General features: G+C 41.4%; 38 protein-coding genes and 1 tRNA gene (1 of these 39 running past the window's edge). 4 read left to right on the top strand and 35 right to left on the bottom strand.

Annotated features, from left to right (window positions below; genetic code table 11):
• Positions 1-68: 68 nt before the first annotated feature.
• On the bottom strand, positions 69-266 hold the full coding sequence (locus NUV40_01960; protein MCR4342653.1) for a DUF84 family protein: 198 nt from the start codon (positions 264-266) through the stop codon (positions 69-71).
• A gap of 82 nt (positions 267-348) precedes the next feature.
• On the opposite strand from NUV40_01960, the gene NUV40_01955 reads away from it, so the two are divergent.
• Positions 349-828, top strand: coding sequence for an NUDIX hydrolase (locus NUV40_01955; GenBank protein ID MCR4342652.1), 480 nt, complete (start codon positions 349-351; stop codon positions 826-828).
• A 77-nt stretch (positions 829-905) separates the two neighbouring features.
• Here NUV40_01955 and NUV40_01950 read toward each other — a convergent pair whose 3' ends face one another.
• From NUV40_01950 to NUV40_01860, 19 genes are all read right to left on the bottom strand, one after another.
• Positions 906-1,538, bottom strand: coding sequence for a 1-acyl-sn-glycerol-3-phosphate acyltransferase (locus NUV40_01950; GenBank protein MCR4342651.1), 633 nt, complete (start codon positions 1,536-1,538; stop codon positions 906-908).
• A gap of 97 nt (positions 1,539-1,635) precedes the next feature.
• Positions 1,636-2,268 carry a glycerophosphodiester phosphodiesterase gene (locus tag NUV40_01945; GenBank protein ID MCR4342650.1) on the bottom strand — a complete coding sequence of 211 codons (633 nt, stop codon included), beginning with the start codon at positions 2,266-2,268 and terminating at the stop codon, positions 1,636-1,638.
• Between the two features lie 14 nt (positions 2,269-2,282).
• Positions 2,283-3,983 (bottom strand): alanine--tRNA ligase, encoded by a 1,701-nt coding sequence (locus NUV40_01940; protein ID MCR4342649.1) that lies wholly within the window; start codon positions 3,981-3,983, stop codon positions 2,283-2,285.
• A gap of 20 nt (positions 3,984-4,003) precedes the next feature.
• Positions 4,004-5,125 carry a tRNA 2-thiouridine(34) synthase MnmA gene (gene mnmA / locus NUV40_01935; protein ID MCR4342648.1) on the bottom strand — a complete coding sequence of 374 codons (1,122 nt, stop codon included), beginning with the start codon at positions 5,123-5,125 and terminating at the stop codon, positions 4,004-4,006.
• A 9-nt stretch (positions 5,126-5,134) separates the two neighbouring features.
• A complete protein-coding gene (locus NUV40_01930; protein MCR4342647.1) occupies positions 5,135-5,686 on the bottom strand; it encodes a 3'-5' exonuclease in 552 nt (183 codons plus the stop codon).
• A gap of 187 nt (positions 5,687-5,873) precedes the next feature.
• Entirely contained in the window at positions 5,874-6,929 is a 1,056-nt protein-coding gene (gene mltG / locus NUV40_01925) for an endolytic transglycosylase MltG (protein MCR4342646.1), read from the bottom strand.
• Entirely contained in the window at positions 6,926-8,146 is a 1,221-nt protein-coding gene (locus tag NUV40_01920) for a hypothetical protein (protein MCR4342645.1), read from the bottom strand. Before NUV40_01920 ends, mltG begins: the two co-directional genes overlap by 4 nt.
• Positions 8,147-8,171: 25 nt before the next feature.
• A complete protein-coding gene (locus tag NUV40_01915; GenBank protein ID MCR4342644.1) occupies positions 8,172-9,203 on the bottom strand; it encodes an HTH domain-containing protein in 1,032 nt (343 codons plus the stop codon).
• Between the two features lie 19 nt (positions 9,204-9,222).
• The gene (gene leuS / locus NUV40_01910; protein ID MCR4342643.1) at positions 9,223-11,631 is read right to left on the bottom strand and encodes a leucine--tRNA ligase; all 2,409 of its coding nucleotides are present in this window, start codon (positions 11,629-11,631) and stop codon (positions 9,223-9,225) included.
• Between the two features lie 8 nt (positions 11,632-11,639).
• Entirely contained in the window at positions 11,640-12,872 is a 1,233-nt protein-coding gene (locus tag NUV40_01905) for an aminopeptidase (GenBank protein MCR4342642.1), read from the bottom strand.
• Positions 12,873-12,878: 6 nt separating this feature from the next.
• The gene (locus tag NUV40_01900; protein MCR4342641.1) at positions 12,879-13,364 is read right to left on the bottom strand and encodes an iron-sulfur cluster assembly scaffold protein; all 486 of its coding nucleotides are present in this window, start codon (positions 13,362-13,364) and stop codon (positions 12,879-12,881) included.
• Positions 13,365-13,633: 269 nt separating this feature from the next.
• Complete coding sequence (locus NUV40_01895) at positions 13,634-14,824, bottom strand: cysteine desulfurase (protein ID MCR4342640.1); 1,191 nt, start codon at positions 14,822-14,824, stop codon at positions 13,634-13,636.
• A gap of 229 nt (positions 14,825-15,053) precedes the next feature.
• Positions 15,054-15,126, bottom strand: a tRNA-Thr gene (locus tag NUV40_01890).
• Positions 15,127-15,246: 120 nt separating this feature from the next.
• The gene (locus NUV40_01885) at positions 15,247-15,669 is read right to left on the bottom strand and encodes a hypothetical protein (protein MCR4342639.1); all 423 of its coding nucleotides are present in this window, start codon (positions 15,667-15,669) and stop codon (positions 15,247-15,249) included.
• Positions 15,670-15,683: 14 nt separating this feature from the next.
• The gene (locus NUV40_01880; protein ID MCR4342638.1) at positions 15,684-16,268 is read right to left on the bottom strand and encodes an elongation factor Ts; all 585 of its coding nucleotides are present in this window, start codon (positions 16,266-16,268) and stop codon (positions 15,684-15,686) included.
• Between the two features lie 40 nt (positions 16,269-16,308).
• Positions 16,309-17,169, bottom strand: coding sequence for a 30S ribosomal protein S2 (gene rpsB, locus NUV40_01875; protein MCR4342637.1), 861 nt, complete (start codon positions 17,167-17,169; stop codon positions 16,309-16,311).
• Positions 17,170-17,316: 147 nt separating this feature from the next.
• Positions 17,317-18,339, bottom strand: coding sequence for a hypothetical protein (locus tag NUV40_01870; protein ID MCR4342636.1), 1,023 nt, complete (start codon positions 18,337-18,339; stop codon positions 17,317-17,319).
• A 14-nt stretch (positions 18,340-18,353) separates the two neighbouring features.
• On the bottom strand, positions 18,354-18,656 hold the full coding sequence (locus NUV40_01865; protein MCR4342635.1) for a hypothetical protein: 303 nt from the start codon (positions 18,654-18,656) through the stop codon (positions 18,354-18,356).
• A 69-nt stretch (positions 18,657-18,725) separates the two neighbouring features.
• Positions 18,726-19,109: a hypothetical protein gene (locus NUV40_01860; protein MCR4342634.1), complete on the bottom strand. Its 384-nt coding sequence runs from the start codon at positions 19,107-19,109 to the stop codon at positions 18,726-18,728.
• Positions 19,110-19,179: 70 nt separating this feature from the next.
• Here NUV40_01860 and rpmA point away from each other — a divergent pair, with 70 nt between their 5' ends.
• On the top strand, positions 19,180-19,452 hold the full coding sequence (rpmA, locus tag NUV40_01855; protein MCR4342633.1) for a 50S ribosomal protein L27: 273 nt from the start codon (positions 19,180-19,182) through the stop codon (positions 19,450-19,452).
• A gap of 101 nt (positions 19,453-19,553) precedes the next feature.
• Here the strand turns inward: rpmA and rplI are convergent, their stop codons facing one another.
• From rplI to NUV40_01835, 4 genes are all read right to left on the bottom strand, one after another.
• Entirely contained in the window at positions 19,554-19,997 is a 444-nt protein-coding gene (gene rplI / locus NUV40_01850; GenBank protein MCR4342632.1) for a 50S ribosomal protein L9, read from the bottom strand.
• Between the two features lie 121 nt (positions 19,998-20,118).
• Positions 20,119-21,333 (bottom strand): S41 family peptidase, encoded by a 1,215-nt coding sequence (locus NUV40_01845; protein MCR4342631.1) that lies wholly within the window; start codon positions 21,331-21,333, stop codon positions 20,119-20,121.
• Positions 21,334-21,423: 90 nt separating this feature from the next.
• Positions 21,424-22,428, bottom strand: coding sequence for a hypothetical protein (locus NUV40_01840; GenBank protein MCR4342630.1), 1,005 nt, complete (start codon positions 22,426-22,428; stop codon positions 21,424-21,426).
• 18 nt (positions 22,429-22,446) lie between these two features.
• On the bottom strand, positions 22,447-22,842 hold the full coding sequence (locus NUV40_01835) for a hypothetical protein (GenBank protein ID MCR4342629.1): 396 nt from the start codon (positions 22,840-22,842) through the stop codon (positions 22,447-22,449).
• Positions 22,843-23,044: 202 nt separating this feature from the next.
• Here NUV40_01835 and rpmE point away from each other — a divergent pair, with 202 nt between their 5' ends.
• A complete protein-coding gene (gene rpmE / locus NUV40_01830) occupies positions 23,045-23,323 on the top strand; it encodes a 50S ribosomal protein L31 (GenBank protein MCR4342628.1) in 279 nt (92 codons plus the stop codon).
• Between the two features lie 63 nt (positions 23,324-23,386).
• The gene (locus NUV40_01825; protein ID MCR4342627.1) at positions 23,387-24,349 is read left to right on the top strand and encodes a PCRF domain-containing protein; all 963 of its coding nucleotides are present in this window, start codon (positions 23,387-23,389) and stop codon (positions 24,347-24,349) included.
• An 11-nt stretch (positions 24,350-24,360) separates the two neighbouring features.
• On the opposite strand, the gene NUV40_01820 is transcribed toward NUV40_01825, so the two are convergent.
• The 11 genes from NUV40_01820 to NUV40_01770 form a co-directional block, all read right to left on the bottom strand.
• The gene (locus tag NUV40_01820) at positions 24,361-25,698 is read right to left on the bottom strand and encodes a lytic murein transglycosylase (protein ID MCR4342626.1); all 1,338 of its coding nucleotides are present in this window, start codon (positions 25,696-25,698) and stop codon (positions 24,361-24,363) included.
• Positions 25,699-25,728: 30 nt separating this feature from the next.
• Positions 25,729-26,376, bottom strand: a complete 648-nt coding sequence (locus tag NUV40_01815) for a 50S ribosomal protein L25 (GenBank protein MCR4342625.1) — start codon at positions 26,374-26,376, stop codon at positions 25,729-25,731.
• 184 nt (positions 26,377-26,560) lie between these two features.
• Positions 26,561-33,559: a chitobiase/beta-hexosaminidase C-terminal domain-containing protein gene (locus tag NUV40_01810; protein MCR4342624.1), complete on the bottom strand. Its 6,999-nt coding sequence runs from the start codon at positions 33,557-33,559 to the stop codon at positions 26,561-26,563.
• A gap of 158 nt (positions 33,560-33,717) precedes the next feature.
• Positions 33,718-34,314, bottom strand: a complete 597-nt coding sequence (locus tag NUV40_01805) for a prepilin-type N-terminal cleavage/methylation domain-containing protein (protein ID MCR4342623.1) — start codon at positions 34,312-34,314, stop codon at positions 33,718-33,720.
• A gap of 29 nt (positions 34,315-34,343) precedes the next feature.
• A complete protein-coding gene (locus NUV40_01800) occupies positions 34,344-35,312 on the bottom strand; it encodes a D-glycerate dehydrogenase (GenBank protein MCR4342622.1) in 969 nt (322 codons plus the stop codon).
• 118 nt (positions 35,313-35,430) lie between these two features.
• A complete protein-coding gene (locus tag NUV40_01795) occupies positions 35,431-36,294 on the bottom strand; it encodes a class II fructose-bisphosphate aldolase family protein (protein MCR4342621.1) in 864 nt (287 codons plus the stop codon).
• Between the two features lie 215 nt (positions 36,295-36,509).
• Positions 36,510-37,493, bottom strand: a complete 984-nt coding sequence (locus tag NUV40_01790) for a carbohydrate kinase family protein (protein MCR4342620.1) — start codon at positions 37,491-37,493, stop codon at positions 36,510-36,512.
• A 13-nt stretch (positions 37,494-37,506) separates the two neighbouring features.
• A complete protein-coding gene (locus NUV40_01785; protein ID MCR4342619.1) occupies positions 37,507-38,505 on the bottom strand; it encodes a transketolase family protein in 999 nt (332 codons plus the stop codon).
• Positions 38,506-38,517: 12 nt separating this feature from the next.
• Complete coding sequence (locus NUV40_01780; protein MCR4342618.1) at positions 38,518-39,387, bottom strand: transketolase; 870 nt, start codon at positions 39,385-39,387, stop codon at positions 38,518-38,520.
• Positions 39,388-39,401: 14 nt separating this feature from the next.
• Positions 39,402-40,070, bottom strand: a complete 669-nt coding sequence (locus NUV40_01775; protein MCR4342617.1) for a hypothetical protein — start codon at positions 40,068-40,070, stop codon at positions 39,402-39,404.
• A protein-coding gene (locus NUV40_01770; GenBank protein MCR4342616.1) for a hypothetical protein crosses the window boundary here: on the bottom strand, positions 40,064-40,718 show its 3' portion. It continues 602 nt past the right edge of the window; the window shows 655 of its 1,257 coding nt (coding positions 603-1,257); the start codon falls outside the window, past its right edge; its stop codon occupies positions 40,064-40,066. The genes NUV40_01775 and NUV40_01770 overlap by 7 nt, the downstream gene beginning before the upstream one ends.

The raw sequence follows: 40,718 nt of genomic DNA, 5'->3' as shown, positions 1-40,718 counted from the left end.
TCGCGCGATTAATTACATGGTAAACATAGTTGCCAATATCAACTCTTTCTATTCGTGGCATATATAAATTATATCATAAATAGTGGCTGACCCCATTTCATTTCCCATTTCCCCCCAAATGTCTCTTTATTATAGGGTGTTTCAGGAACTCCGGAAGCCGCGTTGTGGGCTACAATCTTCACTTCCTCATTATTGAAAATTTGCTTAAAAATTTTCTCGGCGACATCAATTTTTCTTTTGCTTCTTGATCCTAAAACAATTTTCATAATATCTTTTGATAAAGTTACTGCCTATGGTCAAAACTTAACGGGTTTATAGACCTTATTATCTATGATATCATGATCCTGTATGGACACAAAATTAAAAATTGGAGTTATTATAAAAGATGAAAGTGGGCAAAAAATTCTTCTTATAAAAGAGAAATTAGCAAAGAAGGATCGCCCCCTCTGGAATATAATAAAAGGGACATACGGGGACAATGGAGACGAGTCTGTTTTTGAAGCGGCTACAAGAGAGTGTTTAGAAGAAACCTCCACAAACGTTGAACTAATAAAGACATTGGGATGTTATGTGTCTAAAAATGGAGAAAAAACAAGAATTCAATTTAATTTTCTGGCTAAAATCATAAGCGGAGAACCAAAATTACCAGAACACGAAGACCAAGCCACGAGAGATGAGTCCATATCAGACATAAAATGGTTTAACAAAGACGAGATTTCAAAAATGAATCCTGATGAATTTGTTTCAAATAGAGCATATGAATTAATAATGAGCTACTTAGAGGGAAACGAATTCCCTATTGAAGCATATAAACAAGTAGAGATGTAATAACAATAACACTTCTCTCCCCTATTCTTTCAACGGCTAATCCGTCCGCCAGCTGGCGGACGGATTAGCCGTTGAAATTATTTCAGGAGTTCCCCAATCCTCCCCGTCACCACTTGAGCGGCGCGCTTCATATCTTCGTAGGAATCTATCTTCGGTTCGTGAGGGTTGTTTGGCACCACTTCGGGTAAAAAGAACGGAGCGCCGAATGTAACTTTCACTTTATTAAAACCATTATACTTTACAGCCACCGGCAAAATCGGCGCCTTAGACTTGAAGGCGAGCACCGCCACTCCCCTCTTCGCCTCTTTTAAAACATCACTTCTATTCATACTCCCTTCGGGGAAATAGCCTACCGATACCCCTCCCTTTAAAATCTTAATAGGCAAATCCAAAGACTTATCTATCCCTTGCTTGTAGTAGGTAGGAAAGCCCCCCATAAGCCGTATGTATTGAGCCAAAATGGGAATCTTCAAAAATCCGTCTGCCGTCATGAATCGTATTGGGTAGATCTTATTAGTGAGCGGAAAAGCCAGCCCTATGACAAAAGGGTCTATCCTTCTCTTGTGATTTGAGGCGACAATATATGGACCCTTAATCTCTGCCAAATCAAGCCCGCTCCTGTTCTCGACAGTAAGGTCAAAGAGTACCTTTTCAACAATAAAAAAGATGACCCAAAAGACTTTCTGAGATAGCGCATAGATTGTTGCCATATATTTTGCAATACATTGATAATAACACAAAAAGAGAGAAAGAAAAGAGTGGATACTCACCCTTTTCTCTCTCGCAAAAGTTTCTCCCCCTTTATTATCACAACGGATTGTCTGCTGTTAAAGCGTATAATCCTTCTTCTCTTGAAATCCATTCTTTCTCTTTCTCTGACCGGACAACACCGATTATAAAATTCTTATTAGGATATTTTCTAAAGACGGAGGAAAGCGAGAAAAATCGCCAATACAATCTAAAGGCAACTTTAGATAAAAACGACGTATACCCCATCATTACAAAATCCGGATCAAATCTTAAAATATCTTTCCTTATATTCCACGGGTAAGAGATCACGCCAAGCTTAAACCCTCTCCTGTCGGCAAAAGGAAATTTACTGGCAACTTTCCAGAATCCAAAGAGGACGGTCTTCTCTTTCAGACCATAAGACTCCACTAGTTTTAATATTTCATCAAAGAGCCTATCACTATATTCTTTCAGCTCTATAAAAATATGTAAATTTTTGTCTTCCAAATACACTAAAGCCTCTTTTAGAGTTAGAGTTAGGTCGTCAGCTGTGAAATCATGAGAGACGATTACCTTATCATTGTCCGCTGACCACCTCACGTCAAATTCCACGCCGTGCATATTGCTCGCAACAGCTTTCTTGAAAGCACTAATAGTATTTTCATCAGGTCCTTTAGACCACCCTCGGTGAGCAATAATTTTTGTATTCATATAATTTATCTGTATTACTCAAACACCGCCTTAATGCGCCTTACTCCGGCAGAAGTCGCCTCCTCTTTCTTTATCTTGAAGTGTCCAAGCTCGCTGGTGTTGGAGACATGGGGTCCGCCGCAGATTTCTTTACTGAAGTTTCCTACCGAGTAGACTTTCACTTTCTCGCCATACTTGTCGCCGAAGATCCCTATCGCCCCCTTCTCTCTCGCATCTTCCGGAGTCATCTCTTCTACGGTCACAGGCAGCTTCTCGCTTATCTTCTGGTTTACCAAAGTCTCCACTTTCTTCAGCTCTTCCGGGGTCATTTTCTCCGCGTGAGAGAAGTCAAATCGCAAGCGCTCCGGCGTGATGTTGCTACCCTTCTGTGACACGTGCTCGCCTAAAATTTCTCTTAATGCCTTATGCAAAAGATGAGTGGCGGTATGAAGTCGTGTCTCCTCCGGACTTGTGCCGGAAAGACCGCCTTTAAACTTCTTCTCCATGCCGGCGCGAGACACTTCTTGGTGCCTCTTAAACTCTTCTTTAAAGCCCACTTCGTCAACCTTAATCCCTTTCTCTTTTGCCAGTTCCAGTGTTTCCTCAAAAGGGAAACCATAAGTGGAAAAAAGGATAAAAGCGTCATGCCCGGAAATTCCGTGCCTGGAAAATTTCTCAAACTGCTTAATCCCCTCCTTAAGCGTTTCTTCATACCTTTCTTCTTCAGCCTTAAGCTCGCTCGTAATCTCAACCTCCTTTTTTAGCAAATCCGGATAAACATCTTTATAGTCTTCAACAACAATCTTAGCCACCTTAACCATAAAAGATGATTCAATGTTTAGAATTTTTAGATGACGGACCACCCTTCTGATAAGACGCCTAAGAACATATCCTCTCTCAGAGTTTGAAGGCGCCACTCCGTCTGAAAGTATAAAGACGGAAGCTTTTATATGGTCGGCAATTATCCTGAAAACTTTCTCGTAGCCGGAATCAAAATAGCTTATACCGGAGACTTTTTCTATCTCTTTAATAATGTGTCCGAATAAGTCCGTCTCAAAAATAGTCGGCGTCTTACCAACCATCATAGAGAGGCGCTCCAACCCCATACCTGTATCAACACCTTTCTGCGACAGAGGATCAAGTTTTCCATCCTCCCGACAATAATATTCATTAAATACCAAGTTCCATACTTCAACCCCGTTTACATATATCTCGGTTGTCGGACCGCAAGGGCCTTCTTTCCCCGTCGGCCCCCAAAAGTTATCTTCCTTACCAAATCTTTTAATCTTCTCTTCGGGAACAAAATCTTTCCATATTTCATACGATTCTTTATCAAAAGGAACATTTTCATCACCGATAAACACTGTCACATAATCTATTTCCAAACCAAGCTCATTTACTATAAACTCATAAGCGTATCTTATCGCTTCTTTTTTAAAATATCCGCCAAAAGAAAAGTTGCCGAGCATCTCAAAGAAAGTAAGGTGACTTATGTCTCCGACCTCTTCAATGTCAGATGTCCTGATACACTTCTGACTTGATGCAGTATTTAAAGATTTGAAATCCTCTATAGCGCTCTTCTTGCCAAGATAATACGGCTTAAATTGCTGCATACCAGCAGTAGTAAAAAGCACCGACGGATCGCCGTCGGGCACAAGCGAAGATGAAGACACTATTTTATGCCCCTTGTCCTCAAAGAACGTAAGGAATTTCTGCCTAACTTCGTTCGGCTTCATAGACGAAATGATAACATTTTCTAAGCGATTATTCCACCGCCCAAACAGACACCTTTATCATAAATTACCAGCGACTGCCCGGGCGAAACAGCCCTCTGTGGGTTCTTAAAAACTATTGTCAACCTGCCACGTTGACATAATTTAATGCGACACTTTTGCAGGTGCTGACGATAACGAATGCGCGCGCTATACTCTCTTGAAAAATCAGGCGAGTCTGATATCCAATTTATAACTTCAATTAAAACCTCTTTTTGGAAAGATTCTTTTTCTTCTTTCTTATGAGAAACTATAAGCAGATTTTTCTTAATATCTTTAGCGACCACATAATAAGGCTTACGGTCTGTCCCATCCTCTGTTACCTCAAAGCCATGCCTTTGGCCTATTGTTAAGAAGGTGGCCCCACTATGCGCCCCGACGATATTTCCATTTTCATCAATCACTTTTCCTTTTTTCTCTTTTATATATTTTTTCAAGAAATCGCGAATACTAATCTTCCCTAAAAAGCAAAGTCCTTGGCTGTCTTTCTTCTCAGCAGTTACAAGACCGAATTTCTTAGCGAGCTTTCTCACTTCCGGCTTCTTAATGCCCCCGACAGGAAAGATTACATTTTTTAGTTCTTTCTGCGTGAGAGTCCAGAGGAAATATGTCTGATCTTTCTCTTTATCTTTGCTTACTAACAGGTTGACGGATATGCGACGTCCGTACGGACGTCGCATGTCCGTAGTTTTTTTCTCGTTCTCGCGAATCCTAGCATAATGTCCGGTCGCTACAAAATCAGCCCCCATCTTCTTCGCCTTTTTTAAAAATGCGCCGAACTTTATCATCCTGTTGCACATTACATCAGGGTTGGGTGTGCGTCCTTTCTTATACTCGGCGATCATATAATCTATCACTTCCTCCTTATACTCTTTCTCCAGATCAAAAGTGAAGAAAGGGATACCAAGCTTAGCGCATACGCGCATTGCGTCGCGCCTATCTTCTTTCCAAGTGCAAGAAAGCCAGTTTGGATACCAAGCCTTGATAAACACACCCACTACGTCAAAACCCTGCTTTACGAGTAAGGCCGCCGACACGGATGAATCCACCCCGCCAGAGAGCCCGACGAAAACTTTAGTTTTATTTTTCTCAGAAGCCTCTTTCATCTTAGATAATTACATCTCTATCAGTTTCTTATAAACTTCAAAAGTCGCTCTGATATCAGCGAGGGCTGAATGCTCCTTTTCATTTCTAACACCAAGATATTTGCAAAGTGCCCTTAGAGAAAACTTCTGGGCGTCCGGTTTATCGTAGAGTTTGGCGAAAGCAAAGGAGATGACATCAAGCTTATGATAATGCATCTTGTTCTCCACTCCCGTCTTACGAAACGCCTCATCAAGAAAGACCCAGTCAAATGATACATTCTGAGCTATAAGAGCGGCATCTACAGTCTTGTTTGCAAAGATCTCCATCGCTTCTTTCAAAGGAATTGCGTCTTTCCACTCCGCCTCGTTATATCCGTTAATCTTCAAAGCTTCAGGATCGGCCGTCTCTAAGTGCTCAGGCTTTACTTTAAGTAAAAACTCTTCCATCACCTCAATCTTCGGACCGCCAATAAGCGCCGGCGCTTGCCTTGCGATAATACAGCCAATCTCAATAATCTCATGCTCGTGAGCATCGAGTCCGGTTGTCTCAAGATCTGTAAATGCTAAATTATGATTTTTCATCCTATTTTATTATATTATACTAAATTCCCAAAATTTTTATCTGTTCTCGTCTTAAATAAATAATATTCGTTCTATTCGTGAAAAATTCTCCCTTGCTACGCGGGGAGCCCAGAATTTTTCTACTCAAGCACTCATTTATTTATAATTAATCCTCGAAAGGATAAAAATTTTGTGAATTTAACAATAATTACCTCAAATACTTCTCCTTATTCGCTTTATGCTCTTCAAAAGTCTTGGCATAATGCATATTCCCCTCTTTGTCTGAAAGATAATACCAATAATCAGAGTCTTTAGGATACACCGTTGCTAATATAGAATCAAGCCCCGGGCTTGAAATCGGACCCTTTGGCAAACCCTTATAAAGATAAGTGTTATAAGGAGAATCAATCTTCAAGTCATCTAAGGTAATCTCAAAAGTATTCTTTCCTATGATATATGGGAATACAGCGTCTACCTGAAGCGCCATTCCGGCATTAAGCCTCTTCCACAAGATACCAGATACTATTCTTCTGGTCTCCGGCAGGCGAGCCTCCTCCTCTATAAGAGAAGCCATCGTTATAACTTCATAAACGCTCAACTCTCTTCTCTCTATTTCTTCTTTTATCTCAGGAGTTATCTTTAAATTAAAGTTACGTCTCATCTCATTTACTATTTGAAAGTTTTTTATATTAGGAAGAAAAAAATAAGTATCGGGGAAAAGAAATCCCTCAAGAGAATCAAACGGTTTATCGCTTATGTTATTGTCAAAAAAAATCTGCCCTTTTGTTAATCTAAAAAAATCTTCTTTATCAAAATCGTCTATCAAATTTTGCAGTATTTTTGATATTTCATCTATAGTTGAACCCTCGGGGATAGTGACTCTCACAGGCGTTATCCTAAAATCCGCTCCGACAACGCGCCTTGCTACTGTTAAAACATTTTGCGGTTCTTTAAAAAAATAATTCCCGGACTTAACGCCTCGCTGTCCACCCAAAAAACGCACAATTATTTTAAAAACGAATTCTGACTTTATTATTTCATTCTCCTTCAACTGTATCGCCACTTCACCAAGCGAAGAGCCGTCTCTCACAACAATAATTTCATTGGGGTCAAAACCTGAAGGAGGACTAAATGCAAGAAAATATATTAGAACCGACGATAAAAATAAAAAAATACCCAAAACAATAATTATAATTTTATGATTATTACCATAAGGATTATATTCATCAGAATCCTTTAATATATTATTGAAAGTTAAACTCATATAGGCAAATTCGTAGGAGGCTCAACTTTCTTTGATTCAATCCTGCCAAAAGTAGGAGTCTCAGCAACCTTACCTGGAAAGTGGTAGACAGTCGCAAGCTCTTCTGTGTTTAAGACCATCGGTTTCCTCTGGTGCGGATAATAAAAATAAGATCTCTTAACATAAGCGTCAAACATTGTCTTTTTCATCTTTGCAAGCTTTGAACCGGTAAAATCCTGCCAAATATAATCAATACTTGTACTTCTGACAGGCTTGAAGCCGTTTAAATTAAGAGTATTATACTGCTTCACTGAACCCATAAGGCCGGCGATGTTTATGGCATTGAAAGAATCTTTCTGCGCCAAATAAACCGTCCTTATCCCTACATCAAAACCGAGTTTGGAGATGCTTCTCTCAATAGCGGCGACAACATCTCTCTCGCCAGGAGACAAAGTCATCGCCCCCCAATCCATCATCTCCCCTTCCTTCTTCTTTTTGTCTCTTTTCATCAATTTATCTATAAGCGCTTTTCCTTGATCTTTCCAATCTTCTTTCTTAAACCATGCTCCGGATTTAAGAAAACGACTCTTGGTCGCTTGAACAATAATTTGAAACCATATTTGCTCACCAGGACCCAATGCTCCCATAAATTCCAAAAAATGAGTTATAGGATCAACTTTTTGCTCTTCCTCAAGATTCTCCACCATACCGAAATCAACATAAGTCTTTATAGGATAAGCGTCTTCTTTAGTAAGAGCAAACTCCGTGCCAAAAAGCTGTAAGTCACTGCCTGGTTTTCCATAAGGAATATCTTTTGTATAGTCATCAACTTCCACCAGCTCAACTCCCGGATATTGAGCGTAAATCTGCGACTCAACAAGCCTCCTAAAGAATTTTTGAGTTTTTACAAAGAAATGAATCTCTCCCTCAAAAGAGGCTATCTCAAGAGAAAACCACGCTCTTACAAACCCTTTCCAATACTTCTTGACAAGGTCGCCGTCGCTTGTCTGATGAAACGCATGCAAAGAGACTTCCATCGCCTTTGGAGTCTTCATTATCTCTCTCGGAAGTTTTATCTCAAGAAGAACCCACTCAAGATTGGAAATATAGTGAGCTCTTATATAATAAACCCACAATTGCCAAAAAGTAAAAATTAAAGCTATCGGCAACCATACATAAATACTGCCTAAAACAAATTGGCTTATATCGAGCAAAAAATCGCGCAATAACAACTGCATTAAAATTATTATAGATTAGTTGCAATTATATGGCAATGTAGAAATCTGAGGAATTTTTTTTAAAGTATTTTTTATCTTGAAGATTTACCAAGATGGTATTTTCTTTAACATATCTCTCCTTCAATACTTTCTTTATAATATCTTCTTTCGCAAGAGACCCGTGAGTCTTTAAAATATTTTTTATAACATCTTTTACCGTACCGACTGAGTAGCCCCAATCGCTCAAACCATATAGACCGCGCCCCACAAGCACAAAACGTTCGTCCTTTATAAGTTCATTATGAGTGGTCTGCGGATGAGCAATTTTTCCAAAAGTGCCTGAAATTGATTTAGCAACCTCGGTAAAGTGCATAGGAGAGCCATGTCTTCTCAATACAAGAAAGGCCAAGTCCCTGACTCCGCGAGGACGGATATTGCAAGAATTGACAACGCCCCATTCTCCTAAATCATTTTTGCCAATCAATTTAGAAAGCTTAATCCATGAATAAAGTGTTTCTGTCGGAATATCTTCAAAATCAAATCTGCTAATATGCTTATTAAGCCTCTCTATCATCTCATTCTCAGAAATAATATCATCTGCTTTTATTTCCTGATGAAGCGCTTTTAATGCTTCATGTATTTTATTAGTATCATCAATATTGACAGTCCACCTATGATGAAAGTCATCGTCTTCCTTGAACTTTGTAAAATTTGGAGAAACGACAAGTAAGAAATGGAGATGATTTCTAGATATATCATCTTTTGCAAGTGAGTTTAAAAATTCTTCTTCATGCACGACTTTGCCTCTTCTCTCTATTTCTTTTGATATATTTGCAAACACAGACTCATTTTCTGCAAAAGCATTGCTCTTCCTTATTGAATTCAAAGAAAAATTCTCAATCTGGCGGACTCTTTCACGAGTAATGCCGTATTGCTGTCCTATCGCTTCAAGTGTCTTCCTGTTATCATCCTGTAAGCCAAGTCCGTATCTTTGCTCTATAATATCACGAGACCTGTCTTTCAAGACAGAAAGCATCTTCTTTGTTATCTGCTTCGGTTTGAATTGGAGTATTTGCATTTTATATTTTTACAAAAATTTATATAACTATATTTATAAGTTTGTCCGGAACCCATATGATCCTTTTGACTGAATTGCCTTTAATATAATTAGTAACATTTTCTCGCTTTAATGTCAAATCTTTAACATCCTCTTCACTAAGGCCAAGAGGCGCTTCAAACTGATCGCGCACCTTCCCGTTTATCTGAACTACTAACATAAAGCTTTTTTCTTTTATCTTAGCTTTGCTGTATTTAGGCCATTTTTCAATATGAATTGATTTTTTATGCCCAAGCTCATGCCATATCTCTTCTGTAACATGCGGAGCAAAAGGCGAAAGAAGCTTCAAAAACTCCATGTATTGAACTCTTGGAACCGCACCTGCCTTCTCAGTTTCATTTATAAATATCATCATTGTGCTGATTGCCGTATTGAAACGAAAATTCTCTATATCTTCAGTTACCTTCTTTATCGTCTTATGGAGCAAGCTCTCCAGTTCTTTATTTTTTGCTTTTAGGTCAATGTCTTCCTTCAATTTCCAAACCCTCTCAAGGAAACGACGTGACCCCATCATACCGCCCGTACTCCAAGAGATAGCCTGTTCAAATGGCCCCATAAACATCTCGTAAACTCTCAAAGTATCTGCACCGAGGTCAGAAGCCACTTCATCTGGATTCACCACATTACCCCATCTCTTACTCATCTTTCTGCCGTCTTCACCCATAACAAGCCCCTGATTAGCCAACCGATAAAATGGCTCCTTTGTAGAAACAAACCTCATGTCAAACAAAAATTTATGCCAAAAGCGAACATAGATTAAGTGGCGAGTCGCATGCTCGGTGCCGCCCACATACATATCAACCCCATTTTTTCCCATCCAATATTTTTCTTTCTTTGCGTCAACAAATCTTTTCTTATTTTTAGGGTCAATATACCGCAAGTAATACCAAGAAGAACCCGCCCACTGAGGCATAGTATTAGTCTCTCTCTTTCCTTTTCCGCCACACTTTGGACACTCTATATTTATCCAATTTAAAATATTCGCAAGCGGTGATTCACCGGTCCCTGTCGGCTCATAACTTTTAACTTCCGGTAATTTTACAGGGAGATCACCCTCCGGCACCGGCACAACGCCGCACTTATCGCAATGAATAAGAGGAATAGGTTCACCCCAATATCTTTGGCGAGAGAAGACCCAGTCTTGCAATTTATAATTTACAGTTTTTCTTCCCGCTTTATTCTTCTTAAGCCATATGGCCATTTCTTTCCTTGCTTCGGATGAAGCAAGGCCAGTGAATTCTCCCGAGACGACGAGGGTGCCGTCTTCCACAAACGCCCCGACAGATACATCTCCCCCTTTTACAGATTCCCTTATCGACAGATCGTACTTCTTGGCAAACTGCCAGTCACGAGTATCATGAGCCGGTACTGCCATCACCGCGCCCGTACCATAATGCCCCAACACATAATCAGCGACAAAGATAGGTATCTCCTCGTTGTTAAAAGGATTTATAGCTTTCACCCCTTTGAGTTCTACACCGGACTTTTCTTTACTCTCTGCCATTCTCTCAACGTCACCTTTTCTCTTTGACTTGGCGATATAATCGTTAACCTCATCCACATTAGAGAAGAGCAGATTACCGGCGGCAAAGATGGGGTGCTCGGGCGCCACCACCAGATAAGTGCACCCAAAGATAGTGTCCACTCTCGTTGTAAAAACCTCAATTGGAAATTGGAAATTGGAAATTGGAAATTTTATAAGCGCCCCCTCTGATCTTCCTATCCAATTCTTCTGAGATTCTTTTATAGACACGGGCCAATCAAGTAATTTCAAGTCCTCAAGCAGGCGGTCAGCGTATTTAGTAATCGCAAGCACCCATTGACGCATCGGCTTTTTCTCAACATCGCTTCCACAACGCTCGCACTTTCCGTCTTCCAAGTCCTCAAGAGCAAGACCTGTCTTGCACGAAGGACACCATATGATAGGCTCATATGACTCGTAAGCCAAACCAGCCTTAAAAAGCTGAAGGAAAATCCATTGTGTCCATTTATAATATTCCGGATCAGTGGTATTTATCTCCCTAGACCAGTCATAATTAAAACCAATCCCTGATAACTGTTTCTTATAAGTAGCGACATTTCGAGCGGTTGAGATCTTCGGATTGATCTTATGCTTTATAGCGTAATTCTCCGCCGGCAAACCAAAGGCGTCCCACCCCATAGGATGAAGAACATTAAAACCACTCATCTTCTTGTATCTGGCATACACATCAGTGGTTATGTAACCTTTAATATGGCCGACATGAAGCCCCTCTCCGGAAGGGTACGGAAACATATCAAGCACATAATATTTCGGCTTTTTATAATCGTCTTTCACTTTATAGATACCTTTCTTCTCCCATTCCTTCTGCCATTTTTTCTCTATTTTTTTATGGTCGTATTTTTTCATATATTTTATCACACCTTAAACATCCCTCCTTCATAAATAATCTTCTCGCTTCCGTCTTTAAGACAGGCCGTCACCCTCTTATCCTCAGTATTGACTATGTCCCAATGAAGCGAAGAATCATTAAAGCCAAGGCTTTCCTTCAATTTTTTATTCAATTTCTTTATATTACCATTGTAAGTGTCTGCATAACTTCTGCCAAGCGCAATATGACAGTTGCCGTATTTGCCACCTGTATTTTCATCAAAAAGCGTATCCGCCATAAATCTGGAGATTGGCGAGAATCGCTTGTCAGTGAAAGACAGTTCTCCTATCCTCTTAGACCCGGCGTCCATCTTAACTTGCTTTTTTACAAAATCAGCGCCTTTCTTAGCTGACACCCCTACAACCTCTCCATTATTAAACTCCAGCCTAATCCCCTCTGTATAATTACCATTTTTCAATGATGGCATATTGGCATAATAGACACCCTCTGCCCCTCGCCAATCAGGAGAAGTAAAAATTTCAAAACTGGGCATATTTTGTCCGCTTAAACCTAACCATTTTCTCTTCTTGCCAAGATATATTTTCAAGTCCGTATGAGCTGATTTGATATGAAAGTAATCAACATCTAGAGAATTTAATCTTTTCTTTATTTCCTGAGATTCTTTATATAAACCTTGCCATATTTTGACAGGATTGTCTTTATCCAAGTAACAGGCCTTGATAATCTCTTTCCCATAATCTTCAATCGACATTTTCGCCTGCCTTGCCAGCGCTTCAGTCGGCATCACGCACAAAGTCCAGCCATATTTGCCGTCTTGCTCGCGTTTCTCAATTATATCCCGAAGTGGCTTAGAGCTTATAGCCGAAAGAGCGATCTTTCTTGAATCAATATCAGAAAGGTGTGTCAATGAAGATGGCGCGATAATGCTTATAGCGCCATTTAAATTTTCATTAAACTTCTTTCCCCATGGCGGCAGAAATTGCAATTGGTCATTACCGGCTACTTGAAAAAAAGTACGCTCCATCTCCGGAGTGGACCTCGCCCTTACTATGACGTGCAAACCTTTTTGCAGTAATTTTCTATACAAATGTTCGGCAAGCTTCACGCCTTCCCATTCATAAGATATATAGACAGTATCTCCCTTCTTATACTTTCCTCCCACAGAAGCTCTGGCTGTCTCAATTCCCCAGATCAAGACGTCGGCATATCTATCAAGATGCTTTTCTGTGAAAATTTCGCTACTTCCAGCTTTTGCCATAATTTATTATTTCTCCTTATACTTACTTTCATAATCTTCTACCGCTTTCTTAAAAGCTTGGTCAGCCAAGACAGAACAATGAACTTTTATCATCGGGAGCCCGCCCAGACGCGCCATTATTTCTTGAGGAGTTATCGCTAAGGCCTCTTTTATGGTCATACCGCCCTTCTCTGTCACCATCTCAGAAAAGACGGAAGTGGAAGCGATGGCTGAAGCGCAACCCCATGTGCGCCATTTTAATTTCTTGATTTTTTTAGTCTCAGGGTCTAGTTTAAACCACATTTTCATAACATCTCCGCAGGCAACGCTCCCCACTTCGCCCTCCGCGTCAAAATCGCCCTCTTTAGGCTCATCAAGAAGGATATTCTTCGGATTGAAAAAATGCTCTTTTACAACATCAGAATAATACCAATCATCACCTCCTCTTCCGACGACGTCAGCTCCTTTTTTCTCCTCCTTTTTTTCTATTTTTTGCGGTTTCTTTTTTTTCATATATCTTATTTTAAAAAATTAAAAACATTGATTTCCGAAAACTGTCCCTTGCTGTTTGGCTCTTGCAGGAAATTGATGTTTTTAATTTTTTAAATATTCTACCAATTTCATAAAATTTTTATCCGTCTTCGTCTTAAATAAATAATACTCGCTTTATTCATGAAAAATTCTCCCTTGCTCCGCGGGGAACCCAGAATTTTTCTACTCAATCGCTCATTTATTCATAATTAATCCTCAAAAGGATAAAAATTTTATGAAATTCCTGTTTTTTATTCTATAGCCGAAATACTCCTAAGCTTCTTAATAATATCAGGAAAAACTTTTATCACATAATTCACATCCTCTTTCGTCGTATATCTCCCCAAAGAGAAGCGCAAAGACCCGTGAGCAAACTCTATCGGTTTACCTAATGAGTTTACCACATGAGAAGGCTCAAGATCGGATGAATTACAGGCAGAGCCTGTAGAGACCGCTATGCCCAAAGCGTCCAAGTATAAGACAATAGACTCCCCCTCCACTCCCAATACTGATATATTAAGATTATTGGCAAGCCGTTTTGTCTTGTGCCCGTTTAAAAAGACTCTTGGAATTTTCTTTAAAATACCGGCCAAAAGTTCATCTCTAAGTTTAGAGATTCTCTTCACTTCTTTAGAGCCTTCTTCTTTTACAATTTTCAAAGCTTCGGCAAGCCCGACTATTGCCGGAATATTTTCCGTACCTGAACGAAAGCCCTTCTCTTGCCCACCGCCGTAAATGAAGGGCTTAAGCTTAAGCCCCTTTCTCTTATAGAGGAAACCAATCCCCTTTGGGCCATAAACTTTAGAGCCATTAGCACTGAGCAAATCAACACCAAGCTTATTTATATCCATATCAAGGTAGCCGGAAGCCTGACAGGCGTCTATGTGAAAGTATGGCCACCCTTTCTCGCTTTTAGATTTCTTACGGAAATCTTTTATAACTTTTGCCATCTCTGGGATAGGTTGTACAACGCCTATCTCATTGTTCGCATATATAATAGACACTAAGACAGTCTCCGGTCTAAGCGCGTCTTTTAAATCTTTAGGGTCTATAAGTCCGTCTTCATCAGGATTTAAATAAGTAACTTCAAAACCATTCTTTTCAAGCTCCTTACAAGAAATTAAAACTGACTTATGTTCTATCTTAGAAGTTATAATATGCGACTTTAAAGCACCAGGGAATTTGGTTCCCGTAACTCCAAAAATCGCCAAGTTATTACTCTCTGTGCCTCCGCTGGTAAAGATGATTTCATCAGAAGAAGAATTTATAAAAGAAGCTACTTCCTTTCTTGCTTTTTCAAGCGCTTCTTTGGCTCGCCTTCCTTCTTCATAAATACCGCTCGGATTTCCGAAAATTTTTTCCCAATATGGTTCCATAACTCGCTTCACCCGTGGGTCAAGAGGAGTCGTCGCGGCGTTATCTAAATAGATACGTTTTTTCATAAATTTATTAATAAATAATAAAACAAAAACAGAGTTCTTGCAAGGACTCTGTTTTTAACCGAGATTACTTCGTACAATTTGAGCCAGAGAGAGGATTCGGCTATTACATAGCCAGGTGATTTTCCATCTCAGAGCCTCCGGCTCTTCGATAAGGAAAATCCTTTCGAATCCTCACACGAGCCAAGCAGTTGGCTCGTTTCTCTGTCTCAAATTTACTTCGTACAATTTGAGCCAGAGAGAGGATTCGAACCCCCGACCCACGGTTTACAAAACCGTTGCTCTACCAACTGAGCTACTCTGGCATTTTTGTTTATCTATATTATACTCATGAAACTAATTCCTCATACCATGCTCGGACCCTGTCCGCCCTCCTCTGGCGGAAACTGAGCTACTCTGGCTTATGTCTTTCTTTAATACTGATTTTATTCCTTCATCTCTTTTCCCGTGTCTTTTTCTATTCTATCTCCCGCGCTATCTCTCACTCTTAAATTATTTTTATGCCTTATCATCATCTGCCAATAATGGGAAGAATTGTTTTTCTCTATCTTGCATTTACCCCAGATGAAATTCAAAAATTGTAAAATAACATTTTCAATCTTTGTAAGAAACATTATGACAAATTTCCCCAATACTACTACAAAAAATTCAACCTTATGCGCATTGTTCATCCATAGCCGATAAAAAGACCCTTTAACCAAGTAGTGAATATCTTTCCATATAGGCTCAACGCCGTCTAGATAATAGAGTGGCAATGAGCCCATACGCGCCACTTGTCGCTTAATCAAAAACAGCATCACAGCTAAGGACAAAAGAAGCAAGCAAGCAAAAATGATTATTATTGCCATAATTTTTTCTTATTTTAAACAGAAAAACGCACAAAGCGCGAGATTTCAATATTCTCACCGAATTTCTGAATCGCATCTCTTACATAATCATTCACTGTTATGTCAGGATTTTTAACAAAGGACTGTTTTAATAGGACACGCTCTTTGAAATAAGCGGATACTTTCCCCTCAATAATCTTTTCTTTCATATCTTCAGGCTTATCAAGCCCCTTAATCTCTTCTCTGAAAATATCTTTCGCCTCAACTATGGCGCTTTCCGGGATATCAGACTCTTTAAGATAGGCCGGATTTAGCGCCGCTATATGCATTGCTATATCGTGAAGAAAATTCTTAAATCCTTCATTTTTAGAAACAAAATCTGTTTCGCATCTTCCTTCCACCAATACCCCAACCTTGCCTCCGGCATGTATATAAGCTTCAATAATTCCGGCATTAACTTGCCTGTCTGCTTTTTTATCCGCTACTTTAAGTCCGGCCTTACGCAAGACAATAATAGCCTTCTCTATATCTCCGCCAGCCTCTTTGAGGGCATTTTTACATGCCATCATTGATACTGATGTTTTATCACGAAGTTCTTTTATTTTATCTGCTGTTACCATTTTCAATAAATAATTAATATATTGTATATTAAATCTAAACTTATTCTGTTTCCACAGAGAGAGCTTCTTTTGGAATGTCGTCTTTTTTAACTTCCGAAACTTCAACCCTTTTCATTGCAACGCCTTCTTTATATGCTTTAGCGATTCTGCCTAAGAAGTATTTAATGCTTGAGCGAGTAGCGTCGTTTGCCACAACAGGATAATCTATATCTGTTGGATTATTATCGCTATTTAGCAAAGAGACGACAGGGACAGAACTTTTAAGAGCTTCGTCCTTCGCCACTTCTTCGTATTTAGCATCTATAATCACCACAGCATCCGGTCTTTTCTTAAGAGAAACCAATCCTCCGAAAAAACGATCCATCTTCTCAATATCTTTATCAAACTCTGAACGCTCCTTTTTGGTATACTTCAGCCATTTATCGGTAGTCTTAGTCTCTTTAAGGCCCTCAAAGTAATCCATCCTCTTCCTTATATTGCTAAAGTTGGTAAAAGTGCCGCCTAACCAACGCTCAACGCAAAACGGCATATTTATATCTTTTGCTGTCTCAAGCACCGCTTCCTTTGCCTCAGGCTTTGTCCCTACAAAAAGGATAACCTTACCCTCTTTTGCCAATCCTTTTACGAAATCCTCCGCTTCTTTTATCTTCACGTCAACCTTCTCTAAATCAAAAATCTCTACATTATTTTTAGTAGTAAAGATATAAGGCTTTGTCTTAGGGTGACGGCTTCTCCTTGAATAGCCATAATGAACGCCTGCCTTAAACATATTATCTATCTCGCCGTTTAAAATAGGCTGTTTAGACTCCGCGCGATTATCAAAAATAACGGAACCGGAAGAAGTAGTGGCCTCCTCCGCTTTTTCCTTAATATCTACATTTGCAGTATCAGTATTTTTCATATCAGTACATTTTAACAAAATAAATAAAAAAGTAAACCCCGTCGCTCCTGTCTGCCGACAGACAGGCACGAACGACGGGGGTAAACCCCTCTTCCTGTCTACCGACAGGCAAGCACGATAAGCGGGGTAAAACTAAAATACTTAAAATTATAGTTCCTCAAATTTTATATTTTTTGTACTTGAGTTAAGATAAATTGGCACAGTGTCAGATGATCCTCCGCCTTCTCCTTTAATAGTTATAGTATAAGTACCATCTGGAGTGCCTGTCGGTACATTTACGCTGAATGTCACAGTATCAGAATAAGGAGAATTAATTGTAGTAGACGACCAGTTATAAGTTGCGCCTGGTAAATCTGAAGATAATACTGATAACTGTACCGGCCCGCTAAAAGCAGGATCGCCTGTGTCTGCCATAGTTACCTTGATAGAAGTTTCAGTAGAAGTAACCGGTTGTCCGCTCAAAAGGTCAGCAGTCAAATTATCAGAAGAGCCTACGGCAAAACCTAGAATAAAGTTAGGTGTTTGGTCTTCACTTGTATCTAAAGGAGACAAACAGCCCGGATCAGCCATATCTATTAAAATATCTGTATCTGTATTATCTATTCCGTCATTACATTCGCCAGGCGGCGGAATTGCGCCTCCGCTATAAGACACCCCTCCAAAAGCAGGATTAAATTGAACCCACCCTACAACATCAGAACCCCAAGCATAGCCTATTAGACTAGAACTACTACGAGATACTTCATTAGCCCAACTGCCCGACATCTTGATCCAGCCATCCCAACCATTTAGATCTGCAGAAAGGACTTTTGCCCAACCAGTAACCGTATTATCTGATTCAAGTTTAACTCCATGATTTGGCGCTTCAGGATATCCGGAAGAAGGCGCAAAATCTATCCATCCAATATTTTCACTCCAACCATATCCTGAAAAATCGCCACTGGTCTGGTTGATATTTACTCCATAACTAGAGGAACCGCATGAGGATGTATCAGTACAATTAAAACTAATCCAACCGATATTCTCAGACCACGCCCAACCTGAAACATTGTCCGTGGCGCTAGCCTCTATCTCAGGCGCTTTATAATCAAAAGCCATCCCTATTGAAAAAATAATAGCAAGAAAGGCAATCAAGGAAAGCAGAGTTTTGTTCTTATTTAAAATTTGCATATTTTATAATAAAATTATTGATTAATCCTTGCTTCTATAGCCGATTTCTCTTCTGGCGCAAGCTCTATTGCGGGAATGCTGTTTATCCTCTCTTCTATCGCTGATTTTTCTTCAGTTGCCAGTTCCTTTACAGGCGCGCTGTTTATCCTTGTTTCAATAGCTAATCTTTCTTCATCTGTTAATCCTATCTTTTCTTCTGATGGTAATTCTTTCTCTCTGACAAATCTCTTATAATAAAATACGCCGGCGATAATTAGAATTAAGATTACCGCTACGGCAACCGCTATCTCTTTAGTATCCATTTTTTTTTCTTCCATATTCTTTATTTTACCCTTTACACCTTAAAATATAAATAAATAATGTGGATAACTTTCTGCCTATTTTAATTATTGCAATCCTTTGCAATTAGAGGCCGGTCCATAGCCGGCTTTCTTGGCCTCATCTTCCGACTCAAACCATATCTTGTTCTCATCTTTAATGCGCAACGCTCCGGAACACCAAGGGAAATGGTATTTCGTTCCGTTTTTTGAAGCCACTATAACTCCCAACTTGGCGGTTGAACCGCCAAGTTGGGAGTTATTACTCATATTTTGAGCGCTAAGTATACTTGCTTGCATATTTTCAATAGTTATTGGCGTCTTACTCTCTTTAATCTTTGAAAGACGACCTAAGCCGAAACTTAAAAAGGCCACGAGGATTATAGTAAGCGAAATGAACATATCCGCCTCATAAGGCTTGATTTTTTTTAAGTATTCTTTTATACTCTGCATATAATTAATTTAACAGAGCTTGTTGCCCAAGTCTATTATATATAGGCATCGGTAAAGGTTCATAATCAAAATGGCGCATAAAAAAGCCGGTGGTTCGGCTAAAAACCTAACGGATTCAAAACCTAAATATTTAGGAGTTAAATTATATGACGGACAAACCGCAAAAGCCGGTTCTATTCTCGTGCGACAAAGAGGCACCAACTTTACAGCCGGCGCAAACACAAAAGTCAGCAAAGATCACACTATATTCGCGCTTAAAGAAGGAACTGTAAAATATTCTTCTAAAAAGAAACAAAACTTTGATGGCACATCAAAACAAGTAAAAGTTGTGAACATCGTCTAAAATTAAAAAAAATCAAAACTTGATTTCCGAAAACTGTCCCTTGCCGTTTGGCTCTTGCAGGAAATTAAGGTTTTGATTTTTTTAATTTGTAAAGTGAAAAATTAAATCGCCTCTATCTTCACTTTAAGTTTAGCTTTCTTGCTATCAACCTTGACTCCTATCTCAAATTCGCCAATCTCTTTTATAGGATGCTCAAGATCTATATTATCAACCGGTATTTCCATATTAATTTGATCATTAACAGCTTTCGCAATCTCCTCTTTATGCACACCGGCAAAAAGATGACCTTTGCCATTCGCTTTTTCTTTCAAAAAGATTTCTTTCCCGTCTAACTCGGCAAGGTTCTTCAAAAGGAGATCTTTTTGAATATTGGCATTATCAATATTCTGTTTTTTTACAATATCAATCTTCTTTATATTTTTGTCCGTAGCCACCTCGGCAAGACATTTCTTAATAAGAAAATTACGCGCGAAGCCATCACTCGCATTTATAACATCATATTTTTTGCCCACTTTTGGCACATCTTTCAATAAAATTACTTTCATGGTGTTAGAAATTTAGACTAATAATTTTTTATAAAAAAATCAGAAAAATTGATTTCCGAAAACTGTCCCTTGCCGTTTGGCTCTTGCAGGAAATTGATGTTTTCTGATTTTCTTATTTATCCTACTTATTTAACAGTATTTCTATCGCTTTTTCAAGTTGGGGGTCTTTCTCCGCTTCAATATCTTCTTTAGTGATCTTTACCTCCACATCAGGAGTGAGACCCTCATCTGATATTGAAAGACCATCTGGAGTCAGCCATTTGGCAATAGTAATCTTAAGAGAGGTATTAGCCGTCACAGGCACCACCTCCTGCACAGACCCCTTGCCAAAAGTCTTCTCCCCGACGAGAGTCGCTATGCCATGCTCTTTTAACGCGCCGGCGACAATCTCTGAGGCTGAAGCACTCCCCTGATCCACAAGGATGACAAAAGGCAGATTATTGAAGATATCGTATCCCCTACTCTTGTATAAGACATCTTCCTTACCCTCGCCAAAATGCTCACGCGCCACCACCTTGCCGGCAGGCAAAAACCAACTTGAGACCTCAACGGCGGCGTCAAGGAAGCCTCCCGGATTTCCTCTCAAGTCAAGAATCAATTTATCACTGCCGGATAATATAAATTCTCTAAGCGCCTCTCTGAAAGCGTTTGTGGAACCGGCAGAAAAATTATAAAGTTTTATAATAAAAACTCCATTTTCTTTTTGTTCAGTATCAAGAGTAGGTATCTTTATAGTGTCTCTTACAATTTTAATTTCAATCGGTTCGTTATTATCTTTTCTTATCACTGTTAGAACGACAATGGTGCCGATCTCCCCTCTTATCAGATCAACAGCTTTCTCTAGTGACATTTTTATAGTGCTTGTGTCATCAACTTTAATAATCTTATCTCCCGCCTTGATGCCTGCTTTCTCAGCTGGCGTCCCTTTAAGCGGTGAAATAACTGTAAGCATCTCATCCCTGATACCTATCTCTATTCCTACCCCGCCAAATTGTCCTTTTAGTTCAATATCAAAATTTTTGCTTTCACTAGGCGGGAAAAAGACTGAATAAGGGTCGCCGAGTGAAGCGACTAAGCCTTCTATAGCTCCCCACACCTTCTCCTCGTCTGTAACTTTTTTTCCATTTGCCGGATACTTCTCATCGATTAATTTCCACACGCTCCAAAAAGGAGAGAAATCCACTTCAGCCGGCTTACGCTCCTCCTTACCGTATAAATTCGTAACCTTCTCAATAGCCGGACGGTTAGAATATCCAACAAATATACCTGAAATAAAAATACCGCCGACAAAGATTATTACAGCCAAAAATATCAGAAATTTTTTAAATCGCTTCATCACCTCCCCATTATCGCAGAAAACGATTCAAAAATCAAAACCCCATCCGCCGATCGGCGGACGGGGTTTTGATTTTTGAATGATAATTACTTAAAAATTTTTATAACAACTGACCATGCGTCTTGTCCATCTCCTATCGCCGCCATTTTCATCACACGTTCCTGATGCATCATCAGAATACTGTGTCCATCCGGACGGACAACCTGTTGACGGAACATTATTGCAATAACTGATTGTTATCCACGCCTTACCCACACCACCTCCGCCTCCGGCACTTCCCGAATCAATCGCGATAAAACTAAAGTCTCGTGCCGCTGAATTACCACTTGAGTCTAATGTCCAAACTCGCACCTTGGACGCTGATGAAAGCGGATCTTGTTCAAAATAAGCAGCGCCACCCGAGCTGTCTTGGGTCGCAACAACAACAGGCTTACTTGCAAATGGAGTGTTAAAAGTGATGTCATAATACGACGTACCTGTCTTTACAACGGTAAACCCCGATCCCAAGAGTATAGCTCCTGTAGAATCCACAACTCCGCTTACTGTCCTCGTTCCACCCCCGCCGCCAATACAACCATTCGCATCACATACCGTCCCGCTGGCTTTAATATTCCCGACCACATCAAGTTTTTCTGCCGGTGCAATTGTCCCTATGCCTACATTGCCAGTTGCCAGTATGTTTAGGGGGCCTGAAGAAGGGGGTGTACCTCCTGTGCCGCCTATAGACATCATGCCGTCTTGAGGGGTAGTAGTCCAGAAACTGGATCCAATGTCATTTTGCAATCTTAGCCCCTTGTTTGTCCCACTTATAAATAAATTGCCCATAACGTCCATCCTTTCAATAGGGGCGGGCGTCCCGATACCGACATTGCCACCCGATGACGCAAGATAAGTATCCGTATACGTCTGGAAAACACCGCCCACTCCAAAAGCCCCCGCTTTATACTGAGTAGCTGAGCTTATATTCACCGGCGCCGACACATTGCCTAATGGAGGATCCTGACCAGGCGAAGTCCAAGCGAAGGCATAACTTATGCCGATAGCGACTATCAAGCCGAGAAATACTATCTTAAACGACTGAATTATGTTTTTCATATATATTTAAAATGCTAATTAATAATTTAAATTGTGTAATTTATTTAACTCGTCAAGTTGTTGCTGTTTTTCATCGGAAGAAAAAGGCTTGACTTCGGTCTGATTCCTAAAGCCGTCTAATTCACTTAACTGTTCCTGTTTTTCTTGTTCGGAAAGCAGGTTAACGCCCGCTTTCTCTCTTAAATCAATCAATTCATTTTTCTGTGTTTCATTTTCTTCCTGAATACGTAATCCTTCATTATCTAAGATTCCCGCTTCTCTTCTCTTTACATTTATCAATACAAAAATTAAAATACTTACTCCTAAAACTAAAACCGCGGCTTCTATATAATTAAGGTTGGAAAACAGCTCTTTCTTGCGAAGCGGGGTCACTCTCGGATCTATTTTTAACTTCCCATTTGATTCGTCTTTCATTTACCTTAATTCTACAAATAAAAAATAAGATAATCAATGGGAAAAAGTGACTAAATGGGGATAATAATAATTGGCGGTTCAACCGCCAAGACACTTGCCTTTTAAAACCATTTTTGGTAGTATATTCTGACAATGGAAAAAGACCCTACTCCTTCGCTAAAGCTTCGGACGGGCAAGTATTCACAAATTAAATAATAATATTATGAAAAAAGACACTCACCCAGAATATTACACAGACGCAGTCATAAAATGCGCTTGTGGAAACATTATAAAAGCCGGCTCTACTAAAAAAAACATAGAGATGGAAATTTGTAGCGCTTGCCATCCGTTTTTCACCGGAAAAGAGAAACTTATAGACTCAACAGGAAGGGTTGAGAAATTCCGCGCGCGCCTTGAATCATCTAAAATACACCTAGAAAAAACCAAAAAAACTCAAACTAAGTCAAAAAAAGAAGCTAAAGAAGAGACAAAAGCAAAATAACCAAAAACCCCGCTTGCAAATCAGATTTGTGGCCTAAGCCGATGCAAGATGAATATTTACTCTATGTTACCAAAAGAATTAGAAGACTATAAAACAAAATATCTCCAGGAAGAATATTTGCGTATTGAAAATAAGATAAAAGAATTAGAGAAGATAATTATTTCCAACCCTGAGATGAAAGACTTAAGCGAGGAAGAAATTTTATCTCTCTCTAAACAAAAAGACGAAATCTTAAATCAGGCTCGGCTCATTTTAGAAGCCAAGAAACCTGAAGAACAGGAAGAGTCTAAATCAATAATACTTGAGATACGCGCTGGCGCCGGTGGCGATGAAGCTTCTATTTTTGCATTCAATCTTTCGGAAATGTACGGAAAATACGCTGAGAAAAACAATTGGAGCGTTACAAAACTGGACGAATCAAAAAGCGCTTCCGGCGGATATAAAGAAGCGGTTTTTGAAATTAAAGGAACTGACGCTTATAAAAAACTGAGGCTTGAATCCGGAGTACATCGCGTCCAAAGAGTGCCGGCAACAGAAAAATCCGGCAGAATACACACTTCAACCGCATCAGTTGCAGTAATGCCCCTTAGACCGAAAAGCTCCTTAATTGAAATAAAACCGGAAGATATTGAAATAACATTTGCGCGCTCAGGCGGCGCAGGCGGACAAAATGTAAACAAAGTTGAAACAGCTGTCCGCATAGTCCACAAGCCATCCGGTCTTATGGTTCATTGCACTAGCGAAAGAAGCCAATTGAAAAATAAAGAAAAAGCGCTCAGTCTTCTTTCAAGCAGACTTGAAGACATAAAGCGCCAAGAAGAAGAAAAAAAATTGGCCAGTGAAAGAAAAGGCCAAATAGGCACAGGGGACAGATCAGAAAAAATTAGAACTTATAATTTTCTTCAAGACAGGATAACAGACCACCGCATAAAGAAATCTTGGAGCAATATAGAGAATATTCTAAATGGAAATCTTGATCCTATAATAGATAGTCTGCTTGAAGAAGAAAAGGCTCTTCTTCAATAATATATTACAAACTACAAGCCGAGTATATTTATCTGGCTTTGATATTTAGCGGCTATTTCCATAACATCATCTCCATAAAAAGCATAAGCCGGTTTCTGCCAATTGCCTCCGGCCAGATATCTAAGCGCGGCTCGGCGCTCAGCCTCATATCCGCCGGCCGCCGCTCCATTATCTTTTAGAAGTAATCCTGAAGCCATAAAAGCATCTTCCGGATTCCATGGGCTAGGCGGATTATTACCTGTCTTTTTTGCTATCAAATCTTTATACAAACTCCAAGTTGTAGGCATAAACTGCGCCGGACCCATAGCGCCTCCGCACCCGTAATAAGGAGCTTTAGATACAGGCAAAATATCAGGATTAAGCCTTAACTCGCTTGTTATTTCCATAAACGCAGTCTTTTGCTTTTCAGCAGAAGTCTTATACCCTATCCTGATATAACAATCATATAAATCATCTTTCCAGTTACCAGAGCCTACATTAGCGCCTAAATTTGATTCTTCCGTTATTATGCCAAGTAGAAACGCCGGTCTTACGCCCGTCTCCCTAAAAACATTATTCGCATAAAGAAGCGCCTTTTCAAAAGGAATAGCGTCAGACCCCCTTAGGACAAACAAGGCGCTCTTTATCTCTGCCGCGCTTTTTTGCTTCTCTTTCAAAATCTCCTGATATTTTTTCTCTTCGCCCTTAGTGATTTTTAAAATCTGCTCCTTCTCTTTCTTATACTCTTGATTCTTTTTTTCTTGAAGCTCCTGAATTGACTTTAGTTCATATTGCTCAGTCCTAGCCGACACAAGCTCCTCTTTCTCCGCTTGAGTTTTAGTAACATCATTTCTCAGTTCATTAAACGAATCTTGTACCGCCTCTTCTATAAAACCGAAAGTGTCTAAGTCGTTGAAAAAATCGGACATATCCTCATACCCTAATATAACCTCAATAAGAGAGGTTGAATCAATCTCATTAGTCCTCCTTAAAAGCTCGCCCAGAGACTCCTTCTCTCTATCTATCTTTGAAGATAATATCCCTATGACACCTTCTTTCTCTTTTATTGAGTTTCCTAATTTTTTTATAGCTAAATCTCTTGCCTTAATCTCAAGCCGCGATTTTTCTATCTTACTTTCAAAAATTGCAATATCTCTCTCAAGTGTTGTTGATTCTCTTTGCTTTTCTTTGATTATGGAATTTTGAGCATCAATCTGCCTTTCAATATCAGCGAGCTCTGCTTCAAGTTCCGCTCTTTTTTTAATAACCGTATCAGGGTCTAAAATTTCCGCAGACAAAGAATTGTACCCGGATAAAAAAACAAAAATGGATAGAAAGATAGCGAAAAAAAATAAATTTTTTTTTAACATAAATGAGGCTCTTTTTTTAAAGAGATTATTTTATCCTTCAACTTCAGCTTCAACTTCTTCTTTCTTGCCCTTCTTCTCTACTTCAATATCTGCTATTGTTTTTTCTACTTCTTCCACTTTTTCTTCCCTAGGAGCTTCTACCAAGACGATACTCTCGTCTCCTTTAGTGATAAGTTTAACGCCGGAAGGCATTGGAATTTGAGAAGCAATAATATGATCACCCAAATTAACAAGTACTGAAATATCCACCTCAAGACTATGAGGAAGATTTGCAGGAAGAGCTTCAACCTCAATCTCGTGCATCACTTTTACAAGCATGCCGCCTAATCCTTTTACAGCAGGCGATATACCGACAAATTCAAGAAAAATACTTGCTTCAACCGGTTTATTCATCAGAGCGGCATAAAAATCAACATGAAGAGGCTCTCTTGAAACAGGGTCAATAGATACTTCATGAATAAGAACGCTTAAGGGTTTATTATCAAGCTTTAAATCAACAACAGTTGATTCTCCAGCCTCATTAAATACTTTTTTAAAATCTACAGAAGAAACAAATATTGATACAGGCTTAGTCTTAGGTCCATAAACAACCGCAGGAAGCTTCCCGCCTAGACGGGATTCCTTGAGTCTCTTCCTTAAAACATCGCGTTTTTCAGCGTTTAACATTAATTTTGTCATCCTCCTATTATATATATTTTTGTCTATAAATCAACCCCGTCGCTCGCGAGCGACGGGGTCAACTACCTAAACGCCTCACTCCTAAACCTAAACGGCTCATTCCCCTTAAGGAATGAGCCGTTTAGCATTGAGCCCTGCCTACCGGCAGGCAGGCGTTTAATTGTTACCTTAACTTAAGTCAAACCTACCTCGCCATCCCCTGAAGTTGCAACATCAAAGCCTCTACCAGTTGAGCTAAAAGATCTTGCAAGATCGCCTGAAGTTCTTCAATCTGTTTCATCAAGAGGGCTTTCAGGGCATCTTCGGAGGTTGGGATTGTCTGCCCAGGTAGGGTGCTTACTCCCCCACCATAGGTGGAAAGGGTGGCACCTAAGACGGCCATGATCTTGGCACGGGTGCCGGGACCGGCAAGACCGTAGCCTGTGGTGTAAGGGGAACCGGAAGAGATGATATTGTATTTCTTTTGGAATCTTTCGACGGCTCTTTGAGTTAAGGCGCCGTAGTAGCCGGAAGTGATCCCTTCGGGATAGATCTCTTTGTCCTGAGCTAAGTATTGTTGGAGGAGTTTGACTTGATTGTTTTCCATACCGATGGAGAACGGACCCTCTAGCGGTGGGAGAGTGGTGATGGTTGGGGTGAAGATAGGAAGAGAGGTTGGTGTTGTTTGGGTGGAGATAGAGGTCTGACCGAGTTTCGGAGTGGCAGTGACGATAATCGGATTGGAGTAGTTAGGTTTCTTGTCGTAAGAGTAGATGGCGTAATAGTAAGGGGTATTGTTGGAAAGATTAATGTCGGTGTATTCGTTGTCTGTTCCTTCATAGATTACTTCTCCTTGAGTCTGGGCTTGAGTGAAAGTGGAGAGGTTAGAGATAGGAGTAAGAGAACGGACGACCGCCACACGGACAAAGTCGGAGTCGGGTGGGTTGGTCCAAGTAAGGGTGGCTTGGTTCTCGGCGGATTGGGCGGTGAAGGCTTGAGGGACAGCTGGTGGAGTGGTGTCGTAGTAGTTACCGCCGCCGCCGTAGGATCCGCCTCCTCCTCCCCCACCTGAAGTGACGGTGGTGGTGTTTCCGGTGGTAGTTGGAGATGTGACATTGATACTGACTCTGTTTTCTGAGGAGATGGTACCTCTCTGGGCGATCACTTTAGCGGTGTAACTTCCGACGGTGGGGTAAGTACAGGTGTGGGTTTCTAATGGGCCTTGAGTGTTGTAGTCGGTGGTGATGTTGGTGCCGGTGTCTTCCCTGTTGCAATAGAAGGTGTAGGTGGTCTGACCTAAGGTGTCGCCGGCGGATGAGGCAGTGAGGTTGATGGATAATGGTGGGTTGCCTGATGTTTTGTTGGCGGAGAGATTGACGGAGAGGGTGAGAGAGTGAGTGGTGTCACTAGCGATGTTGGAGAGGGGTGAGACATTACCGGCATCGTCGGTGGTTTTCAGGGCAAAGTAGTAGGTGGTGGCTGAAGAGAGGCCGGCGATAGGATAAGATTCCGAGGTGCCGGAGACTTTAGGGGTTGGTTCTCCGGTGACTTGAGTGGTAGAAGAGAAATTTGTGTCGTCTATCGGTGAAGTTGAATACCTTATATCGTAAGAGCGGGTGGCACCTTGGGTGCCATCATCTCCCGGTGCGGTCCAGTTTAGAGTAATGGAGGTGTGGTTGATGAAGGAGGTGGAGAGGTTGGTGATGGCAGAAGGTGGGGTGGTGTCCGGAACTCCTGAAGTAGTGAAGGTCTGGTCGGTGGAGATAGAGTTGTTGCCTGAAGCGTCAACTGACCTTACTCGGTAGTGGTAGAGGGTAGAAGGTGAAAGGTTGTTTAAGGTCTGACTGTGGGTGGTGGTCAGGTTGGAGTTTAAGTTGGTGGCAGTACCATAAGAAGTGGAGAGACCATACTCTACCTGAGTGTCTGACGGTTCGTTGGTGGCCCAGGAGATGGTGGCGGAGTTTGGGCCGATTGAGGTTGCGGTGATGGCGGTGAGGACTGGGGCGGTGGTGTCGGCTGGTGGATTGTATTCGTTGTTGTCGGTGGTGGAAGTACAACCGGGGTCTGAAGGGTAGTCAGTAAAACCATCACTGTCGTTGTCGGTGCCGTCGGAACATTGGTAGGTGGGAGTACTTATCCCCCCTATCGTTACAGGATAACCGCTTGCGTTCACTTTGCCGGAGGCGTCTATGACATAGAGATAGACTGTCTGGCCGGGAGTGAACGCACCTTGATTTGCGGTGAGAGTGATAGAGTTGGGAGACCATGCGGATGGTATTTGGATTTCGCACTGAATGCGAGTAGCCCATGTAGAACTATTGCAAAGCTCTGTTCTGGATTTTGTATTATCAATATATACATCATCCATCCATATTTCATATTTCCCCCCAACGGCATTAACATACATATGAGGAGAAGTAAATGTATCTATTTTCTCATTTGCAATGGTCGCTGTTCTTGTTACGGTAACATTCTTAGGATTTTTCTGCGCATAATTTAACCAGTACTCCAGTTCTCCGTTTGCGGTATCAGCAGGGCTTGACAACTTAATCCACATTTCCACTCGATGCCATGTGTTAGTCGCATAACCGCCACCATCGTATACCCCCGTCTGCCCATTCCCTACATCATAATGAGAGTTCCATTCTGTAGGAAACCAAGTAACTCCCATATATGGAGGCTGATTGTAAGAAGGTACGGTACTCCAATTTCCAATTCTGCCAATCTTCCACATTCTTGAACCCGAAGCGACAGTTTGATCAATTCTCGTCAAATAACTGACATAAACTTGATCGCTTTCAGGAAATGTTTTCTTTATAAACCCGAATTCCTGAGTCTCCGACGCTTGACTGCCTTCCGGGGGGTCTACCATGTAATAGGAAGAACGGGAACCGGCACCGTAAGCCTGCGCGGTATTTATAGAAGTATTCGGTTGAGTCGCGGCGTTCGATTCAATCCATCCATTTTTTCCGGTTATCTCATCCCCGTTCACGCCCCACTCAAAGTTTTCCCATACCATTGGGGTGGCTGAAGCTTTTAATCCGAAATTGCTACCCGTTAGCGTGACACTGGAACCATGATTGAACGTGCTCGAGACTCCACTCACCACAGGGTCACCCAAGGTAGGTGGGGCACTTGTCCCTCCTATCGTTATCTGTTTGCCGGCGCTGACATTGCCGTTGGCGTCTATGACATAGAGGTAGGCGGTTTGGCCGGGGGTGAAAGAGCCTTGTCTTACTGTCGCCGTGATAGAGCTGTCGCTCCAGGAAGTTACAGTAGCTATGGCAAGATTGGTGCTGGCATTGTAGGTGGAGGCGTTGCCTATTTCTACTCTTGCGCGGGCGTTTGGTCCGGTTGCCAAATAGACGTCGTCAAACCTTGGGGCGCTTTCAGCACAGTCGTTGCACCACCTTTCGTATGCATTAAAAGAGAAGTGTTTGAATAATCCTCCTGGATTAAGTACTGGTCCTGAATAACCTACTCTTTGAGACACAGCGATATTCGCTTGATCAGAAGGGCTCATAATCCAAGCATTCTCCCGGCCTGAAGAATCGGAAGCGCCGTGTATCCAGCCGGACAATCTGTACCATTTCCCTTTTTGCATGGATACAGAAGGTGAGAAATAATGTTCGCCGGTAGCGCTTCCGTTACCAAAAAAATAAATGGAGCTGACGGTGCTGTTACTGCTAGGCATAGATGAAAACATAGTCCTATCATTTAATGTAGTGGTGTCATAAAACCATGCGTATTTAATATTACAAATCCCCCCATCTTTGCAGGGGAAACTAGAAGTGGTCGGCCAATAGACCCAATATGAAAGATAAACATCCGAAGAGTTTAAATTATCAATAAAGGCGGCGCTGGTAGAATCTGAACTGCCGGGGTTGGTTTGCTTCGTGGCATCCCCCTTAAACGCCATATTCCCCGAAACGGAATAGGTATTATCATACTTTGGCGGGTTGCTGTTATCTCCACCCCCCACTCTGTCCCATTTTCCTATGGTAGCAGAGTTTGCGCCGGTTGCGACAACACTTCCGTTCGTCCCCCTCTCAAAATCGTCAAAGACTACGATGTTGGGTCCATTGGCGCCAAAGCTACTGCCCGTGATTGTGATTGCAGAATCATTAGTGAATGCTCCCGACACTCCACTTACCGAAGGGGTGCCTGATGTAGGAGCAGAATACAAAGTTAAGTAATCTTCAACAGACCAGCCGGTTAGACCTGAATCATATTGAACTTGCCACCACCAGAAGCTATCGGCGTAAGTTGGGCCACCTGTTACAGTGCCTAAGTTTCCTTGAGCTTCCGTACCCAAGAGGGTGCCAGTAGCGGAAGGGGTTTGTCTGACATTTAAGGTGGAGGTTGTTTGGACTCTGTTGTTTAAGCTGAATTTGGTGGAGGTATTGATAGTGTAGGTCTGGGTTTTGACGCCTTCGGTGTTTCCCGCCGTATCTACGGAAAAGTATTTTAATGTTGTGGTCTGCGGTATGGAGATGGCTGATGAATAGACTGTTAATGAAATGGTTGGGGTTGAACCGTCGATGGTGTAGTAAGTGGTTGCTGTCTCGTTAGTGGAGAGGGTTACTGTCTGAGCTCCGTTGTAGGTGCCACCTAATAATGAAGTGGTGGTAGTCGGCGCTGTGATGTCAGTCAGTGGGACACTTGTCCCTCCTATCGTTATCTGTTTGCCGGCGCTGACATTGCCGTTGGCGTCTATGACATAAAGGTAGGCGGTTTGGCCGGGGGTGAAGGAGCCTTGCCTTACCGTCGCGGCAATGGAGCTGTCGCTCCAGGAAGTTACAGTAGCTATCGAAAGATTGGTGCTGGCGGAATACGTGGAAGCATTACCTATTTCCACTCTTGCTCTTGCATTCGATCCGGTTGCCATATATACATCATCAAATCTTGGCGCGCTTTCAGCGCAGTCATTGCACCATCTCGCCCATGAGCTAAAAGAAAAAGTTTTAAATACATCGCCAATATCCTTGAATATCTGACCTGTCCAATTGACCTTTTGGGTAACAGGTATTGCATCATCTGTGCTGACCACCCATAACGTCTTTTCACTGGAAGAATCAGGGGTTGCATGAACCCATGCCGACACCCGATACCATTTCCCTTTAGCCATATTCAGGGTATACCAGTTTGCAGTACCACCAAAACAGTCATTACAAGAAACAGCCCAGCTTGAATAAGGTGGAGTTGTCCCGCCCGGCAAACCGACAGGTAAAACCTGGTCATCATAGCGAGTATCCGCGCCATATAGCCACGCTACTTTCCAGTTACAGATCCCCCTGTTATAACAAGGGAAGCTCGAAGTCGTTGGCAAGTAATACCAGTAGGATAAAAATACATCTCCCGTATCAATTCCATCTACAAAAGCGGCTGAGTTTGAATCTGTGCCTGTATTGGTCTTAACAGTATAATCAGACTTCATAGCCCTGCTCCCGGAAACAGAAAAAATATTATCATAAACAGGCGGGTTATTATTGTCGCCACCGCCCACTCTGTCCCATTTTCCTACGGTAGCAGAATTTGCTCCTGTGGAAACAACAGACCCGTTTGTACCACCCTCAAAATCGTCAAAGACTACGATGTTTGGTCCATTGGACCCAAAGCTACTGCCCGTGATTGTGATTGCAGAATCATTAGTGAATGCTCCCGACACTCCACTTACCGAAGGGGTGCCTGTTGTAGGAGCTGACGCGACAGAGAAGGTGATCGGATAGTCTGAGGTGTTAGGGTTGCCGGCCGTGTCTTGGCACCTTATGTAGTAGGTGTAGGATGTGCCACCTGTGAGACCGGTTAAGGTGGTGGTGTGGCTAGTGCCTCCGGTGATGGAGAAAGTGTTTGGTATGGAAGCGTAGGCGGTGTTTGAGTTTACGCCGTACTTACAGGTGGCGTTCTCGTCGGTGGTGATTGATAGTGTGGTGGAGGTGGTGCCGGATGTTAGGGTGCCTGTGGGTGAGCCGGTAGACCGAGTGGGTGGAGTGATGTCGGTGGGCGCATTGTATTCGTCGTTGTCGGTGGTAGAAGTACAGCCCGAGTCAGAAGGATAGTCGGTGAGGCCGTTTCCGTCGTTGTCTAGGCCGTCGGAGCATTGGTAGGAAGGTGGTGGAGTACCACCTGAAGTTTCATCCGCGCCGATATCCCAAGTCCCTGAACGGGTCTCTCCATCTATGTCTGTGGAGAAAGCTAGATTTGCATCTCCTGATAAGTCTGTTCCTGAATCTTTCGCCCCTGTATCGCCTGAAACAAGATGGAAGTCTTTACTTGTTGAATCTACAAAAAAGACGGTAGTAGAGTTTTTTGAATTTGATCCGGGAGCGTCTGCCTGAGAATGGCCAGATAGGTTGTTAGTCGAAGCGACATTAAAAGTGCCGTTATAATTGTCTGTGTTGTTGTAAACAAGATTATTTTTTGCAACCACCACTTCATAAATCCCCGTATAAACATATATCCCCACCGCCGAACCTGTTATCGTATTATTATAAATATAAGTTATCTCATTATAACCATAGGCATTTATCCCTATTCCGTAAGTTCCCGGCTTATCATAAAGAATGTTGTTCCAAATTTTATTTATATTACTCGTATTGTTAAAATACTGAATCAATATCAATGCGCCACCGCCGTTGAGACTGACATTGTTAGCTAATGCCGATTTAACTATGTTGTTAGAAATTTGAACATAGGGTTTAGCTACATTCACGTTTATAGCACCGTTGTTCCAGTTTCCTGAATTGGTTTGATAAACCTGAAGCCCATCGATTCTGGTGTATTGTTCTTGGATATTTAAAGTGTTTCCTCCGGCTTGTAGCATATACCTCCCCGTATCCCACTTTCCTGTGTGCCTCGCCTCCGGCGCAGTATATATCCTAATATATCTAGTCGCGTCTGTAGTCCAACCGTCTATAGTGACAGCGGTAGTATCAGGGTTAGTCCAGGTCCCTTCGATACGGGCGACGGCTATTTCATCGGTAGCGGTGAGGTCCCTCTGTTCTCCGGCTTCCCATGCGGAGAGTGAAGTGTAGTCCCCTGTTCCATCTTCTCTTATCGTCTTTATTGATTCTGTGGCTGCTTCTGTAGTTTGAGTGAAAGAGGAGAAGAGGAGGAAGAGAGAGATAGCTAAAAGGATAAGTTTACTGGTAAGGTTTCTGTTTGTTTTTACCCCTTCTCTCCCTTTGAATAATTTTAATATCATCCCAATTGAAATTTAGATTAATAATCTTTGCCCGTAAGTATTTATGGTTAATAAATTTCAAACGGGATTAATATCATACTATTATACCTTTTTTAGTGGGGGGGGGTATAAGGATGTTATCCACAGGGGGCTGTCTGCGCAAAAAAAAGGAGGGGGGATTAAGGATAAACACTATTTACAACATAAGCGCTATCCATACCAGCGTGGCCGGTGCAATAAGTGTATGGAGAAGGGCAACATGAGGGAGTGACACGAATTCCAAAAACAAAATCTTCTTCACTCATTGGCCAACCGCCGGTCCACCTGCCACATTTATATTGAGCCGATTCGGGGTGATCTGGATTTTCCAATTGAGATATTAACATATAATATCTGCCACTTGGGGAAGCTCCGTAGGCATATAAATATTGACCGGCCTCCCAAGGAGACCAGCCGGTATTCAATGGGTCTCGTGGAACAGAGGTCAAGTAACCTTCAGAAACCAAAATATCCAAAAAGTCATCGTCGTAACTTGAACGATCAAAATTATAAATATCCGCATCTATCTCTGACGGTAAGGGGTATCTATTATTGTCAATAGCAAAATTCTCCAAAGCGCTTGCAATGGTATTCAAATCTTGGACTCTTTTAGTGTCTCTCGCGCTAGCCCTTGCTCTGCTTAAGGTTGCCCCTATAACAGAAGCCAAAAGACCAATTATCGCAATAACGACAAGAAGCTCTAATAATGTAAATCCCTTTCTGTTAGATTTGGTCATATGATAATCCGGATTATCTAACCGGATTCTTATTTTTTAACTATATTGAGAGGGGTCTGCCCTTCGGCGACGGCGATGATATTTGCCGAGGCGAGCTCAGCCATCTTCCCTCGAGTCTCTTCTGTGGCTGAAGCCGCGTGAGGCGTCAAGACCACATTATGAAGTTCTGATAAGCCCGGTGCAAGCGCCGGCTCATTTTCATATACATCCAAAGCTGCACCTTTAATAATTTTATTCTTAAGAGCCTCTACAAGCGCTGTCTCATCTATAATTGGCCCACGTGAAGTATTTACCAGATAAGCCGATGACTTCATTAAAGAAAGTCGCTTTTTATTTATAAGATGATGCGTTGAATCAAGAAGTGGAACGTGAATTGACACAAAATCTGCTTCTTTCAAAAGGTCATCCACACTCTCTCTAAACTCGGCATTATATTCTTTCTCAAATTCTTCGTTTCTTTTTATGTCATAGTAGATAATCTTCATCTCAAATCCGCGAGAAGCATGGTGAGCAACCCTTGTGCCGATCCTCCCTAAGCCCAACACACCAAGAGTCCTTCCAGTGACATCATTACCAAGCATCAGCATCGGTGCCCAGCCTACATACTTGCCAGCGCGAGTGAATCTGTCTCCCTCTGTTATTCTCTGAGCAATAGACAAAAGCAAACCGAAAGCATGTTCGGCGACAGTTTCAGTCAAGACCCCGGGTGTGTTTGTTATCATCACTCCCTTTTTGTTTGCTTCTTCTACGTTGATATTGTTATAACCAACAGCGTAATTAGCAAAGATCTTCGCCTTCGGCGCCGCATCAAACACCTCGCCGTCAATCGTGTCCGTAAGAAGACACAGCACGGCGTCATACTCTTTCTGTTTTAAAGCGAAGATAAGCTCGTCCTTAGACAATACTTTATCTTCAGGATTTACATCCACTTCGTAACCCTTATCTTGGAGCATCTTTATACCCACCTCCGGAATCCTTCTTGTGATATATACTTTCATAAAATTTTTTGAATTACTTATTAATCTACTCTTTGGAAAAATTTCATAGTTGTTTTCCGAAGAATTTCCCTTATGACCGTTCTGGAGGGAAATAAGCTATGAAATTTTTCCAAAATACTTAAATACCATTAAACAGCCTCAATCTTTGATTGACTTTCTCTTCTATTGCCGACACAACCGGCTTCATTATCCTGTACGGCGCCATCTCGTCAGGGTTTTCTTCAAGCGATTTTTTCATCGCCTCTTTATAAACGACCCTAAGTTCAGTGCTGATATGAATCAAAGAGATACCCGCTTCCACCGCCTCTTTAAAATTGTCATCAGAGATACCGGAGCCTCCATGGAGCACGAGTGGCACGCTGACAGACTCTTTTATTTCTTTGATCCTATCAATATTCAACTTCGGGTTAGGGGCATTTTTCAACATACCATGGATATTGCCGACAGAAGGAGAGAAGAGATCCACCCCCGTCTCTTCCACAAATCTTCTAGCATCTTCGGGTGTAGTCAGCTGGTCTAAAGAGACCCCCTCCGGCACCTCATCAAGCAATTTAGAAGATTGTCCTATGTAGCCTAACTCCGCTTCTATAAGGACATCAGGGTTAGCAGACCGCGCATAATCCACACACTCTTTCGTTATCTTTATATTCTCTTCCATCGGTAGTTTAGCGCCATCAAAAATCACGGAATCAAAGCCAGCGTCAATGGCCTCTTTCACTCTCTCAAGCGAATAAGTATGATCGGCATTTATGAAGATCGGATAATCAAATTCCTCGCGCAAACTTTTCACAAGCGCCACTGATTGTTTGATGCCGATAAAATCTCTCTCCCCTTCCGACACACCGATGACAACAGGCAAGTTAAGTTTCTTTGCGGCGTTAAAAATCCCTCTCAACACCTCAATATTAGCGATATTAAAATGCCCGACGGCCCTCTTCCCTTCTCTTGCTTCCTCCAAAACTTGTTTTAAAGTGGTATTCATATTTTATCCTACATCAAATTCACAGGATTTTTATACGTTTTCATCTTAAATAAATAATATTCGTTCTGTTCGTGAAAAATTCTCCCTTGCTCCGCGTGGAACCCATAATTTTTCTACTCCATAACTCATTTATTTATAGTTAATCCTCAAAAGTATAAAAATCTTGTGAACTTGATATTTAATTTTTAATTTTTTATGACCTAAGCACTTCATATTTATATCAATCTCGGCTCGTAACCGACAGGCGCTTTAGCTAAATTCTCTTCAAGCTTTTCTCTGGTAAGAAGTCCTGCTCGAGCCCCTATATACTGAACAACAGACATAGAATTAATAGGCCCCCATCTTAAAGCTTGCGGTATATCAAATCCAAGAGCGATTGCTGATGTAAATGCCGAAGAGAAAGAATCTCCGGCGCCAGTCCTATCCACAGGCGCACTTGGATCCGGGTAGATCGGCATCTGCCAGAAACGTTCGCCATTATAGACAAAGGCTCCGTTTCTCCCGTCAGTGATAACCGTAATTTTCGGTCCTAAAGCGGAAACTTCTTGCAATAATTTTTTAATATCTCCTTCCTTGTTTCCCAATATCTTCTGCGCTTCTTCTTTGTTACAGAAAAATATTTCCGCTCTTTTATAAATCCCCGCCAATGAATCTTTACCGAACTTTATCTGATAAGTTCCCGGCTGGAAAGCGAGTTTGACTTCAGGATTATCATTCAAATATTTCTCTATGACCGAGTGGAAAGAGAGAGAGCCCGCTCCAAGAGAAGATAAGTATATCCATCGCGGTTTGCCTATGTCAGGCAAGTCGTAAGCATATTCCTCATGCTTTATTAAAATAGTTCTTTCTCCTTTATATAAAAGGACGTAATGATAATTTGTTTTCTTCCCTTCGTGAGATTTTATAAATTCTATACCGAGATTCTCTTTCTTTAGAGTTTCAACGCACTCGCGGCCGAAATAGTCATTGCCTATATTTGACACCAGAGCTGTTTTTAAACCCAAGCGAGATGCGCTTACTGCCGCATTCGGACTATTGCCTACACCCGGGACTATATGCACGTCTTTATAAGGAATTTTGTCGCCGAAACTCATACAAATCTTAGTAAGACCATCATCTCTCTCCACCTCAGCTTCTTTCTCTTCAAGTTCTATAAAAGCGTCTGTTACAACATCCCCAATTGCTATAAAATCATACATAACTATTTAATATTTAATCATTACCTTTTAATTTAATAACTTTTCTAACTGCATCTTTTATCCCGTTTATGCCCATACCGTAATGCTCCACAAGTTCTTCTTGAGTACCGGACTGCCCGAATTTATCTTCCACGCCCACAAACTCCATTGGAACAGGATAATTTTTAGCTAAAACTTCAGCCACGGCGCTCCCCATGCCTCCAAGAACTTGATGCTCTTCAACCGTCACTACTCTGCCGGCTTTCTTTGCAATATCTATTACAGAAACTTCGTCCATCGGCTTAATGGTATGATTATTTAAAACTAAACATCCTATCCCCTCTTTAGCAAGTTCTTCTGCCGCCATAAGCGAATTGTAAACAGATGGACCGCAAGCAATAATGACAACTTGCGGATCCTCGTCATCGCGTAAAAGATTAGCCTTACCGACTTCAAACGGCGATTCTTCTGTCGTAACAATAGGGGTCGGTTCGCGGGCAAATCGCAAATAGAAAGGTCCTTCAATCTTTGATGCTTGATAAGTTGCCTTTTTCGCTTCTATAGCATCACATGGAACAACAACATTCATCCTCGGGATAACTCTCGTGATAGCGATATCTTCAATAGCTTGATGTGTGCCTCCGTCCGGACCCACTGATATACCGGCGTGCGCGCCGGCTACTTTAACATTTGAATTATTGTAACAGATGGTGGTTCTTATCTGCTCCCAATTTCTGCCGGGAGAAAACATCGCGTACGATGCAATGAAAGGCACTTTCCCCATAGCGGCCATACCGGAAGCAACAGAAGCCATAGACTGCTCTCCTATTCCCATCTCCACAAATCTCTCAGGAAATTTTTTTGAAAAAGTAGAGGTCTTAGTGGAGTCAGTAAGATCCGCGCAGAGCGCCACAATATTTGGATTCTCATCGCCTGCCATCAGAAGACCGTCGCCGTAACCAAACCTGATAGGAGTTTGCTCTACATCTTTATCTAAAAGTTTTGGATTTAATTTTTGATCTGGGTTTAACATATTATAAAAATATCATTCATGCTCAGACTTTATCTTACCTCCCAATGTTCGCAACTGGTTCAAAGCTTCTTTAGCTTCATCTTTATTTGGCGGCTTGCCATGCCATTCAAATTTCCTCTCCATAAACTCTACCCCTTTGCCTGGTATAGTATGCGCGATAATTACAGAAGGCTTGGAAAACATAGCCTGAGCCTGCCCTATCGCATCATTGATTGAATCAAAATTATGCCCATCAACTTCAAGAACATGCCAATTAAAACTCTCAAATTTATCGCGAAGCGAATCAAGAGGCATAATATCTTCAGTGAAGCCGTCTATCTGGATATTATTCCTGTCTATAATGCCTATTATGTTGTGAAGCTTCTCTCTTCCTGCCATCATTATCGCCTCCCATACTTGCCCGCAATCAAGTTCTCCGTCGCCCATAAGACAGTAGAACCATTTATCATCACTCTTGCCGTCATTCATCCTATTAGCTATAGCCATACCCACTGCTTGAGAAAGACCGGAGCCCAAGGGACCGGAGCTTGTCTCTATGCCGGGAAGCCATTCCCTGTGCGGATGACCTTGCAAACGAGAACCGAATTTACGCAAAGTTTTAAGCTCTTCTATTGGGAAATATCCTGAGTGTGCCATTGCCGCATATAAAACCGGACAAATATGCCCATTAGAAAGGATAACTCTATCTCTTTCGGGCCAACTAGGATTCTTAGGATCATGTTTTAGAATATGAAAATAAAGCAGAGCAAAAATATCTGCCATACCCAAAGGGCCGGCTGAATGACCGGAGCCGGCTTCAAGAAGCATTTCAACAATAGATCTTCTTATATTATTTGCTTTTTCTTCTAAAAATTTTATCTTCTCGTCAAGTAAGCTTGCCATTTTTATATTAAAATCTAATTTTGATTTTTTGTTAAATCCATTAATTTCCTCCAGCTAGCTTCCGCCCCGTTCTCATCAACATACACTGCCGAACCGGCTGTCAGCCTGTTTGCGCCGGCTTTCACAAGCAGAGGAACTGTCTTTATATTAACTCCGCCATCAACAGATATTATAGCATTAGGATACGCCGAGCGTAAACCTTCTATCTTGTGTAAAACTCTTTCATCAAAAGGTTGACCCTGAATCCCAATCTTGGCAATCCCCATAAACTGCACGAAATCAATCTCCGTCATATATTTATCTAGGGCTTCATTTGGCGTATCAATGTTTAAGGCAAGGCCTACTTCCACGCCGGAATTTTTTGCCAAATCTATAGATTTATTCACATTATCAGTAGACTCAATATGGATTATCACTCTTCGAACGCCAGCACTCACCCAATCTTTTATTACAAGCTCTGGATCTTTCACCATCAGATCAACTTCCACGTCTACCCTTCCACTTGGCGGTTGAACCGCCAAATAATTTTTTAAATCAAGTGGATTATTCCAAGTAGTATCAAGAGTAAATACGCCGTCAGTAATATCTATCTGCACCCAAGGAGAAAAATCTTTTACGAGATTAATTTTATTTTTAATCTCTTGCCAATTCTTCTCTAAAATTGCCGGTATTACCTCTACCATGTTCCCTTAAACTTTATTCCTATAATAGGTCCGCGCTCTCCAAGCTCATACATGGGAGAAAAAGTTGTTTGTGGAAATTTGATCCCATCCATCCCAAGCGCAGTCCCCATGAGCCTCCAATTATCACTATCCATGATAAAATCAGCCGTCAATCCTAATGCAAGCTCTTCTACGGAAGCGCCTGTGTTCTTCGCATATCCTATAATGTCATTCCCTTTATGCTCCTGCATGGCGCTTGTTAAATATGTCGATAACGCATAATTCATCGCCTCCGACTTGGCGACAAGTGCCATAATAGCCATAAACTGACCGGGAGAATCTCCTTCTCTCATCGTATTCACAAGAAACTCGCCATATCTTTTATCAGCATTCATACCGGAAACATTGATAGCCGCCGTATTTTTAACATCACCACTCCATTCTGTATACCCTCCAAATAGATTTAAAGTGGTTGTCGCCGTATCTGCACCTTGTCGGAGCGCCTCATTCTCATGTCCAATCTCGTGCACAAGGACAGACATCTTCTGAGCTAACACCACCTCAGGCAAAACTTTAGCAAGTTCAGAGAAACTTATTTTGCCATTATCAAATATCTTCTTAGTCCGGTCAAAATAGCCTTCAATATCAAAGTTGCCATTTTTGTATTCC

The sequence above is a fragment of the Patescibacteria group bacterium genome, from assembly GCA_024654625.1.
Lineage (GTDB): Bacteria > Patescibacteriota > Minisyncoccia.
Note: the sequence above shows the minus strand (reverse complement) of the source record. Positions and strands in the feature narration are given on the sequence as shown.

Coding starts and splice junctions, on each gene's coding strand:
- rpmA (MCR4342633.1), top strand. CDS start 19,180: ATGGCGCATAAAAAAGCCGGTGGTTCGGCTAAAAACCTAACGGATTCA.
- mltG (MCR4342646.1), bottom strand. CDS start 6,929: ATGAGTTTAACTTTCAATAATATATTAAAGGATTCTGATGAATATAAT.
- NUV40_01915 (MCR4342644.1), bottom strand. CDS start 9,203: ATGCAAATACTCCAATTCAAACCGAAGCAGATAACAAAGAAGATGCTT.
- leuS (MCR4342643.1), bottom strand. CDS start 11,631: ATGAAAAAATACGACCATAAAAAAATAGAGAAAAAATGGCAGAAGGAA.
- rplI (MCR4342632.1), bottom strand. CDS start 19,997: ATGAAAGTAATTTTATTGAAAGATGTGCCAAAAGTGGGCAAAAAATAT.
- NUV40_01900 (MCR4342641.1), bottom strand. CDS start 13,364: ATGAAAAAAAAGAAACCGCAAAAAATAGAAAAAAAGGAGGAGAAAAAA.
- NUV40_01880 (MCR4342638.1), bottom strand. CDS start 16,268: ATGGTAACAGCAGATAAAATAAAAGAACTTCGTGATAAAACATCAGTA.
- NUV40_01860 (MCR4342634.1), bottom strand. CDS start 19,109: ATGCAGAGTATAAAAGAATACTTAAAAAAAATCAAGCCTTATGAGGCG.
- NUV40_01960 (MCR4342653.1), bottom strand. CDS start 266: ATGAAAATTGTTTTAGGATCAAGAAGCAAAAGAAAAATTGATGTCGCC.
- NUV40_01825 (MCR4342627.1), top strand. CDS start 23,387: ATGTTACCAAAAGAATTAGAAGACTATAAAACAAAATATCTCCAGGAA.
- NUV40_01955 (MCR4342652.1), top strand. CDS start 349: ATGGACACAAAATTAAAAATTGGAGTTATTATAAAAGATGAAAGTGGG.
- NUV40_01835 (MCR4342629.1), bottom strand. CDS start 22,842: ATGAAAGACGAATCAAATGGGAAGTTAAAAATAGATCCGAGAGTGACC.
- rpmE (MCR4342628.1), top strand. CDS start 23,045: ATGAAAAAAGACACTCACCCAGAATATTACACAGACGCAGTCATAAAA.
- NUV40_01780 (MCR4342618.1), bottom strand. CDS start 39,387: ATGGCAAGCTTACTTGACGAGAAGATAAAATTTTTAGAAGAAAAAGCA.
- NUV40_01885 (MCR4342639.1), bottom strand. CDS start 15,669: ATGGCAATAATAATCATTTTTGCTTGCTTGCTTCTTTTGTCCTTAGCT.
- NUV40_01930 (MCR4342647.1), bottom strand. CDS start 5,686: ATGAAAAATCATAATTTAGCATTTACAGATCTTGAGACAACCGGACTC.
- NUV40_01775 (MCR4342617.1), bottom strand. CDS start 40,070: ATGGTAGAGGTAATACCGGCAATTTTAGAGAAGAATTGGCAAGAGATT.
- NUV40_01785 (MCR4342619.1), bottom strand. CDS start 38,505: ATGTTAAACCCAGATCAAAAATTAAATCCAAAACTTTTAGATAAAGAT.
- NUV40_01845 (MCR4342631.1), bottom strand. CDS start 21,333: ATGAAGCGATTTAAAAAATTTCTGATATTTTTGGCTGTAATAATCTTT.
- NUV40_01905 (MCR4342642.1), bottom strand. CDS start 12,872: ATGGCAAAAGCTGGAAGTAGCGAAATTTTCACAGAAAAGCATCTTGAT.
- NUV40_01920 (MCR4342645.1), bottom strand. CDS start 8,146: ATGCAGTTGTTATTGCGCGATTTTTTGCTCGATATAAGCCAATTTGTT.
- NUV40_01790 (MCR4342620.1), bottom strand. CDS start 37,493: ATGTATGATTTTATAGCAATTGGGGATGTTGTAACAGACGCTTTTATA.
- NUV40_01810 (MCR4342624.1), bottom strand. CDS start 33,559: ATGATATTAAAATTATTCAAAGGGAGAGAAGGGGTAAAAACAAACAGA.
- NUV40_01800 (MCR4342622.1), bottom strand. CDS start 35,312: ATGAAAGTATATATCACAAGAAGGATTCCGGAGGTGGGTATAAAGATG.
- NUV40_01870 (MCR4342636.1), bottom strand. CDS start 18,339: ATGCAAATTTTAAATAAGAACAAAACTCTGCTTTCCTTGATTGCCTTT.
- NUV40_01820 (MCR4342626.1), bottom strand. CDS start 25,698: ATGTTAAAAAAAAATTTATTTTTTTTCGCTATCTTTCTATCCATTTTT.
- NUV40_01795 (MCR4342621.1), bottom strand. CDS start 36,294: ATGAATACCACTTTAAAACAAGTTTTGGAGGAAGCAAGAGAAGGGAAG.
- NUV40_01840 (MCR4342630.1), bottom strand. CDS start 22,428: ATGAAAAACATAATTCAGTCGTTTAAGATAGTATTTCTCGGCTTGATA.
- NUV40_01865 (MCR4342635.1), bottom strand. CDS start 18,656: ATGGAAGAAAAAAAAATGGATACTAAAGAGATAGCGGTTGCCGTAGCG.
- NUV40_01895 (MCR4342640.1), bottom strand. CDS start 14,824: ATGAAAAAACGTATCTATTTAGATAACGCCGCGACGACTCCTCTTGAC.
- NUV40_01805 (MCR4342623.1), bottom strand. CDS start 34,314: ATGACCAAATCTAACAGAAAGGGATTTACATTATTAGAGCTTCTTGTC.
- mnmA (MCR4342648.1), bottom strand. CDS start 5,125: ATGAAAGAGGCTTCTGAGAAAAATAAAACTAAAGTTTTCGTCGGGCTC.
- NUV40_01950 (MCR4342651.1), bottom strand. CDS start 1,538: ATGGCAACAATCTATGCGCTATCTCAGAAAGTCTTTTGGGTCATCTTT.
- NUV40_01815 (MCR4342625.1), bottom strand. CDS start 26,376: ATGACAAAATTAATGTTAAACGCTGAAAAACGCGATGTTTTAAGGAAG.
- NUV40_01940 (MCR4342649.1), bottom strand. CDS start 3,983: ATGAAGCCGAACGAAGTTAGGCAGAAATTCCTTACGTTCTTTGAGGAC.
- NUV40_01945 (MCR4342650.1), bottom strand. CDS start 2,268: ATGAATACAAAAATTATTGCTCACCGAGGGTGGTCTAAAGGACCTGAT.
- rpsB (MCR4342637.1), bottom strand. CDS start 17,169: ATGAAAAATACTGATACTGCAAATGTAGATATTAAGGAAAAAGCGGAG.